Source organism: Mesorhizobium sp. M7A.F.Ca.AU.001.01.1.1, from assembly GCF_004022735.1.
GTDB classification, from domain to species: Bacteria; Pseudomonadota; Alphaproteobacteria; order Rhizobiales; family Rhizobiaceae; genus Mesorhizobium; species Mesorhizobium ciceri.
On sequence record NZ_RZPF01000001.1, the window covers coordinates 1 to 57,671 of the forward strand.

At 57.7% G+C, this 57,671-nt stretch carries 40 protein-coding genes and 12 pseudogenes (1 of these 52 running past the window's edge); 32 read left to right on the top strand and 20 right to left on the bottom strand.

The features are described from left to right. From EN884_RS38895 to EN884_RS39235, 8 genes and pseudogenes are all read left to right on the top strand, one after another. Positions 1 to 262: hypothetical protein (locus tag EN884_RS38895; protein WP_206617543.1), on the top strand; the 262-nt coding region annotated here is incomplete at its 5' end. Between the two features lie 290 nt (positions 263 to 552). Continuing rightward, complete coding sequence (locus EN884_RS00005) at positions 553 to 2,232, top strand: ABC transporter substrate-binding protein (RefSeq protein WP_063170379.1); 1,680 nt, start codon at positions 553 to 555, stop codon at positions 2,230 to 2,232. Next, entirely contained in the window at positions 2,229 to 3,218 is a 990-nt protein-coding gene (locus tag EN884_RS00010) for an ABC transporter permease (RefSeq protein ID WP_063169344.1), read from the top strand. The genes EN884_RS00005 and EN884_RS00010 overlap by 4 nt, the downstream gene beginning before the upstream one ends. After that, entirely contained in the window at positions 3,215 to 4,147 is a 933-nt protein-coding gene (locus tag EN884_RS00015) for an ABC transporter permease (RefSeq protein ID WP_063169343.1), read from the top strand. The genes EN884_RS00010 and EN884_RS00015 overlap by 4 nt, the downstream gene beginning before the upstream one ends. Beyond that, the gene (locus tag EN884_RS00020) at positions 4,144 to 5,154 is read left to right on the top strand and encodes an ABC transporter ATP-binding protein (protein WP_063169342.1); all 1,011 of its coding nucleotides are present in this window, start codon (positions 4,144 to 4,146) and stop codon (positions 5,152 to 5,154) included. Before EN884_RS00015 ends, EN884_RS00020 begins: the two co-directional genes overlap by 4 nt. Continuing rightward, a complete protein-coding gene (locus EN884_RS00025) occupies positions 5,147 to 6,148 on the top strand; it encodes an ABC transporter ATP-binding protein (RefSeq protein WP_063169341.1) in 1,002 nt (333 codons plus the stop codon). The genes EN884_RS00020 and EN884_RS00025 overlap by 8 nt, the downstream gene beginning before the upstream one ends. Positions 6,149 to 6,381: 233 nt before the next feature. Continuing rightward, complete coding sequence (locus tag EN884_RS00030; RefSeq protein ID WP_206617005.1) at positions 6,382 to 8,148, top strand: CocE/NonD family hydrolase; 1,767 nt, start codon at positions 6,382 to 6,384, stop codon at positions 8,146 to 8,148. Positions 8,149 to 8,236: 88 nt separating this feature from the next. After that, a pseudogene (locus EN884_RS39235) lies at positions 8,237 to 8,574 on the top strand (IS110 family transposase); the annotation flags it as partial. Positions 8,575 to 8,618: 44 nt separating this feature from the next. On the opposite strand, the pseudogene EN884_RS00040 reads toward EN884_RS39235, so the two are convergent. The 7 genes and pseudogenes from EN884_RS00040 to EN884_RS00065 all read right to left on the bottom strand — a co-directional run. Further along, positions 8,619 to 8,811 (bottom strand): annotated as a pseudogene (locus EN884_RS00040) (transposase domain-containing protein); the annotation flags it as partial. Between the two features lie 28 nt (positions 8,812 to 8,839). Next, on the bottom strand, positions 8,840 to 10,903 hold the full coding sequence (locus EN884_RS00045) for a recombinase family protein (protein ID WP_063169338.1): 2,064 nt from the start codon (positions 10,901 to 10,903) through the stop codon (positions 8,840 to 8,842). Next, positions 10,890 to 11,192: a hypothetical protein gene (locus EN884_RS38435; protein ID WP_063169337.1), complete on the bottom strand. Its 303-nt coding sequence runs from the start codon at positions 11,190 to 11,192 to the stop codon at positions 10,890 to 10,892. The genes EN884_RS00045 and EN884_RS38435 overlap by 14 nt, the downstream gene beginning before the upstream one ends. A 49-nt stretch (positions 11,193 to 11,241) precedes the next feature. Next, positions 11,242 to 12,559: pseudogene (locus EN884_RS00050) on the bottom strand (IS66 family transposase); the annotation flags it as partial. 69 nt (positions 12,560 to 12,628) lie between these two features. Further along, positions 12,629 to 12,981: pseudogene (tnpB, locus tag EN884_RS00055) on the bottom strand (IS66 family insertion sequence element accessory protein TnpB). Then, positions 12,978 to 13,358, bottom strand: coding sequence for a transposase (locus tag EN884_RS00060; protein ID WP_199489649.1), 381 nt, complete (start codon positions 13,356 to 13,358; stop codon positions 12,978 to 12,980). The pseudogene tnpB and the gene EN884_RS00060 overlap by 4 nt, the downstream one beginning before the upstream one ends. A 419-nt stretch (positions 13,359 to 13,777) precedes the next feature. After that, positions 13,778 to 14,982: pseudogene (locus tag EN884_RS00065) on the bottom strand (IS110 family transposase). A 209-nt stretch (positions 14,983 to 15,191) separates the two neighbouring features. Here EN884_RS00065 and EN884_RS39240 point away from each other — a divergent pair. Next, the gene (locus EN884_RS39240; RefSeq protein ID WP_063169335.1) at positions 15,192 to 15,431 is read left to right on the top strand and encodes an IS110 family transposase; all 240 of its coding nucleotides are present in this window, start codon (positions 15,192 to 15,194) and stop codon (positions 15,429 to 15,431) included. Between the two features lie 48 nt (positions 15,432 to 15,479). On the opposite strand, the pseudogene EN884_RS00075 reads toward EN884_RS39240, so the two are convergent. From EN884_RS00075 to EN884_RS00085, 3 genes and pseudogenes are all read right to left on the bottom strand, one after another. Next, a pseudogene (locus EN884_RS00075) lies at positions 15,480 to 15,760 on the bottom strand (integrase core domain-containing protein); the annotation flags it as partial. A 188-nt stretch (positions 15,761 to 15,948) separates the two neighbouring features. Next, positions 15,949 to 16,956, bottom strand: a complete 1,008-nt coding sequence (locus EN884_RS00080; RefSeq protein ID WP_063169333.1) for an ATP-grasp domain-containing protein — start codon at positions 16,954 to 16,956, stop codon at positions 15,949 to 15,951. 771 nt (positions 16,957 to 17,727) lie between these two features. Continuing rightward, complete coding sequence (locus EN884_RS00085) at positions 17,728 to 18,057, bottom strand: ATP-binding protein (RefSeq protein WP_272482847.1); 330 nt, start codon at positions 18,055 to 18,057, stop codon at positions 17,728 to 17,730. A 2-nt stretch (positions 18,058 to 18,059) separates the two neighbouring features. Between EN884_RS00085 and EN884_RS40040 the strand changes: the two genes are divergently transcribed. Further along, on the top strand, positions 18,060 to 18,365 hold the full coding sequence (locus EN884_RS40040) for a hypothetical protein (protein ID WP_164548505.1): 306 nt from the start codon (positions 18,060 to 18,062) through the stop codon (positions 18,363 to 18,365). A gap of 808 nt (positions 18,366 to 19,173) precedes the next feature. Here EN884_RS40040 and EN884_RS00095 read toward each other — a convergent pair. The 3 genes from EN884_RS00095 to EN884_RS00105 all read right to left on the bottom strand — a co-directional run bounded on the left by EN884_RS00095 (position 19,174) and on the right by EN884_RS00105 (position 22,751). After that, positions 19,174 to 20,607: an amidase gene (locus tag EN884_RS00095; protein ID WP_063169332.1), complete on the bottom strand. Its 1,434-nt coding sequence runs from the start codon at positions 20,605 to 20,607 to the stop codon at positions 19,174 to 19,176. Between the two features lie 79 nt (positions 20,608 to 20,686). Next, a complete protein-coding gene (locus EN884_RS00100) occupies positions 20,687 to 21,874 on the bottom strand; it encodes a M20 aminoacylase family protein (RefSeq protein ID WP_063169331.1) in 1,188 nt (395 codons plus the stop codon). A gap of 409 nt (positions 21,875 to 22,283) precedes the next feature. Continuing rightward, positions 22,284 to 22,751, bottom strand: coding sequence for an Lrp/AsnC family transcriptional regulator (locus EN884_RS00105; protein ID WP_063169330.1), 468 nt, complete (start codon positions 22,749 to 22,751; stop codon positions 22,284 to 22,286). Positions 22,752 to 23,595: 844 nt separating this feature from the next. Here EN884_RS00105 and EN884_RS00110 point away from each other — a divergent pair. From EN884_RS00110 to EN884_RS40055, 9 genes and pseudogenes are all read left to right on the top strand, one after another. Beyond that, complete coding sequence (locus EN884_RS00110) at positions 23,596 to 24,774, top strand: aminotransferase class V-fold PLP-dependent enzyme (RefSeq protein ID WP_063169329.1); 1,179 nt, start codon at positions 23,596 to 23,598, stop codon at positions 24,772 to 24,774. A 36-nt stretch (positions 24,775 to 24,810) separates the two neighbouring features. Beyond that, the gene (locus EN884_RS00115) at positions 24,811 to 25,959 is read left to right on the top strand and encodes a M20 family metallopeptidase (RefSeq protein WP_063169328.1); all 1,149 of its coding nucleotides are present in this window, start codon (positions 24,811 to 24,813) and stop codon (positions 25,957 to 25,959) included. A gap of 401 nt (positions 25,960 to 26,360) precedes the next feature. Beyond that, positions 26,361 to 27,539, top strand: a complete 1,179-nt coding sequence (locus EN884_RS00120) for a Xaa-Pro peptidase family protein (protein ID WP_063169327.1) — start codon at positions 26,361 to 26,363, stop codon at positions 27,537 to 27,539. Positions 27,540 to 28,512: 973 nt separating this feature from the next. After that, positions 28,513 to 29,991 carry an NAD-dependent succinate-semialdehyde dehydrogenase gene (locus EN884_RS00125; RefSeq protein WP_063169326.1) on the top strand — a complete coding sequence of 493 codons (1,479 nt, stop codon included), beginning with the start codon at positions 28,513 to 28,515 and terminating at the stop codon, positions 29,989 to 29,991. A 13-nt stretch (positions 29,992 to 30,004) separates the two neighbouring features. Next, a complete protein-coding gene (locus EN884_RS00130; protein ID WP_063169325.1) occupies positions 30,005 to 31,408 on the top strand; it encodes an aspartate aminotransferase family protein in 1,404 nt (467 codons plus the stop codon). 145 nt (positions 31,409 to 31,553) lie between these two features. After that, complete coding sequence (locus EN884_RS00135) at positions 31,554 to 32,447, top strand: polysaccharide deacetylase (RefSeq protein WP_224570030.1); 894 nt, start codon at positions 31,554 to 31,556, stop codon at positions 32,445 to 32,447. A 739-nt stretch (positions 32,448 to 33,186) separates the two neighbouring features. Continuing rightward, complete coding sequence (locus EN884_RS40045; protein WP_063169323.1) at positions 33,187 to 33,384, top strand: SDR family oxidoreductase; 198 nt, start codon at positions 33,187 to 33,189, stop codon at positions 33,382 to 33,384. A 27-nt stretch (positions 33,385 to 33,411) separates the two neighbouring features. Beyond that, a pseudogene (locus EN884_RS40050) lies at positions 33,412 to 33,693 on the top strand (SDR family NAD(P)-dependent oxidoreductase); the annotation flags it as partial. Next, positions 33,681 to 33,887 (top strand): SDR family oxidoreductase, encoded by a 207-nt coding sequence (locus EN884_RS40055; protein WP_199489648.1) that lies wholly within the window; start codon positions 33,681 to 33,683, stop codon positions 33,885 to 33,887. The pseudogene EN884_RS40050 and the gene EN884_RS40055, both read left to right, overlap by 13 nt. Positions 33,888 to 34,287: 400 nt before the next feature. Here EN884_RS40055 and EN884_RS39255 read toward each other — a convergent pair. Continuing rightward, a pseudogene (locus EN884_RS39255) lies at positions 34,288 to 34,454 on the bottom strand (IS21 family transposase); the annotation flags it as partial. A 581-nt stretch (positions 34,455 to 35,035) separates the two neighbouring features. Here EN884_RS39255 and EN884_RS00155 point away from each other — a divergent pair. Beyond that, entirely contained in the window at positions 35,036 to 36,691 is a 1,656-nt protein-coding gene (locus EN884_RS00155) for an MFS transporter (RefSeq protein ID WP_063169321.1), read from the top strand. 269 nt (positions 36,692 to 36,960) lie between these two features. Beyond that, positions 36,961 to 37,347, top strand: a pseudogene (locus EN884_RS00160) (transposase); the annotation flags it as partial. Positions 37,348 to 37,852: 505 nt separating this feature from the next. Here the strand turns inward: EN884_RS00160 and EN884_RS00165 are convergent. Together EN884_RS00165 and EN884_RS00170 are read right to left on the bottom strand one after the other, a co-directional pair. Then, entirely contained in the window at positions 37,853 to 39,070 is a 1,218-nt protein-coding gene (locus EN884_RS00165) for a serine hydrolase (RefSeq protein WP_063169320.1), read from the bottom strand. A gap of 354 nt (positions 39,071 to 39,424) precedes the next feature. Beyond that, positions 39,425 to 39,802: pseudogene (locus EN884_RS00170) on the bottom strand (alanine dehydrogenase); the annotation flags it as partial. A gap of 458 nt (positions 39,803 to 40,260) precedes the next feature. On the opposite strand from EN884_RS00170, the gene EN884_RS00175 reads away from it, so the two are divergent. The 4 genes from EN884_RS00175 to EN884_RS00190 all read left to right on the top strand — a co-directional run bounded on the left by EN884_RS00175 (position 40,261) and on the right by EN884_RS00190 (position 45,668). Further along, a complete protein-coding gene (locus EN884_RS00175) occupies positions 40,261 to 41,103 on the top strand; it encodes a transporter substrate-binding domain-containing protein (RefSeq protein ID WP_063169318.1) in 843 nt (280 codons plus the stop codon). Positions 41,104 to 41,163: 60 nt separating this feature from the next. Continuing rightward, positions 41,164 to 42,138, top strand: coding sequence for an amino acid ABC transporter permease (locus EN884_RS00180; RefSeq protein ID WP_063170377.1), 975 nt, complete (start codon positions 41,164 to 41,166; stop codon positions 42,136 to 42,138). 94 nt (positions 42,139 to 42,232) lie between these two features. Beyond that, complete coding sequence (locus EN884_RS00185; RefSeq protein WP_135921822.1) at positions 42,233 to 42,976, top strand: amino acid ABC transporter ATP-binding protein; 744 nt, start codon at positions 42,233 to 42,235, stop codon at positions 42,974 to 42,976. A gap of 352 nt (positions 42,977 to 43,328) precedes the next feature. Further along, positions 43,329 to 45,668, top strand: a complete 2,340-nt coding sequence (locus tag EN884_RS00190; RefSeq protein ID WP_063170375.1) for a penicillin acylase family protein — start codon at positions 43,329 to 43,331, stop codon at positions 45,666 to 45,668. A gap of 830 nt (positions 45,669 to 46,498) precedes the next feature. Here the strand turns inward: EN884_RS00190 and EN884_RS00195 are convergent. Both EN884_RS00195 and EN884_RS38445 read right to left on the bottom strand, forming a co-directional pair. Then, positions 46,499 to 47,955: pseudogene (locus EN884_RS00195) on the bottom strand (MFS transporter). Between the two features lie 155 nt (positions 47,956 to 48,110). Continuing rightward, positions 48,111 to 48,266 (bottom strand): hypothetical protein, encoded by a 156-nt coding sequence (locus tag EN884_RS38445; RefSeq protein ID WP_164548527.1) that lies wholly within the window; start codon positions 48,264 to 48,266, stop codon positions 48,111 to 48,113. A 258-nt stretch (positions 48,267 to 48,524) separates the two neighbouring features. Here EN884_RS38445 and EN884_RS00205 point away from each other — a divergent pair, with 258 nt between their 5' ends. Then, a complete protein-coding gene (locus EN884_RS00205) occupies positions 48,525 to 49,700 on the top strand; it encodes a Xaa-Pro peptidase family protein (protein ID WP_063169317.1) in 1,176 nt (391 codons plus the stop codon). A gap of 2 nt (positions 49,701 to 49,702) precedes the next feature. Here the strand turns inward: EN884_RS00205 and EN884_RS00210 are convergent. Both EN884_RS00210 and EN884_RS38450 read right to left on the bottom strand, forming a co-directional pair. Then, positions 49,703 to 50,334, bottom strand: a pseudogene (locus tag EN884_RS00210) (IS5 family transposase). An 85-nt stretch (positions 50,335 to 50,419) separates the two neighbouring features. Beyond that, positions 50,420 to 50,590 carry a hypothetical protein gene (locus EN884_RS38450; RefSeq protein ID WP_164548526.1) on the bottom strand — a complete coding sequence of 57 codons (171 nt, stop codon included), beginning with the start codon at positions 50,588 to 50,590 and terminating at the stop codon, positions 50,420 to 50,422. A gap of 443 nt (positions 50,591 to 51,033) precedes the next feature. Here EN884_RS38450 and EN884_RS00215 point away from each other — a divergent pair, with 443 nt between their 5' ends. The 6 genes from EN884_RS00215 to EN884_RS00235 form a co-directional block, all read left to right on the top strand. Beyond that, entirely contained in the window at positions 51,034 to 52,197 is a 1,164-nt protein-coding gene (locus EN884_RS00215; RefSeq protein ID WP_063169316.1) for a M20 aminoacylase family protein, read from the top strand. A gap of 62 nt (positions 52,198 to 52,259) precedes the next feature. Beyond that, on the top strand, positions 52,260 to 53,366 hold the full coding sequence (locus tag EN884_RS00220; RefSeq protein WP_063169315.1) for an ABC transporter substrate-binding protein: 1,107 nt from the start codon (positions 52,260 to 52,262) through the stop codon (positions 53,364 to 53,366). A gap of 190 nt (positions 53,367 to 53,556) precedes the next feature. Continuing rightward, positions 53,557 to 54,645 carry an ABC transporter ATP-binding protein gene (locus EN884_RS00225; protein ID WP_224570037.1) on the top strand — a complete coding sequence of 363 codons (1,089 nt, stop codon included), beginning with the start codon at positions 53,557 to 53,559 and terminating at the stop codon, positions 54,643 to 54,645. 20 nt (positions 54,646 to 54,665) lie between these two features. Beyond that, on the top strand, positions 54,666 to 56,444 hold the full coding sequence (locus EN884_RS00230; RefSeq protein WP_063169314.1) for an ABC transporter permease subunit: 1,779 nt from the start codon (positions 54,666 to 54,668) through the stop codon (positions 56,442 to 56,444). A gap of 93 nt (positions 56,445 to 56,537) precedes the next feature. Further along, positions 56,538 to 56,711, top strand: coding sequence for a hypothetical protein (locus tag EN884_RS38455; RefSeq protein WP_164548525.1), 174 nt, complete (start codon positions 56,538 to 56,540; stop codon positions 56,709 to 56,711). 319 nt (positions 56,712 to 57,030) lie between these two features. Next, positions 57,031 to 57,671 carry the 5' portion of a succinylglutamate desuccinylase/aspartoacylase family protein gene (locus EN884_RS00235; protein ID WP_063169313.1) on the top strand. It continues 355 nt past the right edge of the window, so the window shows 641 of its 996 coding nt (coding positions 1–641); its start codon is at positions 57,031 to 57,033; its stop codon lies beyond the right edge, outside the window.

The window sequence follows — 57,671 nt, forward strand, 5'->3', positions numbered from 1 at the left end:
GGATAGTTCACGGTCGACGAGCTGGCGGCCACGCATCAGGCTGGAGATCCATCAGCGTTTACATCGTTTTTCAACGGGCGGCTCAAGCTCCGTGTTGTTGCGCGGCGCGCAGCTTGTCGAACGCCTCTTAGACCGTCGTGTGCCGGAAGAGGATATCCTCTGGAATTTCGGCATCGACATTCCGACATCACACATCCGTGATAAAGGCGTTTGCGGCTCGACGGGACCCTCCAACCCGAGGTCGCGAACAGAACCTGAATGACTGCCTCGTTTGCTATATGCGAATTGTCCGTGGGCGCCGCCAGGAGCTGGAACCGGCCAATCGACTTTAATTCTGGCTAGCTGTGCCCAGAATCGAGAAAAACGCCGGATTCATGCAGGCACAGCGGCCAATTTGCAGGAACCACCCCCCTGGGCACTGCTACTTATCTGGAATGAGGGGACTGTGGAGCTTCCGTCAAAAGGAAGCCAGATGTTCCGGGTTGAGGCCGTAGATCATCGTGGTCGTGTGAACATGAAGTGATGATAAAGCCGGCAAACAGGGAGGATAAAATGAGCCAATACTCATATAATCGTCGTGCGCTTATGAAGGCAATGCTGGCGATTTCGGCGACCCCTTGGGGGATTAACTCGAGGGCGTTCGCCTCGTCGTGCGACGATCGCATCCTGCGAATCGGCGGACTGGGTGGAGGCCCTGATTCGATGAACCCCTTCGCCACTTGGGGCTCCTTTTGGCCCTTGGCTATTTGCTATGATTTCTTGGTCTGCATAGACGCCCAGCGATACGACGATCGAAAGGGCTTTGCCCAATCTTGGTCCGTCGCCGACGACAACCTCACTTGGACCTTCAAGATCTGGCCCGGCATGAAGTGGTCGGACGGCCAGCCTGCTACCGCTAGGGACGCGGCGTTCACTTATAGTTATTTGCACGATTCCATAGGCAAGCCCGACGAGCTAAACGTCGGGTGGAACAGCACCAGCGGTCTTGAGAACGTCGAGTCCATCAAAGCGTTCGACGACGAGACTTTGCAGATCGTGACCAAGTTCCCCGCGACCTGGCCAATAGACAATATCATAATGATCGTTCCCGAGCACATTTGGAAGGACATCAGCTATGCTGACGCACGCGTAACCTTCCGCAACGATCCGCCTTTGGTGGGTACGGGACCTATGATCGTTTCGGAGTTTCACCAGGGCCAGTTTACACGCCTGACGCCGAACCCCTATTTCCGTACGGGGAAGCCCCAAATCGCGGGGGTGATCCTGCGGTCCTTCGATGCCGCCGATCCGATTGCGCAAGGTCTTAAGAGCGGGGAACTCGATTATGGCAACTACCTGACGTCCGCCCAGTGGGCTGATCTCTCGAAGGATCCCGACATTGTAGTCGGTGAATCCCGCATAGCTCAGAAAACCTATCTCGCCTTCAACACCGCTTCGGGAGATGGCGCAGGTAGCACCAAGGCTCTGCAGGATCCGGCGTTTCGCGATGCGCTCGGCTACGCGATCGATCAGAAGGCCATCGTCGATCGAGCCATGCGCGGACACGCCGACCCTGGTGTCGGACTCGCAATGCCGGTGGCGGCCGATTACTATTCAGATCTGAACGACATCAGGCGCCACTTCGATCTCGCCGAAGCCAACCGCCGGCTTGACGCCGCAGGGTACCGGGACACGAACGGCGATGGCATTCGGGAGGACAAGGACGGGAAGAGTTTCCAGCTAGAGCTGGTGTCTGGACCTTCAGCAAATATAGAGATGCCGGTCGCGGCAGTGCAGTTTATCGCTGGCTGGTTGGAGCAAATCGGTATCCCTGTATCGGTGACTCGGCTCGACTCCGGTGCGCTGAGCGCCCGCGCCGCAGCTCCGGCGAAAGGCGGCGGAGGGTGGGATCTGCTCATTTCCGATACCTGGCAAGGCCCAACACCTAAAGACCTGCTCATCTTCGGCAGCAGCAATTCCATCGGCATCAAGAACAAGGCGTACTGGACGAATGCGGAGTTCGACAAACTGTTCGCGGAGGTGCAGGTCACCGTTGACCTCAAGAAAAACCAAAAGCTGGTCGACCAGGCAGCGCGACTAATTTATACTGAAGCGCCTTACATCGTACTATGTTACCCCACCCTGCTCGAAGCCCACCGGAGGGATTGCTTCGAGGGTTGGGGAAAGCAAGGCATCATGTCGATGGACAGCTACTTCCCATTCGATCGCTTGAAGCCGGTGCCCGCGCCGTGAACGGAGGGGGAGGGAGCCGTCACATCCTGCGCATCATCGTCAGGGCCTCTATAACCCTCCTGATGGTGGCAGTCCTGAACTTCATCCTATTCCGAGTTATTCCAGGTGACCCTGCATCTCTTTTGCTTGGCGGGGCGCGCGTCAGCGTCACCGCCGAGCAGATTGAGGCGCAGAACCAACGTTGGGGCCTTGACCGGCCGCTGTTCCCGGACCAGGCGGTCGACTACCTGTCGGCAACACTCCGCGGCGATTTCGGCTACAGCTTCAAGTTCAGGGGCAGGCATGTCGCAGACCTGATAGCGGAACGCCTGCCGGACACCATAGTCCTAGTCGGGGTTGCTCAGATAATGGCAATCGTTATTGGGGTGATGCTTGGGATCTACGCAGGCTGGCGCCGGGGAGGAGCCGGCGACCGTATCGCAACCGGAGCCTCTCTGGCGCTCTATTCTACGCCGGCTTTCTGGCTCGGCATGATCCTGGTGGTAATCTTCAGCACGGCATTGGGTTGGCTCCCGGGCTATGGTGCATACTCGCCCGGCCTGATCACGGGCTCTCTTGGTTCGTTCCTCGACTACCTGCAACATCTCACGCTTCCCGCCACTGCGGTGGCGCTTGGGCTAATCGGCCAGTACGTCGTCGTCGCTCGTGCCGCAATGAGTGACGTACTCACCGAGGATTACATGGTAACCGCACGGGCGAAAGGGCTGACCAACGGTCAAATGCTGATGCGTCATGCATTTCGCAATGCAATGCTACCGGTCGTGACCTTGATCACCCTCAATATTGGCTATGTGGTCGCCGGGGCCATCACTGTCGAAGCCGTTTTCGCCTGGCCGGGTATCGGCGGGCTGACGGTGGAAGCACTCAACGCACGGGACTACCCAGTCCTTCAAGGCATATTCCTGTTGCTTGGCGTTTCAATTGTTCTCGCAAACCTCGTAGCCGATCTTGCCTACAGCCTTCTAGATCCGAGGGTCCGACAATGAGCGACAATATTGTTCGATATTGCCCGCGAGGCCGGGCGCGCGCAATAAAAGGCTTTCTGCGTCAATTTCTCAGCTATGGCGGTGCTCAGGTGGGCCTCGTATGTCTGGTATTCTTTCTTGTTGTGGGAGCGGTCCCCAATATTCTGGCGGGACCGCTCCAGACTGCGATCAATGCAACTGGCGATTTCCTCGCACCCCCATCAGGCGAGCATCTGCTCGGCACGGACGAAATCGGGCGGGACGTGCTCAATCTGGTCCTCCATGGTGCCCGGATCTCGCTTACGATTGCGCTACTCGCGACTGTGATCAGCCTCGTCGTTGGGACTACAATCGGTACGACCGCTGGCTACTATGGTGGCAGGGTCGACGTCTGGCTGATGCGCTTGACAGACTTCTTTTTTGTCATGCCGTCCTTCGTGCTGGCGCTGGTCATTACACCCGTGGTTCTCGAGGTGATGGGGCGCGGTGGAGAAATCCTGGGCTTCCGTCCTTCTCTTTTCGTGATCATTGTCGTTATAGGCATGACAAGCTGGTCCTTTGTTGCACGTATCGTCCGGAGTCAGACACTGTCGCTTAAGGAGCGACCATTCATTGATCGTGCGCGCGTTGCGGGTAGCAGTAATTTCGGCATCATGGTGCGGCACATCCTCCCCAATCTCGTGCCGCAAATCGCAGCCAATGGTGCGCTGGTGGTCGCCAGCGCAATCTATGTCGAGACATCGCTCTCATTCCTTGGACTCGGGGACCCGTTGCAGCCTTCATGGGGCACTTTGCTTTCGCTCGCTCAGCGCGCCGGCGCGGCCAGTGCTGGAGCCTGGTGGTACCTCGGCGCCCCAGGACTGTGCGTACTCACGGTTTCGCTTAGCTTCGTCCTGATTGGCAGTGCCCTTGACGACACGTTCAATCCACGGCGGAGGGTGATCCCATGACCAGCTCCTCCCAGGACAAAACACCGCTTCTGGAAATAGACCGGCTCTCTGTCGATTATGGGCTCAAGGGCGTTTCATTGCGAGCAATCGACGGCGTAAGCTTCGCGCTCCGAGCCGGAGAGGCCGTGGGCCTCGTCGGAGAATCGGGCAGTGGCAAGACCACGACCGCGATGGCGATCGCTGGTCTACTATCACCCAACGCGCGGGTCAGCGGCGGCCAAGTGCGCTATCGTGGCAACCGACTGCCGATCGACGATGATGCGGCGATGCGGCCACATCGCTGGAGCGAAACGTCCGTTGTCTTCCAGGGCGCGATGAACGCACTTAATCCTGTTCACCGCATTATCAAGCAGATCGCCGAGCCATGCATGCTGAAGCTCGGCATGTCGCGGGGCGAGGCGACCAAGCGGGGAAGTGAGTTGCTTCAACTGGTCGGCATCCCGGCGGATCGTGGTTCCGCCTACCCTCACGAGTTGTCGGGCGGAATGCGACAAAGGGTGATGATTGCCATGGCGCTCGCGTGTCGACCTTCGATTATCATTGGTGACGAGCCCACCACAGCGCTCGACGTCATCACTCAGGCTCAGATCCTTAACCTGCTAGGCGACTTGCGATCGCAGTTGAGCCTCGCCCTGATTTTGATCACCCACGACCTTTCTGTGGTGGCTAAGTGTTGTGATCGCGTAATGATCATGTACGCGGGCCGCATCGTCGAGGATGGCACTGTCGCCGAGATTTTCGCCCAGCCCAAACATCCCTACACCCGACAGCTGATCGAATCGATCCCGAACCCAGCGAGCGGCAAAAAGATGATCCGGCCAATACCGGGTGATCCTCCCAACTTGGTGAATCGACCCTCGGGCTGCGCTTTCCATCCGCGTTGCCCGTCGGTCATGGGGGGGTGCGCGACCGAAGTCCCCAGCCTCAATAAGTTCGGGCGGGGACGTGTCGCCTGTCACCTTCACCGGTCCTTGACGCAAGAAGACAAGGTCGCTGTTCATGCCTGACACTGCCGGCATCCTGCGTCTCGAGAGCCTGCAAGTTCATTTTCCTATCCAGGGCGGTCTGTTCGACCGTGTCCTGGGCCGATCTGTCGGCGCCATGCGCGCGGTAGACGGGATCGACCTCAACGTCGGGCGGGGCGAGATCGTCGCCCTGGTCGGCGAATCGGGAAGCGGCAAGACCACTGTGGGCCGCGTCATCACCAAGCTTGCCAAGCCGACTGGCGGCAGAATGCTGTTCGAAGGCCGCGACATGAGGTCGGTAGAGGGCTTCTCGGCTCTACGTCCGTACCGGCGTCGCGTGCAAATGATCTTCCAGGACGCTTATCAGGCCCTCAATCCGCGACACACCGTGTTCGACATCGTGGCGGAGCCGTTGCAGTCCCTGCGGCTGGTCGGTAACGCCACTCAACTCGCCGACCGGGTGAGTGAAGCGCTTGCGGCCGCTGGGCTCAATCCTCCCGGCGATTTCTTCGCCCGCTTCCCGCACGAGCTATCCGGCGGGCAGCGCCAGCGCGTCGTGATTGCAGGAGCGCTTGCCGTCCGGCCGGAACTCATCGTTGCTGATGAACCTGTATCGATGCTCGATGTCTCGATACGCGCTCAGATTCTTCAGGTCCTGGTTGACTTGCGCGACAGGCACAACATGGCGCTGCTGTTCATCACCCACGATTTGCCCCTTGCCTGGCTGATCGCCGACCGGATTGCGGTCTTGTATCTTGGAAAATTGGTCGAGATTGGTAGCGCCGACGAGATCACATTCAACCCTCGCCATCCGTATACCGTCGCCTTGCGCAACGCCACACCGCAGATTGGCGGCAACGCAGGTCGCGCCGAGTTGCCGGCCCTGCAGGGCGAGGTTCCAAGTGCCGCGCGCGTGCCGAAGGGCTGCCGTTTCCATCCTCGTTGCCCGCTTGCCTTCGACCGTTGCAAAGCTGAGGAGCCGCCGGCGATCGAAGTTGGACCACAGCACCTGTCAGCCTGCTGGCTCGCTAAGTGAAAGGCATGCAATCAGCGCCACCCCAATGAGCGTATTCCATCTGGTATTGCACAGGCAGGTGGGCTGGAACACCACCATGCAGATAGAATGCTGAGACCCGTCGAAATTGGCCACTCCATCTTGAATCAGTCTCAATGTCTGGGAGGCACTCTGAAGTGTGTAATGAACTAGGCCCGATTAAACCGCCAACGCCGCGATACGAAGTGGTTTTGCAGACCGGCTTGCGCGTTCCAATGCGGGACGGCGTTGAGCTCGCCACGGACCTGTATCGGCCTATTGGTTACACTGGGGAACTCGGGTCAATCCTTATCCGAACTCCATACGGTAAGACGCCCTATCGCTGTCCGGTTGAGCCTCGCCACAAAGTGGCAAGAATGTTTGCTGGACAAGGGTTCGCTGTACTTGTGCAGGAGCGTCGTGGAGTCTTCGATTCCGGCGGCGTATACGCTAGGGAACATATAGGGGACGACGGTTATGACACGCTGTCCTGGATTTCGCAGCAGCCATGGTCGAATGGACGCGTGGGCACATATGGGTGCTCGGCGCTTGGTATCGCGCAGGTTTTGCTGGCGCAGTTGTGCCATCCAGCCCACCGATGCGCAATTGCGCAGGGATCGGGCGGCGCGAACGGCTCTGCCGGAGGGCGATATCGCAACGGGGATCTCCGTCTCGGCGGTGCGGTGGAGGTTGCCGCGTTTGTCCCCTGGTTCCACCAAACCGCAGCGAAGGACCGGTCCCGAGTGCAACCGAAAAGCGATGAGGAGTATCAGCGGGCTTTCGCGTCGCTGCCGCTCGTCAACATGCTTAAGAGCCTTGGGGGACCGCCGACTGACTGGGAGGACTGGGTCTCGCGTGACCCAGGCGATCCCTGGGGGGATCGGAATGGGATGCTTAGCGAGGACTCGACCATCGACGTCCCAGCCCTGTTCGTGAACTCGTGGTACGACGTGGGGGCTGCCGACGCGCTTCACCAGCAGCGCGTTTTTAGTGCTCGCGGATTGAGCCCGGCGGCACGCGATCACCAACATATCATTCTGTCGCCAGCCACGCATTGTGGCACCGAGAGTCTCAAAGCCCCGACGGTTATCGGCGAGCGCGAGCTGGGCGACGCGCGCCTGGATTGCTGGCAGATCTACCTGGACTGGTTCGACTGCTGGCTGAACGACAAGCCCGACCGGATCGAGGGAATGCCCCGCGTCCAGTACTACGTGATGGGTCGCAACGAGTGGCGTGCCGCGTCAGAATGGCCCCCTCTTGGTGTGGAACTGCAGCACTGGTTCCTCCGCAGCGGCGGGAATGCCGCGACCCGTCTAGGCGACGGGACTCTTGATGTAGAGCCTCCGAGTGCCGACGAGCCGGCTGACACGTTTACCTACGACCCTGGGGATCCGGCGCCGTTCTTGGGGATGGACGGCGGGAAGTCAAGTGGAACTACTATAGGACCCCGCGATTACCAGGACGTCCAGCTTCGTCCAGACGTCCTCTGCTTCACTTCACCGCCCCTCACAGAGGGCATGGAGGTTACCGGATTTGTCCGGGCGGTCCTCTTCGTCTCTTCTTCGGCCCCGGACACGGACTTCGTGGCCAGACTGTTGGACGTACATCCCGATGGCCGTGCGATTGACGTGGTGGACGGGATACTGCGCGTCCGCTATCGCGAGGGCTTTGATCGGGCTGTTTTCATGGAACCGAGCGTTATATGCAAAATCGAGATTGATCTCGACGCCACAAGTAATTGGTTTCCGGCCGGCCATCAAATTCGCCTGGAAATCACTAGTTCGGCCTTCCCGCGGTTCGACCGCAACCTGAATACGGGAGGTAACAACTGGGACGAAACTGAATGGGTAGTGGCTCGGAACACGATTCATCACTGCGAGCAGTTCCCCTCCCACGTACTGCTTCCTGTGATGACAGCGATGGGGTCCCATGCCGGCAAGGCGAATTTGAACAGCATCGCTAGGTGTTTAGATTGTGGTATTCGGCTTTGCCCCCCGCCTTGAACGGGTTGTTTTGAAGTGCTGCGCTTCGAGATGATGACAAAACGTGGTCTGTGTGAACAGCCACAAGCATCAGGAAAGGAAGCGCAGCATGAAAAATTATGCCGGACTGGACGTCTCCGTGAAAGAGACCACCGTTTGCATCGTGAGAAGGGCGCCGAATTTGCCGAGAGATGAAGGTTGCTAGTCATCCGGACGATCTTGCTGACGCATTGAAGAACCCCGCATGGAATCTCGCCCGGATCAGGCTTGAAGCCGGCCCCTTATCCCAATGGTTGGTCTGGCGGCAGCCGGACTACGTGACCTGTATCGAGCCCCGTCATTCCAAGGCGTTCTCAAGGCACAGGTCAACAAGACCGACCGCAACCATGCTCGCGGCATCGCGCAGATATGCGGGTTAACCTGTTCCGGCCCGTGCATGTCAAGAGTAAGCGGTATTCTCGGGCCACGGCCTTGAGCTCGAGCTTGTTGATGTAGACCCAAGGCAGGAGATCGTCGATCTGGCTGTTGGGGTGGCCGTTGACGATCCTGGTGAGGACATCGGCGAGATAAGCCGAGCGGTTCGACACCATTGAGCTTGCAGGTTTCGATCAGCGAGGCGATGACTGCCCAGTGTTCGGCGCCGCCGTCAGAGCCTGCGAAGAGCGCGTTCTTGCGGTTGAGCGCGAAGACTGATTCATTATGCACCCCCTCTTCAAATGGCGGGAAACAGCGATTTCTGATTATCGTCGTTGATGATACGCGGAGATTTGCGCGCCAAATCGGCCTTGATCCGTTCATCTTCAAGGTCGCTGGCGCGGATCTGGTAGGGCGCGCCGCGCATGACCTGCTCGGCTGGTAATATGCCGTCCCTGACGAACCGGCGGATTTTGACGTGCGACACGCCAAGCTTCGCGGCCGCGTCCGACATGGTAAGCCACTCGCCGTTCTTGTCGGAAGACCGATAGCCGCTGATCTTGTGCACCGTGCGCAGGGATTGGACGCGTCGCGCCGTCCAGGTCTTTCCCTGACCCGTCTTCATGCCCATGCGGTTGAGTGTGGCGGCGATTTCGGCATCCGACCATCGCGTTGCCATGGATCGCATGACCGCCAGAGCCTCCTCAGGCGTACTCTGGCCATGCTCTCCGGATTTGGACTTGCGAACCCTTACCTGGGAATGCTGGCCCCCATGCCAATGGATGGTCAGGATCACATCGCGCGCGTCGTCATCGACGTCCGCCACAATGTCCTTGATGAGCGCGCGCAGCAGTTGCTGACGGAACCGCATATCGACACCCGGCGCATTCCAGGCGGCTTCGAGATCCTGGGCGAGGCCGGTGAAGTCAGGGATCGCGTCGACAGGCTCCATACGCTGGACTTCACTGAGCCGGGCCTCGCAGGTCTCCACGCGCCTGAGCCTAGCTTCCCAGTTCCTCTCGAGCTGGGCCGCTATAAGCCGGTTCTCCGGGTCGCAGGCGGCGTAGCGGCGCTCGGCGAGCGATGCCTCATAGCGTGCCTGCTGCAGGTCCATCTCGATCATCTGCCGCCGCCTGGCTTCGCTCTCCAGCTGCATCTGTTCAGCCTCCAACGCCGCCTCGATCGCCATCGGCGCAACCGCCTCCAAGGCTTCGCGGGCCACCGCCGCATCGGTGCGAAAGCCGTTGAACGACATGCATCGCGCCTGCGCCATCATGGTGTTCTCGCAACGATAGACCGGGTAACCTTGGCCACGTCCGGCATACGTGACAACCAGTCTTCGCCCGCATCGACCACAGGAGAGAAGACCCGGGAGCAACGCGCGACCGCCGCGGCCCGACTTGACGCCGCCGGCTTTGCCATAGGCGTTGGCGGCGAGAAGTTCCTGGTTCCGTTCGTACTCGCTCCATCCGATATAGCCTTCGTGATGCTCCTTGAGCACCACCGCCCAATCGCTGGCCGGCTTGTAATGACCATAGCTCTTGCGGACGCGGCCATCCACGATCTCGGTGCGCTTCTCGCTCTTACCATAGACATAAGCGCCGGCGTAGAACGGGTTCTTCAGGACGGAGATCACGTTGCGGTAGCGGACCGGAACCCAGGCGAAGGACACCATCTTCTTGCCGTCGGAGGGTCTGGGGAAATGCACGCCATCGTCGATCATCGAGATCAGGACCTGGCGGGCACTGCCGAGTTCGCGGAAACGCGCGAATATCAGGCGAATGGTCTCCTGCAGGCGTATATCGGGATCGAACCCGAGACCGTAATCCCGGTGCCAGACGTAGCCGAAGGGCACAGAGATGCGCAGTTCGCCGCGCTGTGCCTTGGCGCGGTCAGCTTCGTACATGCGAGCACGCAGCACCCCGAGTTCGAACTCGCTTATGCTCCCCTTCATGCCGAGCAGCAGGCGATCGTTCGGCAGTCCCGGATCGTAGACTCCGTCCAGATCGATCACCCGTGCATCGACTTCGCCGCACAACTCGAGCAGCCGATGCCAGTCCGGTCCGTTGCGAGACAGGCGGGACGCCTCCAGGCAAAGCACAGCGCCCACATGACCGGTGCACAGATCGTCGACCAGGCGTTCGAAACCGGGACGTTCCACAGCTCCACTTGCGGTGCGTCCCAAGTCCTCGTCGATCACCTCAACCTTGCGGAATCCCCAGCGCCGCGCGACGTCGACCAGCTCATATTGCCGACGCTGGCTCTCAAGATTGAGCTGCACTTGCGCCTGCGTGGACTGACGTACATAGACAACGGCCTTGCGCTTGAGGATGGTGGCCGGAATCAGATTACGGCTCGTCATCGCGGCTCTCCTCCGTCACGATACCGGCGGCGGCCATCAGCACATTGGCGAGCCGGGCGATCACGATCGTTCGTTGCGCTGCGCTCAGCCCGACTAGCTTGTGCGAGTCGAGCGCATGCTGAGCTGGCGAACGATCACGAGAGATCGTGTCGGTGGCGGCAAGGTTCTCATTTTGAGTCTCCCCGATGATGAAACCATCCGGAGAGCCTCGCCGGAAACGGCGCTGGATCAAGAGCTTGTTCAGTTCAAGCAGTGCAGCAAGCGACGCGCGCGGGGAGCCCAGATCCATTGCTGCGCACGGGACTTCGACCTCCTGCCCAACATGGGCAGAATGACCCCGAGATTGCGATCGGACGGATCGAGCGTTCGACGGTGTTGCTGTCGATCTCGATGCGGCCGTCGTCAAGGAAGTGCGAGAGGCCTTCCCAGCGTGAGAGCGTGTAGCGGATTGCCTCTGCGAGCTTGGTCTTCTGACTGATCAGGCCGAGCTTCTCACGCAGCCAGGGTTCGAGATCGGCGACGATGGCGCGGCTTTTGTCCTGACGCATCGCGCGGCGCTCGTTGGCCGATCGGCCACGGATGTCATCCTCGATCTTGTAGAGTTCGGCGATCCGTCTCAGCGCGTCACTGGCGATCGGCGCGGGACCGGCTGCTGCCAGTTCATAAAAGCGCCGACGGACATGCGCCCAGCAGAAGGCGAGCGTGACGCCGCTTTTGTCGGCCAGCACGCGATAGCCGCCATAGCCGTCGACCTGCAAGATTCCGGTGAAGCCTGCGAGATGAGCGATCGGACGCTCGGCCTTTCGGTCCGGCGCATAGACATAGGCGACGCCCGGCGGGTCGCTCCCCTCCCATCGTCGGTCATCGCGGGCATAGGCCCAGAGTTGACCTGTCTTAGTCTTGCCGCGGCCGGGATCGAGCACCGGCGCGGTCGTCTCGTCGGCGAAGAGTTTTGCCGAGGACTTCAGCTTGCCAAGCAGCCGCTCATGCACCGGACGCAGGTGCCAGGCGGCGCGGCCGACCCAGTCGGCGAGCGTAGAGCGATCGAGATTGATACCCTGCCGGGCGTAGATTTGCGCCTGACGATAGAGCGGAAGGTGATCGGCATATTTTGAGACCAGCACCTGGGCGACCGTTGCCTCGGTCGGAAGACCACCCTCGATCAGCCGGGCCGGCGCCGGAAGCCTGAACCACGACGTCCTCGCAGGCGCGGCAGGCATATTTGGGCCGGCGCACGACGATTACACGCAGCTGCGCCGGAACGATGTCGAGCCGCTCGCTCACGTCCTCGCCGATCCGATGCAAGCCATTGCGGCAGCATGGGCAGGCATGGTCCTCGATGTCGACGACCATCTCCACGCGCGGCAGATGGGGTGGCAGCGCGCCCCGGTTGGCCCGGCGCCTCGTGGCCTTTGCTTGCCGCTCGGCGGGAGCAGATTGCTCCTTCTCTTCCTCACCGGCGGCCTCGATCTGCTCCGCCTCTTCGAGCCCCAGCAGCAATTGATCCTCGGGGAGCGTCTCGGCACGCCGGCCGAAGCGGTGACGCTGCAATTCCTTGATGATCTGAATCAGACGGGCATTCTCGACGTCGTGCGCCAGGACCATCGCCTTCAGCGCGTCCGGATCGTCGGGAAGCTGGTCAGCCGTCATCGCCATGAACGGATCAGACCATATTCGCCGACAGCCCGCGACAGCGGAATCTAGGCTGATTCACTTCGTCGCGGGTCAGCCCGCCTGGGCTGGCACGCGGGTCCGGCGCGCCTCATGGACTCGCCGCCAGTCGAGACCTTCGAGTAGCGCCGAGAGCTGCGCGGCCGTCAGCCGCATCATGCCGTCATGCACTTTCGGCCAGCGGAACTCCCCATCCTCCAAACGCTTAGCAGGCAAACCCCGGTGCCATCCCAGAAGATCAGCTTGATCCGGTCAGTCCGCTTCGCCCGGAAGACGTAGACGGCCCCGCTGAACGGATCGGCCCCCATTGTCTCTCGCACCAGCGCCGCCAATCCCTCCGCACCCTTGCGGAAGTCGACGGGCTTCGTCGCCACCATGACCTTGACCGCACCCGTCGGCCCGATCACGACGTCGCCTTCAGCGCGCGGATCACTGCGGCCACCGTCTTGGTATCGGCGCCCCGGCCGACGCGCATCGCGATGCCGTCGATCTCAAGCTCGATCATGCCGGCATCTCGGGTGGCTTGCCGTTTCCGCTGCTTCGGTGAACGGCTGGCTGCAGGTTCCGCCGCCGCCACAACCGCCGGCACAAAGGCAGGAGAATCTTGCTGCACCGAAGCGGCCTGTTTGCGCGCTTCGCGGCGCCAGGCGAAGACCTGCTGCGGCCTGAGACCATAACGGCGGGCGACCTCGGAAATGATCGCATTCGGCTCCAGCGTCTCTGCGATGATCCGCGCCTTGTCATCCACCGACCAGTGACGCCGACCGCCGGCACCGTTGATCACCTCGAAACGCCGAAGCTGCCGCTCCGGGTCAAGCGTAAGGTCAAGTCCAGACACAAGCCGATCTCCGATCCCAATACAGGATCGGCAACCTCACAGATCGCGACCACTCCCGAAAGGTGGTCCGGAAACACCGCTCTGATGTCCGCTGTCAAGGTTTGGAACGCATGAGGTCGCCCGATCCGAGGAACGGCTGCTCATTCTGATGATCGCGCATGGGTGGGGAGGCGGAACTGAAGGACGTCGGTGATCAAGCTCTGATGCGCGGGTTGGCTACCGCATTCCCGATTGTGCGTCCGGGGCTGTTCCTATCTTACTGCGGGCGTCGGTCGATTTGCCGGCCACAAAGCGTCTGACGGGCATTCCCCTGCCGTGGTCCCGCCTCCGCCCATGCGCGATATGTGCGCCATCGCGGCGAGCGATCAGGTGACGCGCGCCTCCCTTGCGACTGCCCACATAAAGCCGACCAGTTCACGGGCGATCGCGGTGCAGACGACCGTTGTCCGTTTGCCCCGAGCGCTCAGCATGCGGTAGCGGGCTGTCAGGCGGGACTGCGCCTTCCAGGCGATCTCACGCACCTTCGGTGACGCCTGCTCCAACCGGTATAGCTTCGCCTTCCCGACCTTGGGCGGATGTCGATAGGTCCAGGCGCTCTCGACCAACATGTGGCGAACCCGACCGTTGCCTGCCTTTGTGATGCCGCCGCGCCGGACTGTCTCCCCGGTTGAGCGCTCGCCGGGGACCCGACCGAGATATCCCATGAGCTGGCGTGGGCTTTCGAACCGGCTGGCGTCGCCGACTTCGGTGACGAACGTCACGGCGACAATTAGGTCTACCCCACGCAATGTCTGAAGCGCCCACACGATCGGTGCCAGCGACCAGGCCGGGACGAACTCTTCGATCACACGCTCCAGCCGCTCGACCCGCTCTTTCGAGACGCGCACCGCCTCGACCATCTCCTGGAGTGCGATCTGATGCGCGGGATGATCGAACCTTGTTCCTGAAGCCAGCGTAGATAGCGCATCGTCCAGCTCTTCTTTCGCGGATAGCTACGGCCGTGCTTGAGCATGAATGCGCTCACCTGCTGGCGATGGACCCGCAGCGTCTCGACCGCGCCCGCCCGCGCGCGAACAAGATCCCGTATGGACTCGTGCCCTTCATCGGGAACCCACACCGCGGTCAGCTCGCCGGCGCGCAATAGTCGGGCAAGGGAAATGGCGTCTCGACGGTTCGTCTTCACCCGATCGCCGGGCTTCCTTGGTATCAATGATGGTGCAACCACGGTGCACTCGTGCCCGAGCGACCGGATCAGGCGATAAAGGCCGTACCCGGTCGGCCCAGCCTCATAGCAGAAATGCACGTAATCAAAGCGGCTGGCGATCCGGCCTATGACCCGCCGCATGCTGGTCGCCGACGCGTCGACCTCACCGAAGAACCGAACCTCTCCTTCCCGGCCTGCCTCCGCAATCGCAATAGCGTTCTTAAGCTTCGCAACATCGATTCCGACAAATGCTTCTCTATAATCCGCCACGGCTCGTCCTCCTGTGGTGAGGATCGGCTCGGCCCGTCCGAGCAACCCTCGGACGCGCAGTGTAGGGCGAGCCACCTCATCGGCAGAGGCGGACATACGGTCTTACTGTCAAGACGCTGACGACCCAGAATCGCCGGGCGCTGCTGACGGCCCTCAAGTCGCTTCAGGAAAAGGCCATCGCCATCGAGAACGACATCCGTGGCCTGTTTCGTAACTTCGGTCTCAAAGTTGGCATTGTCGACGGCCGGCAAATTCGCGGATCGCATCCGGGACCCTTCCGGTGACATTCCGGAACTCGAGACATCATGGAGACGTTGCTCACCGCCCGTCGGAAACTTTGCGAGCAGTTCACGGTGCTACACGAAAGACTGTTGTCGATCGTGAGGGGTGACACGGTTTGCAGGCGGTTGATGACCGTGCTGGGCGTCGGCCCTATCGTTGCACTGGGTTTCAACGCCACGGTCGATATTCCTGCCCCCTTCAGGAATTCGAAGGACGTGGGGCCGTATCTCGGTTTGACGCCGCGGTTACATCAATCAGGCTAGGATAATCGCGTCGGCAGGTCAGCCTAGGAAGCTTGAATGGGATTGACTTCAACACGCCGAATAGACAAGTCCAGGCATTTGGTGGAGCGGATTGAGAGTGAAGCGCTCGGGCTGGGAAGCCCATGCCTTGCAGATGAACTCGTAGGGTGAGACCTTTGAGGGCCTTCAGCCTGCGGCCGAAATTTGTAGGCCGCAACAAAGTCGGCAAGATGCCGACGCAGTTGGTCATGATCGTCGTAGTGGAAACGCTTGCCCGTCGCGTCCTTGATGGTGCGGTTCATTCGCTCGACCTAGCCGGTGGTCCAAGTATGCTTTGGCTTCGTGGTTCGAAGCACAGCGCGACGATGCGGCCCCCGAACGTGCTTGCGGGCTTCCTGGCGCCGCGACGAGCGCTTGCAGGCGCTGACGGTCGCTGGCCAAAACGGTGAAGGGGGATGCTATTGCGCATGCATCTAACTCGCACGCCAAACCGCAAAACGGAATCCCGAAATCGGACTCTTTTGATCCGATCAATCCACTATGAGACGCCGATTCCGAAATAGCGGGTGTGGGCGACATTGAGGATGCGATTGATCAAGCTTACGAAGCTGTGTCCGCCGGCCGTTGCAGCTGTGCCATAACTGGAGTGTATACCAAGGGCCGGCACCGAGTTCATCTCTAGGACAAACGGTTGGCCTGAGCGATCGATCCGGAAATCGACGCGGGCATAGTCCCGGCAGTGGCAGGCACGGAAGGTCGCAACCGAAATATCCCGTAACATCGTCTCAAGCCCGCTCTCGATTTTCGCCGGGCAAATCTTGGGCACCGCTGCGGCCGCCACGTACTTCGCATCCCAATTCATAACACGCGTTTCGCGGTCACCGAAGTCCTGCTCCACTAGAGGCAAAACTTCGGGCTCCCCGTTTCCGAGCAACGCAACGCAGATTTCCCGCCCCTCGATGTATTCCTCCACTAGCGCATCCTGAGCATGCTGCGTGACGATCACTTCGACGGCCTGCCGCAACTTAGAGTGTTCATGTATGATCTGCAATCCGAAGCTGCAGTCCTCCTCCCGCGGCTTCACTACCACTGGGAATCTCAGGTCGCCGGTGTTCTCGGTGCCGCGACGCATCACGCGAAAGTTCGGAGTCGGCACGCCCTGATCGCGGATGAGCATTTTGGTAATGACTTTGTCTCCCGTCAGCCCAATCCCGAAGGGGCTACATCCAGTGTATGGAACACCGGCCATCTCAAGCATGGCAGGAACATGAGTGTAACGCTTTTCGCCCTGAATTCCCTCCGCCAAGTTGAAGACCATTCCCGAGGGGCGACCTTGCGGATCAGGTGGCATGAACCGCTCGAGACTGGCGAGCAGTCCTTTATCGCCTTCACACACTACCGTCTCGTGGCCGCCCTCTTGAAGTGCCGCCACCACATCTTCCAACGTGCCGCTATGCGGCCAAGGCTGCGGCGGCTGCGGACAAGGCTGACCGAACCGGTTAATCACACCGTTGAAATCACTGTTCGTTACGATGGCTACTCGCATGAGCTATCTCCTTTGACGTTTGTCTGCTGTCACGAAACCAATGAAAACTGGATGGAGGCCAACCGCTATATCAACATTGACGACCTGCACGAGTACAAGAGGCTCGAAGCACCATGGCTGACCCTTTTCACAACCCCCTCCACAAACATAGGTCCACCACCCGGTTCCCTCTCCGGTTCCCGACCCTTTCCGCTGGCGGTGCTCTTTTTGCCCAAGTAGCTCGAAAGACGGCGAGTTGGGTTGCGGTACCATCAATAAAGCCTTATGCAGGGTTTATGCCAAAACAGATGATAACCGGCGGATGAGAGCGCTCCGACGCGAAATGATCGCTTCAAAAACCGTGCCAACCTCGCAAAATGCACGTCGGCCAGTGCTTTGAGTTTGATATCAAACTTACGGTCATATCAGGTACTAAACTGGCCCGCACAACCACTATGTCGCAGGCGCGACAAAATCCGACAGAGATCGTATCCCAGGGGACGAGCGGCGACCCATCCGCAGTCTTTTGACGCTCGCCGGTCCCTTACATCGAGCCCTGGCGTCCAGAATTGAAGTTGGGCGAAGGCGATCCGCATAATCGTATGCCCGGCCTGGCCGGCTTCAACGTGCGAGCGCTGCAGCAGTTTCAACAATGATGGCGAGTCGGCATAAATCTTCTTGAGAGGCTGGCGCTTAATCCCGGAACAAACGCGGCAATCAGCACTTCGCCTTGCTCATTTCGATGACGGCCATAGTGTTATTGCGCGCTTCAAAAGCTGGACAGCGATTCCGCTAATTCCCGGACAGCGTTTTCACAAAAGTCCGACAGTTCGTCGAGGTTGGTCCTCGGCAGCCTGGTTGCTGTAGGGCTGATTGATTTCGGTGTTCTCGGAGTCGGTCAAGAGGGCCGAGGCTTTTTTCTTCGGATGCTCTCGCCCTGAAGGGCGATGCGGTGTGCATTGTGCACGAGCGGTCGTGTATAGCGTCGGCGACCGTGCTGTCGTTAATAAGGTCGTGCCAGCTTGCCACGGGGACCTGGGCGGTGATCAGGGTGGATTTTCTCTGATAGCGCTCCTCGACGATTTTCGAAGAGGTGGAAGCGCTGCTGATCGGAGAGAGCATGGTTGCCGAAGTCGTCGTGGATGAGCCAAGTGGACACGGGTGAGCTTGTCGATGAGGCGGGGAAAGGAACCATCGATGCGTCGCTCTCGAACAGGATAACAGTGCGGCTTCGGAAAAGTCCGGACAGGCTTTCCGGTAATCTCAATGATGAGATCCGCGCCCGCCGTTCCAAAAAAAGGTTCGGCACGAAGCCCGCATTTTTTGCACTGGGCTTACGGCGTGCTGATCCACTGTTTCGTCATTACTATTCCCGAGCCTTGCAACCGAGCCGGAAGCGTCAGGCGAATGCAGGATTCCTGCGCTCGTAGAGCGTCCCAGCTTGGTCAGCACAACCTGACGATACGCGCCATCTTGGCGGCAAAGGCATTTGACGCAGCTGAATTGTCACGATCAGACGGCAGTTGGATCCTCATTGGATGGCCAGTGTTGCAAAAATCACAGGCTGGAGATCGGACTTGCGCCCTGGTGAATTTCCGCCACCGCATCGGGGTCGGTCTTCAACCCGGCAACTTCGACTTCCCAATTATAATAGAGACCGCGGCCGGGGCTTTGGCGGAGAGGGTCAGTCCTGGCGATGCCTCTCTCGAGCCGGCCTACATTGCAGCTGCCAGGCGGTTGGTTGAGCGCGGAGCCGTCGCGATAACCAGGGACTGCGGCTTCAGTATCTGGTGCCAGGCTGCACTGGCCACGTCTGTCAAACTTCCCGTGGCCATGTCGAGCCTGCTACTGGCGCCCACGCTCCTCCGGCAGCTTCCGGCCGGCGCAAAGCTCGCCGTCTGGCCGCAGACTCAAGACACTGCGGCGAAGAGCTGCTGGGCATGGATTCATCCGCAGGGGCAAGAGTAGCCATCGGCGGCATCGAAGGTAATACGCGGCCGGCTAGTGTTACCGAAATGGAGTCCCCGGGTTGCAGTCTGTGTCGCGACTTCGCGCCGCACATCCCAAGATTGACGCACTCCTATTTGAATGTACATTGTCCCCGATGGTGACGTCAGCAATCCGTCGTAGGACAGGACTGCCCATCTATGACGCCGCGCCCCTTTATCGAATGACATTCGCGTCCGTGGCTTGACCGCTTGGAGGCCGTCAGGTGCTTGAGCGCGGCAGTCTCAAGTTTTAAGGGGTGGCAGCGTGGAATCTGCTCCTCGCGAAAGAAGGAAGCCCCAGGCGACTTTCGATCGTATATGCCGCGGCTAGGACGGAGGTGTCGGAATAGCGCGCGCCGACCAGTTGTAGCCCGACGGGCAGCCCTTGATCATCCAGGCCCGATGGAATCGATGCTGCTGGTTGCTGGGTCAAGTTGAAAGGGTAGGTGAAGGGCGTCCAGTCCACCCACCCCTTGTAACTATCATCCGGCACATTTCGCCCGACGGGGAACGGCGCGATAGGCATCGTCGGTGTGACCAAGAGATCGTAATTTTCGTGGAACTTCGCCATCAGAGCGGAGAGCTCGAACCGCATCGCCTCAGCTTCCTGAAATTCGGTAAGGGTGATCTTCAGCCCGCGTTCGGCACCTTCCAGAAAGCCAGGATCTAGTAATTGTCTTTGCTGTTTGTTCATTCGTGACACAATACGGGCGGCGCCAGCGAACCAGAATGTAGAAAACACCTCCACCGGATCCGCAAATCCCGGATTGACTTCGGCCACCTCGGCCCCAAGAGCTCGAAGCTGGTCGATCGCATTATCGGTAACGTTTTGGATATCTCGCGCCACCTTGACATAGCCGAGGTTCCGACTGTAGCCGATCCGCAGGCCCCTGATGGTGGTCTTTGCTGGATCGGGGTCGAGACCTAGGTACGCCGGACCCGCATAGCCATCGCGAGCGTCCTTTCGTGCAATCACATTCATCATCAGGATCGCATCCGCAACGGTGCGGGTCACCGGCCCCAAATGAGACAGCGTTGTCATGGCGCTAGCTGGCCATTGCGGAACGATGCCGAAGGTTGGCTTGAAGCCGAAGGTCCCCGTGAAGCTCGCCGGTATCCGGATTGATCCCCCGCCGTCGCTACCCTGATGAAGAAAGCCAAGGTTGAGCGCAGCCGCAACTGCCGCCCCTCCCGACGACCCGCCTGGTGTCAGGTCAGGATTCCAGGGATTGCGGGTGATCCCGTAGACCGGGCTGTCTGTTACCCCTTTCCAGCCAAATTCTGGAGTGGTTGTCTTGCCCAGGATAACGCCACCGGTCTCACGGATACGGGCTGGAACAGGGGCGTCTTCAGTCCAGGGTCCCTCGGTGCTGCCGGACAATGAGCCACGTCTTGTCGGCCAGCCTCGTGTCAAGGTGAGGTCTTTGATGGTGGCCGGAATGCCATCTAGTACTCCGGCTGGTTCCCCCTTCATCCATCGACCCTCCGAGGCCCGGGCAGCAGACCTGGCCCCTTCGTGGTCGACGAGGCAAAATGCGTTCAGCGCCGGGTTGTTGGCGTCGATGCGGCTGAGACAGTCATCGACGACTTCAACAGGCGAGAGCTGCCGCCTTCGGTAGAGTTCCAGGCATTCGCACGCCGACAGACCCTCAAGAGATGTTGGCACGGATGAACGAGTTTTCATTTTACGAGGTCCGCTACATTCAAGCCTGGCATAAGACGGCAGTTATTCATTCGTTCTGCGGCCCTTGTCAGACCGATCATCAAGACGTCGGACGGGATCCCAACGTGTTCTCTACGAGCTTGATCCAGTACGATGTTCCATAAGGAATCGCCTCGTCGTTGAAATTGTAGGCAGGGTGATGCAGGCCGGCGCTGTCACCGTTCCCGCACCAGACGAAAGCACCCGGCCGCGCCTGCGCCAGGAAGGAGAAATCTTCCCCCCCCATTACCGGTGGCGTCTCGAGCACATTGTTTTCACCGGCCACGCCCTTGGCCGCGCTTCTCGCAAGGTCGGTCTGCTGGACCTCATTGAAGAGAATTGCGTCGAAGCTCTGAAATTTAATATCTATCTTCGCGCCGGTTATCTGGGCGATGCCGGCGACCACTTCGCCCACCCGCTCCTTCACGAACTTGCGCACCTCCGGCTTTAGCGTCCGCATGGTGCCCACCAACTCCGCTGTTTGCGGAACGACGGGGACTAGTCTCTGCCCGGACTGGAACTGGTGGAACGAAATTCCTGCCGAGTCGACAGGGTCAATGTTCTGAGCCAGGATATGCTGCAGGGCCGTCACAAGCTGAGCGCCGACCAGAATCGGATCGATGCATTCATGAGGCCTTCCAGGGTGCCCCCCTCGCCCTTCAATGCTAATTTCTATGCTATCAGTTGCCGCCATCACTGGACCTTGCCGGATTCCGAAGACACCTACCGGCAAGCCCGGACGATTGTGCATTCCGTAGATGTGCTCGATGCCGAACCGCTCCATCAAACCGTCATCTAGCATGGCAACGGCGCCGGTACCGATCTCCTCGGCAGGTTGGAAGATCATGACCGCCGTTCCAGCGAAATTCCGAGTATCGGCAAGATAGCGCGCGGCACCCAACAGCATCGCGGTGTGGCCGTCATGCCCACACGCATGCATCAAGCCCTTGTTCTTGGACGCATAGGGCAGATCGGTCGCTTCGTTGATCGGCAGCGCATCCATGTCAGCGCGCAATCCGATAACCTTTGGGTTACCGTCGCTCACGACGCCGTTGCCCTTGATGACGCCAACGACGCCGGTTTTGCCGATGCCGGTCGCGACGGCGTCGCAGCCGAATTCGCGCAGGCGCTCGGCGACAAATGCCGAAGTACGGGGGATGTCGAAGCCCAGTTCGGGATGTGCATGGATGTCCCGGCGCCAAGCCACTATCTCGGGGAGAAACTCTGCGACGCTATTGAGAATTGCCACGGGGACTTTCCTTTCTTGCCGGTTGCAGGCGAATTTCACGCTTTGTCCTTGCGAGAGCCGGGAGACCCGTTTCCGCGCTGCCGGGAGCACAGCATCCTCTGTGCGACGTAGGCACCCCAGCTATTCCGCCGACTGAAGCCGCTCCAATTAGCCGGGGACCGACAATCCTGAATTCCGCTCCGCCCAGAATGTAGCAAGTGCCAAAGAGCTTGGTTGCGCGAAGGGCGCCTTGGTCCCGCAGAATATCATCGTTTTTTGGTCATTGGCGCATAACACCTGCAGGCTGAGAGGAGGTGCCCTGGTATATATGCGGGACCATTCAAAATAGGACAGCCGACATTCAGAAGTGCGGGACAACTGCGACCCGCGGAAGGCGCGTGGTGGTTGCCTGGGCGGGCTCTTTTGAAGGCTACTCTTCAGCAATTGGCAGAGCAAACGACGCCTTGATCCGATCCATTACAACGATTGTCTTGAACCCCTTTACTTCAAGATGTTCGTAAAAAAAACGACGGGTAAACGCCTCGTACTCGGCCATGTCCTGAGCAGAGACCGTAATAATAAAATCCGCTTCACCCGTAACGTAGTAAGCGTTCATGATCTCAGGCGTCCGCCGAATTGCCTGCTTGAAACGATCGATGATATCGGCGCGATCGCGCTCGAGAGTGATGGATACCAGCAGGAGCAGGGGCCGACCGACGGCTTCCGGTGAAACTATGGCAACGTCCGCTTCGATGACGCCAGCGTCTCGAAGTCGCTTTAATCTCCGCTGACAAGCGGTAGCCGATAGTCCGGCAAGTTCGCCCAATTCCTCTGTCGTAAGGCGATTGTTGCGCTGCACGACGTTGAGAATCTTCCGGTCAATTCGATCCAGATCCATTCACAATCTCTGCTCATGATGATATCGGCCAATGCCAAGGCCGCCAGTCCGTACGTCCAAAATGTAGCAAGTGCCAAACGCCCTCTCGGCGCTAAAGTCGGTCCAAGTCGCAGAAAATCGGCGTTTCTTTCGCCATCTGCGCACAATACCGGCATAGTATAACTATCTGAGGGGTGCCGCTGAATCGATGGGCGTTGCTGGTGAGCAGTTGCGGGCCAGCGCAAGAACGGCAGATTCGATCGGGTGGGGGCGATCCCCGGTCGAAAAGATCCTACCGATCTCGTTGCTCAGGCGCAGAAAACATGAGTTGCAGCACGCTCGCATCAGTTCGAGGCAAGCGTGTTAGGGAGCGACATCACCAAGGGTGTCGGCGTTGCAGCATAAATCGGAGACCATGAGAGTCAGGCTATGAACCGGCCCCGGCTTTCGGATGCCTTACGGCCCTCGCGCGTCGGCCGCGAGTGAACTATGATCCGCATGGGTGTGGGGCTGGAGGAGAAGGTCGTCGGCTCAGTCAGGCTAACGTCGCTCCAAGCACTGGTAAGAAGCCCTATCCGCGGTCTGAGAATTACCCAAATTGATCTCTCGTGAGGCAGTTGTTGCAGCTGCATTCCGTCGAGACGCTTCAGTGATCCGCGAGAATGGCTCGCGATCTCTGCGTGAATCGCGGTTTGGCGCAGGAATGCGGCGTGGGAGACCGAATGTTAGACCAAAGTCGGCACGAGCACCGTGTAAAATGGGCAGGTCAGCGCAGACCAGTCTGGCGGCATTCTTACCCTTGCCGGAACGATCGCCTGAACAAGGTAGCTCAACCGCCGTCCGCACTCCCAGGAGAGAAAGCCATATGCTTCCCTTGGACATCCTCCGAAAGGAGTTTCCAGCCACAGCAAACGCCATCTACATGGATGTCGCGAACCAGGGCCTCATATCAAGCACAACATTGGCTTCAATCGAGCCTCATTTGAACAATCGGCTGCATGGCCTAAACGACGAAGAAAGAATGCTCGAACACGTCGAGCGTACTCGCGCTAGGTTCGCACAATTTATCAATTCAGATCACGATGAAATTGCAATTACCAAGAATGCATCGGAAGGCATCAACATCATCGCTAATGCGATCGATTGGAGAGATGGAGACAACGTCGTTCTATGCCCAAAATTGGAACACGCAAATAATATCTTGCCATGGATTCAGATCAGAGACCGCTACAATGTCGAGTTGCGAGTCGTAGAGCCGGATAACGGCTCAATTCCCCCTGATGCATTCGTAAAGGCGATTGATTCTCATACCCGCGTTGTTGCCTTGGCGACGGTGACGATGGTTCCGGGGTTTCGGACCGTCATGGAGCAGATATCCGAAGCCTGTAGGCACTACGGTGCATTTCTTTTGGCGGACGCGACGCAATCTGTTGGGATACTCCACACCGACGTCAATCGACTTGGCGTAGACGGTGTAGCAGTGTCCACTGTGAAGGGTTTGATGGGTCTTTATGGATCGGGTTTTTTATATTGCCGTAAAGAATGGGCCGATCGGCTGAGCCCGGCCTATCTTGCGCGCTTCAGCGTAGATTTCGGAAACGCGCCAGAATCAGCTCCGGTACCTAGTTTTGTAAAGTTGCGCTCTGGCGCGCCCCGCTTTGATATCGGGCATTACAACTTCCCTGGCATGTTGGCTGCATATGCATCAATGGGCCAGCTACTTGATATCGGAACCGAGGCGATCGACCAGAGCGTTACCTCACTCGCAAAACGTATGGCCACTGGTCTCTTAGATATCGGGCTTCCGGTCTGCGGCGGGCCACCAGGCGCTCACACTGGAAGTATCGTAGCCGTTGGCGATTCCAGCGATCTTGTTGAAGGGCGCCCAGTCGACGCCCGCATTCGGTCGCTTCACGAGCATTTCACGAAGAACGGGGTAATCGTCTCAATACGCAGAGGCATGCTCCGGTTTTCCCTGCATCTTTACAACACCGCCGATGAAGTCGATCGCGTAATCAATCTGGCCAAGAGCTGGTCGAAGTAAGAGCGACACGGCTAGTTCATGCACACAGGAGAGTACATGTCGACCCAGAGCGCCGAGACTATCGGACTTCTCCAAGATCTTATAAAGATCGAGAGCATCAATCCATCGCTGTCGCCAAAAGGTAGTGGAGAGCAAGGTGTAGCCAAGTTCCTCGAGGGTTTTTGCAAGGAGCGGAAGCTGGCTTACGGGATACAGGAGGTGGCCGATGGTCGCTCGAATTTCCTGACCTGGGTACCTGGGAAAGAACCCGATAGGCGTATTCTATTCATTGCTCATATGGATACCGTTCCTATCGATAGGTGGGAATCAGATCCATTCTCGGGTGAGCAACGGGACGGGCGAATATATGGGCGAGGTAGCTGCGACACAAAAGGCTCACTTGCAGCTATGTTGATTGCGCTTAGCTCACTTGGTGAACGGCAGCCCCGGGCCACGGTTGTTGTGGCAGCCAGCATTGACGAAGAGTACCGCAAACTTGGCGCCCGCGCTATAGCCGATTCCGGTGTCGCTTATGAGGGTGCGGTAGTCGGTGAACCCACCGAATTAGAGCTCGTTGTAGCTCACATGGGTTCTGTCCGCTGGCAAATCGAGGTTCAGGGTGTACCGGCTCATACGTCGAAGCCTCATCTCGGAGTGAACGCGATCACGGGCATGGCCAAGGTGGTATTGGCACTTGATGAGCACCATCGATCCCTTGTGTCTCGGGCGCAGCACCCATTGGTAGGGTCATCACAGCTGACCGTGAGCCTCATCGAAGGAGGTTTGGAACTTACCACTGTACCGCCGGTATGCCGTATCTGGGTCGATCGGCGTCTCATACCCGGGGAGCGGCCGCAGGACGCGTTGGCGGAGGTAGAAAGCATACTGGAAGGCCTTCGCCAGGGCGAAGACAAGATCAATGTTCGGTCATTGCTTCCCGCATTGGAAGACCCGCCTCCAATCAGTTCCGGGTCGAGCAAAATTGCAGCAGTCGCAGGAGCGGCTTGTGCCCACGTCGCGGGGACCGGAGAGCAGAAGGGAGCCACCGGCGGCTCGGATGCAAATCAGCTGTCATTGGCTGGGATCCCGTGTGTGATTATCGGACCCGGGCGTACTGCCCAAGCCCATACGAACAACGAGTTCGTTGAAATCGATCAACTGACCAAGGCTGCTGATTTGTACCAGAGAATCATGCTCACATATTAGGAGTGGCCGGCCTGATGGGGGTGCTCAAACCCCGTCCATTGGGCCGCGGACGCCCCGGATGCTGCATGAGCGTGGCGGCCGCAACGTCCCGATCTTCGCTGGTCTCGTCGGCGCTTCCCACGTAGATCTTGCCGCCCGTGCTTGAAATTCTGTTGCGACAGGCAGAGTGCGTCTTCACCATAGGGAGGGCATGATCTTCCACCGGAGACGCAGAGCCACCGAAAATTTGGCGCTCATATGCGGATAACGTACGGCAAGTGCCTAGGAAATGCAGATTTTCCGCGACAAGAAGAAATCCTCGGGGAAAACAGCCTCTTGTGACGTGATACGAAGAGAAAGTATGCGGACAGGACGAATGCCTGATCCGTTCGAGGAATGCCTGTTTTGAAGGACTCGACGAGATGAAATATGAGAAGCCATTTCCGCCCGAGGAGTTTCGGCGTCGTGTTCATGACGTGAAGCAGCGGATGGAGCGAGCGGGGCTGGACTTGCTGATCTGCCAGGATCCCGCGAATATGTATTGGCTTACCGGCTTTGACGGCTATTCGTTCTACGTGCCTCAGGTGGTCTTAGTGCATCTCCAGTCGGACATGCCCCTCTGGTTCGGACGTTTCGTCGATGTAAATTCCGCTTATATAACGACGGATCTGCCTAGAGAAAATATAAGCTCATTTTCCGATCATAGACTTCAACATCCAGAATTACATCCATTTGACGATCTTTGCGAGCTTATCAATTCGCGCGGCTGGGGATCTGATCGAATCGGTGTCGAGCTTAACGCCCACTTCTATACTGCCCGAGCACATCAACATCTCGTCAAAGGCCTTCCGAATGCAAAATTCTCTGATAGCCGCGAATTAGTCAATTGGGCACGGCTTATAAAATCTGACCTTGAACTAGTCTACATGAGAGAAGCGGGCCACCTTGCAACGCATACGATGCAGACGGCAATCGCTAACCTAAGGCCTGGAGTGCCGCAACATGAGGTCGTCGCGGAGGTGTACCGGGCCCAGACACGAGGGGTGGACGGTAAATATGGCGACTCTAGCGGTCCTCCTCTTATCCAGACTAGCGAACAAACGAACGCTCCGCACCTCAGTTGGACCGAGGAGCCCTTGCCGACCTCTGGCCTGGTTCTCATGGAGTTCGGCGCCACCCGACGCCGCTACTGTGCGCCGCTGTGCCGCACCGTCCACATCGGAAAGCCACCCGCAGAGGTCTCGCGTCTTGCTGAGGTTATAGTGGAAGGCGGGGATGCTGTGCTCGAGATGGCAAAGCCTGGTACCGTCGTTGAGGAGCTTAATGCGGTGTGGCAAGATATCCTCAAGCGGAACGGGTATATCAAGATAGGCCGCTCCGGCTATTCAATCGGACTCAACTTCCCGCCGGAATGGGGCGAACGCACGGTTAGTATTCGCGCGGGCGACAAGACCATCCTACAACCAGGAATGTGCTTCCATTTTCAGTCGGGGGTTAGGCTCGAAGGGTTCGGCGCCGCCATCTCTGAATCATTTATTGTAACCGAAAGGGGCGGTGAGCGATTGGCAGATGTTGATCGCCGCTTGATCGTCGTGGACTAGGTGATTTGGATGTGACCCAAATCGTTTTGCGATCTCACTGGGTCCGTTCGAAGCCGGTTGAAATTTGTTTCTGCGGCGAGCGGATGAACGGATCTAGCTTAAGGACGGCGCTGTCTGAGAGGTGCGGCATGCCCAACCTCTGGGACAGGAGAATCTCGCCTAGCACATGAGTTCTCTGCATCAGCGGAGATTAAGATCCGTAGGCCGAAATGAGCCACCTGTGACGCGAGCGCGGCGTGAACGTTGCCCCATTCTACAAATGCGCGGATGACGCAAGAGGACTTAGCTTTTGAGGAGCATTGAGGACGAGTTTACGCGCGCCTGAAGCGGGCTCTTGCCAACCCTGCGCGCCGGTGGGAACGCGAGTATGGTCCGCCCCGTCCGTGCAACACGTCGCGACATCAGCACACGTTGTTCCCGATAGATGGCTCGGCAGCGAAGCTCGCCTTTTGCCCGGGGCTCGCTTCATCCTTTTCTGCTGTTTCGTGCGACTTCACCACTTCACCAAGTGAATGTCTGGGTTATCGCGGGGACCTCAATTTCGGGACCCCAAGACCTCCTTCCGAATGAAGTCGTCCGCGATGCCATCGTGTCTGAAGCGGTCGCGGTCACCCTGCACAGTGCCGGACGAAAGTAGCCTTGCGGCGAGTTCCGTCTAAGATTCGAGGCGGTTGCGCCTGCGTCAGTGCGCCTGATCGGTGTCGGTCGAGAACTTAATGCCACGAGGCCAGATCGGGAACTCGGGATCGGGAGATCGGCGCTGGAACCAACTACTTTCCGCGCCGCCGGCGACCAGCGCGACCTTCGCTCGCGGTCGCTAAGCCTCCTGGCAAGTGAAGTTGTGAGCCGTGTCCAATTCTACGCGAATTGGCTGCTGTTTGCAGGAATGCAGCTAAAGGGGCATCAACTGCGCTGCCGATCGGCGCTGTGGCAGCAATAACCTAAAGGCATCAGCATACCATTGGAGTCTTAGATGAGGGGTACGTCAATCACGGCATTACGCAGGCTCAAACGGCCAGACCTTTTGCGTGGTGATGCGTATCTGAACGGCGCCTGGCTCTCCAAATCAGATACTCTTGCCGTGTTTGATCCTGCCAGCGGTGACGAGATCGCTCAAGTTGCGGCTTGCGCAGACGCCGACGTTGACGACGCGGTCCATTGCGCAAGAGCAGCGTTCCTCAAGTGGCGCGACATGCTTCCGTTACAGCGTGGTGCATATCTGCGGAAATGGGCGGCAGGCATGCGGGAGAGCGCCGAAGACCTGGCTGTCATCATAACGGCCGAGCAAGGAAAACCGATTGCTGAAGCCCGCGGCGAAGTTTCATACGCTGCCGGCTTTTTAGATTGGTTTGCAGGGGAAGGGGAGCGGGCTTACGGCGAAACGATTCCCAGCCATCTCCCCGCAAGCAGGCTGGCCGTGCATTTGCAGCCGATCGGGGTGACTGTCGCCATTACGCCATGGAACTTCCCAGCGGCAATGATCACCAGAAAGGCTGGAGCTGCACTGGCCGCTGGCTGCACAATGATTGTAAAGCCGGCACCCGAAACGCCACTGTCGGCCCTCGCGCTTGCCCGCCTTGCCGGGGATGCTGGCATTCCGCCCGGCGTGTTTCAGGTGATCACGGGCGAAGCTCCGCCACTTGCCAAACGGCTGTTGTTGCATACCCACGTGCGTGCGTTCTCTTTTACGGGCTCCACCGAGGTCGGCAGAATCCTTCTCGAGCAATCCGCGAAGACAGTGAAGAAAGTCTCGCTCGAACTTGGCGGCAATGCTCCTTTCATCCTTTTCGGCGATGCGCCGATCAACGCTGCGGTCGCCGGTTGCATGGCAGCCAAGTTCGCGACATCCGGTCAGGACTGTCTCGCGGCAAACCGGATTTATGTGCAGCGAGAGATTTACGAGCATTTTACGGAAAAATTTGCCGAGGCCACCAGTAAACTAAAGGTCGGGCACGGATTGGAGCCAGGTGTCGACATCGGTCCGATGACAAAGACGTCTGGTGCTGACAAATGCAGGCACCAGGTTTCTGAGGCTCTAGCAGCCGGGGCTCGAATGGTAGCAGGCGCACAGCACAATTCGCTTGGCGGGAACTTCGTCACGCCGGCCGTGCTTGCTAATGTGACCGATGACATGGTGATTGCGAAGGACGAAACGTTTGGACCTGTCGCTGCAATCCTGCCCTTCGACGACGAACGGGAGGTGGTCGCGCGAGCCAACAATTCCGAGATGGGACTTGCGGCCTACGTCTATACCCAAGATCTCAACCGAGCCATGCGGCTCTCCGACCGGCTCGAATATGGCATGGTTGCCGTGAATACTCCAAAATTTACGGGGCCGGGCATTCCGTTCGGCGGCTGGAAACAATCCGGCCTTGGTCGCGAGGGCTCAAGGCACGGTCTTATCGAATATCTCGAACCCAAATACCTCTGCATCGGCAACATCGCGGCCTGAAAGGAAGCATTCAATGACCATCAACATCAAAGAGATCACCGAAAAGGACCGCAACTCGGTCTTGCATCCTTTCACTCAGCTTAAAGATTTCGCCACTGGCAAGCTCGGCGACCCAACGATCGTGGTGACAGGGAAGGGGATCCGCATCCAGGACGCGCATGGCAACCAATTTATCGATGGCTTTGCCGGCCTATACTGCGTCAATGTCGGGTATGGCCGCACGGAAGTCGCCGATGCGATCTCGCGTCAGGCCTATCGCTTGGCGTATTACCACTCCTATGCGGCGCACACGACCGACGAGCTTGCGATCCTCTCCGATCGCCTTGTGAAGATGGCGCCGGGCAAGATGAGCAAGGTGTTCTATGGCATGTCCGGCTCGGATGCGAACGAGACCCAGGCCAAGCTTGTTTGGTACTACAACAACCTGCGTGGCAAGCCGACCAAAAAGAAGATCATCTCCCGTGAACGCGGCTATCACGGCTGCAGCGTCGTGTCGGGCTCGATGACGGGCATGAGCTTTTATCACGACCACATGGACCTGCCACTTCCGCAGATTGTTCACACGGGTGTTCCACATCATTACTGGGGCGCAACCCCGGGCGAAACCGAGCGCGAATTCTCCGCTCGCCGCGCCGCCGAGCTTGATCAGTTGATCGAGCGGCTCGGCCCGGACAACGTCGGCGCCTTCATTGGCGAGCCCGTCCTCGGCACAGGTGGTATCACGCCTCCGCCGGAAGGCTATTGGGAAGCGGTACAGACGGTCCTCAAAAAACATGATGTGCTGCTGATTGCCGATGAAGTGATCACAGGGTTCGGCCGCACCGGTTCCATGTTCGGCTCACAGCACTATGGCATCGAGCCAGACCTCATCACGATCGCTAAAGGTTTGACGTCGGCCTACTTCCCGCTTTCAGCGGCAATCGTCGGTGAGAAGGTGTATAAAGTCCTGGAGGATGGAGCCGACAAGGTCGGGGCATTCTCGCACGGCTACACCTACTCTGGTCATCCGATCGGCGCCGCCGCGGCCAACGCGGTCCTCGATATTGTCGAGAAAGAAGACCTCCCCGGCAATGCGCGTGACGTCGGCGCGTTTTTCCAGGCGCAGTTGCAGGAGAGGTTCGCGCAGTTGCCGATCGTCGGCGAAGTGCGGGGCGTCGGTCTTATGGGCGCAATCGAGTTCGTTGCCGATCGCGACAATCGGAAGCGTTTCGATCCGGCGCTCAAGGTAGGTGCGCGAATCTCGAAGGCCGCCCGTGACCGTGGTCTTATCGCTCGGGCCATGCCGCACGGGGACATTTTGGGCTTTGCTCCGCCGCTGGTTACAACCAAAGCTGAGGCGGAGGAGATTGTTGCAATCGCAGAAAGCGCCGTGCGCTCGGTTATGGATGAGCTTGTTCGCGAGAGTGAGAAAATCTGAATGAGTTGGGCCATCTTGTCGTAATCAAGGCGCAAACTCAAGCGACGGCCTGATCGGCTTGCGGGGCTGCCAGCTGAGCTGGTGCCGCGTTCCGCTCATTGAGTTTTCGGCGGAATTCAATGCAGACACTGCTCAGGAGGAACTGGTGGCCAATTCGACCGCACTCAATCCCTGGGAATGGCCTGAAAGCCATTGGCGGCGGCGCATCAACAAAGTCAGAGCGGGCAAGGCACTAAGACCAATGTGGCCCGGCGGTAAACGCTGTGCCTTCGCCATCTCGTTCGACGTCGATCATGAGTCGAACGAATTGCGCAGGGGAGGGCGATCGCTAAGCAGATTATCCTGGGGTCAGTACGGGAGCCGACGAGGGATGCCTCGGGCTTTGGAACTCTTGAGAAAGTACGACGTTCCGGCGAGTTTTTTCGTTCCCGCTGTGATCGCTCAGTTGTATCCAGACGAGCAACGCGCAGTTGTCGATGAAGGCCATGAAATTGGCATGCACGGCTGGATACACGAGCTAAACTCGGAACTGAGCGCAGAGAGCGAGCGCTCTTTAATGATGAGGAGTGCCGACACTCTTGAAAAAATCACTTCCAAACGCCCGACGGGAATTCGAACGCCTTCCTGGGATTTTTCCGACGCAACTCTACGGATCATACGTGAAACCGGATTGACATACGACTCATCCCTTATGGCCGATGATAGTTGCTATGAGCTGCTGGAAGACGAGGAACCCACGGGAGTGATTGAAATACCGGTCGAATGGATTCGAGACGATGCCACTTATCTTTGGATGAGTCCCGATGGGTCTTCACGGCCAGATTTATCAGTCGACGACGTGCTTTCTGTATTTATTCGGGAGTTCGAAGGGGCCTATCAAGATGCCGATTTATTTCAGCTGACTCTGCATCCACACGTCATTGGATATCGCTCACGGATCTGGATCGTAGAAGAATTAATTCGACGCGCCAAAGCAAAGGGTGACGTTTGGTTCGCCACACATCATCAGGTCGCCGAGCGTGCGTCCTCATGTCTCTGAAAACTCTCAGACAGGAACGCCGGTAGAGTGCGGTGTTCTTGGGGCGGCGCAAGCCGTCCTGCGCCTCGACCGTTGCGGCGGTCACCAATGGATTTGGAATGACGCGGATCATCCGCTGTCCGGTATTCGCTTTCAGAGCGGGTACAGTGGGAGTTCTTATCTTGGAGGAGGACTACAATCTTGATTGACACGACCTTTGCCGGAAAAACGGTGCTGATTACCGGCGGGTGGCGCGCTTGGCCCGGCCAGTGCCAAACTGCTGGCGGCGGGTGGAGCGGATTTGGTGTTGGCTGACCTGTCGCAAGAGGCTCTGGACCAAACTCTGGCCGCCTGTCCTGGTGCCCGTTGAGTTGTCTGCGACGTGACCGATCCGGCGATGCTGGAAGGGCTGGTCGACCTCGCCCGCGAGAGCTTTGGCCGGCCGGTTGAGGGCTTGGTCGCGGCCGCTGGCATTACGGTGCGATGAAGCGGCTGATAGACGTGAAGGGTACGAAGCCATGTTCAGCTTCAACGTCGGGGCCATTTGGCGAATCTGCAAGCTGCATCCCGCAGATGCGCGAGCTTGGCCGCGGATCGGTGGTGCTCTTCAGCTCGACTGCTGGTCTGCAGGCCTCGAAGGACGTGCCGATCTATTCGGTGACCAAGGCGGCGGTTGTGATGATGACTCGCACGCTGGCGCTGAACCACGCGGCAGAAATATCCGCGCAAACTGTGTCTGCCCCGGAACCATCGCCAGCCGTTGGCCGAGGCCGGCGTCGCCTTCGCCCGGGGAGAAGCGGCACAGGTCGAGCGCCGGACGAAGATCATCGCTGCGCATCCGATGGGCCGAATGGGGTTGCCGTCCGAGGTGGCGACAGCTGTCGGCTATCTGCTGGACGATGCGGCGGGCTTCACCATCGGCGCCGCGCTTACGGTCGACGGAGGCAGCCTTGCCTAAGCTCCGGTCAGAAACACTGTCGTCGTCACCGGCGCGGCGCGCGGGATCGGTGCCGCAACAGCGGCGTGGCTTGGCTCGGAAGAGGCGTGGGTGTTGCTAGTGGATGTTCTGGATAAAGTGCACGACACAGCTGCGGGCCTTGGCCAGACGGCGCTCGTCTGCGATCTGGCCATGCCCGACGCCGCAGGGCGGGTTCTGGCCGCCTTGGATGCCGCAAGGATCGAGACGCTCGACGTCCTCGTGAACAATGCCGGCATTGGCGGTTCGAAGTCGCTCGCCGATACTGACGATGCCTTTTGTTCCCGCTGATCGATATCAACTTGCGTGCAGTCATCAGCCTGACCCGCGAGTTGCGGCCGCGGATGCGCCAGCCGGGCGGGCGGATCATTAATGTCAGCTCGATCCTCGGGCTTACGGGCTATCCCGGAACGGTAGGCTATTCGGTGGCCAAGGCCGGGATCGCGTATCTCACGCTCCAGCAGGCCGGCGAGCAGGGCCTGTAGGGTATAACCGTGAATGCGGTGGCGCCCGGCGTGGTCCCCACCGACATGACTCGAGCGCTGCACGTACGCAGCTACCAACGCCTGATGGTCGCGCCAATCCGCTCGAGCGCGTCTCCTCGCCGGAGGAGCAGGCGGCGGTGATCGCCTTCCTGCTTCGGACGACGCGTTCTACGTCTCGGGCGCAGTGATCCCCGTCGACGGCGGCTCCCGCCTGTCACAGTAGAGAAGAATAGCGCAATTTAAGCCTATACACAGGATGGCCCTGCAATTCCCGGATGCAGACCGACTCTGCCGGTAACCGGTTCCGGTGGTCGATCCTGTTAGCGGCGCCATTACCCGGCGCACATTTGATCGCGGTGGTGGGCAAGTTGAATTTACCCTTCGCGCGCTTCCCAGCGATCAATATGGCAGTGTCGTACTGCTCGGTCATTGTCGCAACGGTCGCGTTCAGCGTCGGCGCGAACCACAGCGCCTTGGCCACACCAGGTTGTAGCAGACGGATCGCCTCAGTGACCCGCCGAAGAAGCTGAGGCCGTCAATCCAGTCGGGCAGCTTTTGAGTCAGAGTTGGCAAAGGCTGCTCGAACTGAACGACTGTTGAGGAAAGCCTTTGCAGGCGCGGCGGGCGCGAGCACCGCGGGGAGCCGCAAAAAGGCACGCGGAGAGCTCTGCTGAGGCTGCAGTCAACTCAGCGTCCTTGGGAGCATATTGAAGTAGTATTTGCCCATCTCTCCCTGTTATGGCGATTTGAGAAGCAAAAAGCCCGTTCAGCGTTTAGCTTGGAGAATGTGCCCACTGCACTGCTCGCCCGCGAATCACCGATATTATGCAGATTTAGGAGCTCGACGCCGATCTCCTGCATTTGTTGGCGAGGATTGCTGGAAGAGTACCCATTCAATGCACTAAAATCCTGGAGTGGTCTGATCCTCATATTGTAAGTGTAGGCTGGCCTGATGCGGCTGGTTCCAAGTCTTCACAAAGGTTCCAACTACGCCTCCTCCCAAGGCGCATCGGCCCGGCAGCGAGTTCAATCTCCTGCCGGGCGTTGTAACTATTTGCGCACATTGGCCGATTCGGACCTTCAACGGGTTGGGCGGCTGCTGGCTGTCGGAGCAATGTAAAACTGGCTCATAGGCAAGAGTTAGATTGATGAGCAGTCTTGCGGACCAAGTCGCCGATCCAAATTCGCCAGGAGCATTTGCGCCCCTCAGAAATCCGAGCTTTCGTTCAATCTGGTTCGCCACGCAGGTCAGCTCGCTCGGCTGGTTGATGCAGACTGTTGCCATCAGCTGGCTGATGGCTACGATTTCGACTTCCGATCTGATGGTCGCGCTGGTTCAGGCTTCTTCAAACCTGCCAGCGTTCATCTTATCCGTCTTCGCCGGGGCCTTGGCTGATAATTTCAGCCGGCGCCGGGTCATGTTCGCCGGCCGGTGCCTTATGGTATTGGCATCTGCGATGCTGACGGCTTTTGTGGTGCTGGGCTTTGTCGATCCGTGGATGATCCTCGGCTTCAGCTTCTTGATCGCATGCGGCGGCGCTCTCCACGATCCAGCCTGGCAGGCCTCGGTTGGCGATATGGTGAACCGACGCGACGTTCCCGCCGCCGTCACGCTCCTCTCCGTTGGCTTCAACACTGTTCGGACCGTAGGCCCGGCGCTCGGTGGCATAGTAGTTGCCTCTTTTGGGCTGATGACGGCTTTCGCCGTAACCAGTCTTACCTATCTGGTCCCTTTGGTAACCATATGGCGCTGCAAGTGGATGGTTCGCTCATCACCTCTCCCACGTGAGTCGATGAGGACGGCGATCTATGACGGGCTACGCTTCACGGCGATGTCGTCGGAGATTAAGACGGCGATCACTCGCGGAACCCTCTTTGGTCTGGCGAGCATCGCCATTCTCGCGCTGCTGCCGCTGGTTGTCCGCGACCAGCTGGGAGGCGGACCGCTCGCCTATGGCACGCTCATGGCCGGATTCGGGACAGGCGCCGTCTTCGCCGGCATCTCGAACAGCGTGTTCAGACGGAGCTTGTCACAAGAGCGGCTGATGACGCTCGCATGCGTCGCCTGCGCGGCATGCTCCCTTTCGCTTGCGCTGACTTCTTCGATTGCAGTGGCGGCAATTGCACTCGCCATGGGTGGCGCGGGCTGGGTCACCGCCTGGTCCGGGGTCGGCGTGACCGTGCAACTGGCAAGCCCGCGCTGGGTCGTGGGGCGCACCATCTCGATTTACTATGCATTGATCGATGGCGGCATCGCAGCGGGCAGTTGGGTGTGGGGCACGGTGGCCCAGAACCATTCACTGACCTTGGCACTGGAGGGCTCCGCTGGAGCCCTTCTGCTGGTCGCCGCCACGGGCCTCCTGTTTCCCCTTCGCGAGCGCCGCGAATCCGATCCAGATGCTTTGGAGGACTTCGACGCACCGGCAGTCGCCCTCAATCTCAAGCCAAGAAGCGGTCCCATCGTGGTCAAAGTCGAGTACCTAGTGCCCGAGGAAAATCGCGAAGCATTCCTGGAACTCATGCGGGCGCGCCGGCATGTGCACAGTCGCGTCGGCGCTCGTCATTGGACTCTCCAGCGCAACCTTCAGGAGCCTATGCAATGGATAGAGACATTCCGCACGCCGACCTGGACCGACTACCTTCGCCTGAACCATCGTCTCACGGAAGCAGACAAGGAATTGGGTAAACAAGTGCTGAAATTGCATGCAGGACAGCTTCCGCCTAAAATCATGCTTTTTATCGAGCGACCAACAAGCTCGGCCCTAAAGTCCGATGAATCAGCACGTTATTTTCTCCGACACTGACTCTTCGAGGTTAACCCCTTGTATCTGCACGCAGAGGACTTTGTGCGATGGAAGCGACTGAGCCTCGAACCGGATGGCCATCCGGTTCGAAGCAAGGCGAAGTCGCCCGACACCCCTCCGGCCACAACCGTGGGTGAGCCTGGGATCTTCGCCTTCGTCACGTACGACCGAATAGTCGCTTGGCTCCAATCGCACGCACAAGGCAGGTTACCGTGAACAAGACTATCTGTGGAGTGGATGTTTCGAAAGACTGGCTCGATACCCATGTCGTGCCGAGCGGAGCGGCGGGCCGCTTTCGCAACGATGCGGCAGGCATAGCCGAGCTTGCTGCCTGGTGTTAGGTCAATGGTGTCGAGCTCGTCGTCATGGAGGCCAGTGGCGGCTACGAACGGCTTCCCTTCCTGCTGTCGTGGGAGTTGGGAGTAGCCTGCGGCATGGCCAATGCGAGGAGCGTACGCTGATTCGCCGAGGCGATGGGCTTCCTGGAGAAGACCGACAGGATCGACGCCGCCGTCATCGCCCGCTATAGCGAGGTCAAACGGCTGCAGCCGACGCTGCCGCCGAGCGCGGCCCAGCAGCGGCTCAAGGCGCTGGTCGCCCGGCTTTCCCAGGTAACCGCCGATCTCACCGTCCAGAAGCAGCGCAAGAGCGCTGCCACTGATGCCGATACCATTGCCTGCGTATTCCGATGAAGCCGGCCACCGATTCCGATTTGAAGCCGGCCAGTCATTCCGATTTCATTCCGGCCAGCATTCCGATTTGAAGGCGGCCATTTTTCGGTCTGATCCTGGGTCTCGTTGATGTTTGGGTTGGGTTTTGTTTCAGGTCAAGCTGACGGATAAGCCCGAAAGCGGCACCATGCAAGAATACAATAGGTCCACCGGTTCCATTCTCGCAATACAAAGTCGCGACGGCCCCAATCAATATGCAATGTTCGGTGATCATTGTTTCCTCAGCAAAAGCGAGCCAGATCGGTCTGCATTATGCATATGGGAAGCGAGGCTTCTGGTATTTACTTCATAAGCGTAGCAGCGTCTACAGGCCTTTTGCGCCAATTGCCCCCTAGCCGAACGCAGGAATTCGGCGTAGGCGCCCCAGTTCTTCAACCGCGAATTTGCAGGAAATTCCTAAACAAGCGCGGTGACCGTCTAGTGCATCAAGTTACGCGCGGAGCATCCTCCCCAATGCCTGCATCTGCGGCCTTCTAATCCGATCAATGTGGTCGCAAGCGGGGTGCGACCCGAAGCGCGCAATCACCATCTCCGCCTTTGGCGCTATGTACAGGTTCTGGCCGTAAAGGCCCCGACCTTCAATAGCATCAAGCTCGTCGTGTGATACCCACCATTGGCTTCGGTATGTATAGCCGAATGGGAGGTCCGGCTTGGCGGGGTGGTCGAGATCTTGAAGGTCGTAGACAACACTCGCGGGAACCAGTTGCTTGCCATTACACGAGCCTTCACATCGCATCAGCTCGCCGAAACGCGCCAAGTCGCGCAACGTCACATTGAGTCCGCTATGCGCCCTCGGCATACCGTTTGTCGGGTCGATCTCGACATAGGCGTCTTCTTCGCAGCCCAGTGGCAACCATAAGCGCTCCTCCAACAGTTGTGCGAACGACCGGCCCGTTGCGCGCGACATAACCCAAGCCATAACATTGGTATCGACGCCTTTGTAGACAAATTTGCCGTGCGCCCCTTCCTTTCGTATGGTACGCAGGTATTCGCATCTATATGACTTGTCTACACTTGTGTAATCTTCAGTAAAAGCAACGTTAGTTTGCATGTCCATGACTTGGCGGAGCGTTGCATCTTCCCACCCTGTACCTCGTAATTCCGGCACAAACTGCGATATTGTCTTCCTGTCGTCGAGAATGCCCTCATGCACCAACGCCGCGGCTAGGGTGCCCGCATACGATTTGGTGATTGACTGACACGAATGTTGTACGTGCGGCGCGAGTGCGCCGAAGTATCGTTCGTATATGATCCGCCCCCGATGCAGGACCAAAATGCCGTCGGTGTAGGTGTCGAATAGCGCCTCCTCGAACCGGTTGGTGCGGTCGTCCATGTCGACGAACGTGAGCCCATCGATTTCGGTAGACCTGTTGCTGCACTCAAGCTGCGACGGTCCGCCCCGCCCTCGCCACACTTGGACTGTGGGCCGCAGCTCACGCATATGCGATAGCGACCAGCGAAGCTGAGGAAAGGTCCAAACAGTTTCATTCTCGAATGTTACACGCTTGTCTGGCGGCGGCGGCGCACCGCGCATCCAGCCAAATTCGCGAGGATCCGATGCACGGCCGTCCAGGTATTGCTGTCCGTCGAATTCGAGTACGCTCTCCGACGCGTTACCGACGGTTTGCCGTTGTTTGAATTCTGTCATACATGGGATCCAATTTCATGCCTAGGCGCCCCCGGCGCCAGCTGGCTATCGAGAGTTGCGACCCAACCTCGGGAGTTCGGACTGGACTAAATCACAACATGTTATGATCATAGCAGCGGCAGGCGCGCATTCTATGCGAAATGTCCTCGACAACGCAGCAAATCAGCGTTGTATTGCGGCCGGCGCATACTTGCGGCCCCGCTCTCGCGTGGCAAGTAGGACCTAACTTGCCGAACGCTTCCAGCTACAAGAGGCATGAGCCATCATGCGCAGTATGCCGAGTACATCTCGATTAAACCGGGTCCGAACGGGTTGACAATTGTAACGCGTCTCCGCTGTCCGAGCTACGATGAGTCAAAAATTCTCTGGTCTATCAACGATGTTGACCCAGAGGGATACGTGCGAACTCGCAAGGCAAGAAATCGCGAAATGGCATGGGCGACTCTGCATGTTGGCGACGCGATAGTGGATAACGCCGTCGCCTTCGTAGGTGGGCTCGGCTTGAGTCGTCGCATGCGACGTCTCGAAGCAACCGCCCTGGTCAATAGCGACGTCGACCAGCTCCGAGCCCTTCTTCATGCCGGACATCATTTCGCGGGTGACGAGCTTTGGCGCGGCAGCACCGGCGATCAGCACGGCCCCGACCACGATGTCGGCAGAGAAGCATTCTTCCTCGAGCGCCCCGACGGTTGAGTAGCGGGTGCGCACACGGCCGGCGAAGAGGTCGTCGAGATTAGGGAGGTCGAGATTAGGGAGGTCGAGATTAGGGAGAGAGAGGGGCTTGGACCGCAGTTCCCACGTGACCAGAGTCAGCCCTGCAAGGTGTAATTCAACGCGCCAGTCCAGTTTAGATCCTTCCAAACAAGACGTCTTGTGGCGATGCAATCTGCAGCCTTCGGAGTCCAGCGAGTTGGCGAGTTCGCCGACCTCTCTGAGGCCAGGGTATCCGTGCTTTGTGAAATCGCCAGAGCGATCCGGCGAAAGCCAAGGGTAGTTCGCAGGAAACCTGCATCATCGAACTCGATTTCGCTGAATGCCAACAATGCAGAGCGATAAGGTGTCGTTCGTTAAATGACGGACCGGGATGGGTCCAATCAGCAGGGAGCAATGGCGCACCGCTAAGACACTCCTCTCGGTGGCGACGAAGGTAGCTTTCAAGAAAATAAGAACGAGAAAAAAGGGAACTATAGATGAACAATCATGTAACGACGGTCGTAGTTGCAGTCTCCATGGCGGTTGCGTCGATGTCTTTGTCAGCCAAGGCTTGCGCCGGCGAAGTCCTTGATCGTGTGCTCGCGGCACAGACATTGACGGTAGCGGTCGGGTCCGACTGGGGAGCCTTGTCTCACTTGAACGACCAACATGAACTCGACGGTGATGATGTAGAGGTCGCGAAGGGCATTGCGGACTACTTGGGCGTGAAGATCAAATTCGTGACCCCGGGCTGGGATATCATTCAGGCAGGCCAGTGGGGGGGGCGTTGGGACATGGCCATGGGTCAAATGACGCCGACCAACGATCGCGCCAAAAAATTCGCCTTCCCGGCCATGTACTTCTACGAAGGCGAAGTCGCTGTCGTTCACAAGGATAGCAAAGCGACGAAGCCTTCCGACCTGGAGGGCAAGATCGTCGGCGTCCGAGCGGGAACTCTTGGCGATTTGTATGCCAATCACAAGCTCACACCGGCATGGATCGGCGCTAAGCCAATACAATATCAATTTACAGCGGGCCAAGTGAAGGCTTATCCAAGTGCTAACTCTCTTACGCTTGACGACCTGCGCCTCGGCGATGGTGTTCGTCTCGATGGCGTCATTACTGAAGGAACGACGGCGGCTGCGGCAATCAAATCTGGCTATCCATTGAAGGTTATTGGCGATCCCTTATTCTACGCCCCGGGCGCTGTCACAATCGAGCGTGGCGATAAGGAGTTTATCGACAAGGTCGCTGCCGCGGTCAAGAAGATGAAGGATGACGGCACTCTTGCTAAACTCTCGGTCAAGTGGTTCGGGGGGGATTTCAGCGTCGATAAATAACATGACACAATCGTGGGCGTCCCCTTCCCGGGGGCGCCTCTTCTTAGGAAGAAAATGCTTATGCTTTACCACGATACAGTTGAATCTGAGGTGCTCGTCCACAAGCCATGGTTTATCGGCTGCATATTTGCAATTGTGCTCGCGGTTTTTCTTATCTTCAACGTAGCGGGCACCACGATGGGCGAACTCCTACGGCCCGTGATTGGCGATCACGCACAAGTGAAGTTTTACAGTCGCATTGCGATCGCTTTTGTAATTGCCGCAATGTTCTGCCTCAACCTCGTGCTGATTGGTTTTGTCCCGCTCAAAATCCAAATCGGGATCGTATGGTTTGAGTTGGTGCTACTGTTCCTTTCGCTCTTCGCGGCATTTGACTTAAGCATGCCATTTATTTGGGCAAACCTGCCATTTCTAATTACGCAGGGGGTAGTTACTACAGTTTACGTATCAGCGATGTCACTGCTATTTGCGTCGGCTATCGCAATAATCGGCGCGATTGCGAAACTGTCAAGCAACGGCATGGCTTACGCGATAGTCAGCTTCTACACTTCATGCTTCCGGGGTCTGCCGCTTCTCATGCAGGTTTATCTGATCTACATGGGCTTGCCCCAGGTAGGTTACGTTATTAATGCCGTGCCTGCAGGCGTGTTGGCGCTTTCGCTATGCAGTGGTGCCTACATGACGGAGATCTTCCGTTCGGGCATAGCCAGCATCGATCGCGGCCAGTGGGAGGCATCCCGGTCATTAGGTTTCGGCTTTGCGCTCACAATGCGCAGAATCATTCTGCCGCAAGCGCTTCCGGTTATCATTCCCCCGATGGGAAACACGTTCATCTCAATGCTCAAAGACAGCTCTCTCGTTTCGGTTCTTGGCGTTTGGGAGCTGACGTATCTAGCTCACTCACTCGGCCAGCCAACCTTCCATACTATGGAGATGCTAGTAACAGCGGCAATGATTTATTGGATTTTATCCGCCTGCCTGGAACTGGTCCAATCCCGGATCGAGGACCATTTTGCCAGAAGTAAGAAGCGATGATCGTGAATTCATTGGTCAAGCTAAAAAAGACGTCTAAGTTGGTTCGGCCATTTTCAAGGCACTTACAGATGCGCCAATGAACAAGAGAGATGCAATATTGAGCGACGAAGTCATCGAAGCTAAGAATGTATCCAAATGGTATGGTGCCTTCAGAGCACTAACTGACATCAACCTAACCGTCCGCAAGGGCGAACGTATCGTCATCTGTGGGCCCTCAGGCTCGGGAAAGTCGACGCTGATCCGTTGCGTCAATCGGCTCGAAGCGCACCAGGATGGCGAGATTACCGTCACTGGGATTAGGTTACATAACAAAATGCGCAACGTAGCTGAAGTTCGCAAAAGCGTCGGCATGGTTTTTCAGCACTTTAATCTTTTCCCGCACATGACCGTGCTGATGAACTGTATGGCGGCGCCGATGTGGATAAAGGGCGTTCCAGAGGGTGAGGCTAGAAAGATCGCGCTTAAATTCCTAGAGCGCGTGCGCATTCCCGAACAGGCGAACAAATATCCGGCTCAGCTCTCCGGGGGACAGCAGCAGCGCGTCGCAATTGCCCGGTCCCTCTGTATGGAGCCTGCAGTCATGCTCTTCGATGAGCCGACCTCCTCGCTCGATCCAGAGATGGTCGCTGAAGTGCTCGAGACTGTGACCGGACTCGCACGCGACGGCATGACCATGGTATGCGTCACCCACGAGATGGGCTTTGCGCGCGCCGTGGCCGATCGAGTAATCTTCATGGATCGAGGTGAGATCGTCGAAGAGGGTACACCGCACGACTTCTTCAGAAACCCGCAGCACGAAAGAACGAAATTGTTTCTCAGCCAGATCTTGTCGCATTGAGGGAGCCATCCTTCAACGAGGCCGTTCGACCGAGTTACTGTGTATCGAATGCGTTGCCTCAGGCCAGCGAGACAACATGTGCGGATATTGTATTCGTACGTATTGGCTGACATACATCAGAGCGTTCTCGGCAAGCGCCTCGTTCCCGGAAGCGCGAGAGTAGGATCCCGCTGAGCTTGTGCGCAGCCCACCGTGCCAGTTCGCGTCCAGGCGCGCTGAGGATTGGCTCGCCACACATGATCAGGTTGCAAGAGTGCGGCCTCAACCCTCTGCCCGCAACCGACCACAATCTGCAGACGTCGTCCTCTGGCAGATTCCCGACCATCTTTGGGTGAACCAAACGGATCAACACATGTTAAAGAACATAACCTTCGACCGCCACAGCTCCGACAAGCTTAAGAGTGAGGTCACGATCGACATTGATAAATGGGGGGTTCCTCATATCAAGGCTCAGAACTTGCACGACCTATTTTTCGCGCAGGGTTGGAATGCAGCTCGAGACCGCCTCTGGCAAATTGATATTGCGCGCAAACGAGGTCTCGGTCTCCTGTCACGAGACTTTGGCCCCGGATATTTGGAGCAGGATCGGGCGGCGCGTCTCTTTTTATTTCGCGGAGCCATGAGTGCAGAATGGCAGGCGTACGGCCCGGATTCCGAAGAGATATGCTCAGCGTTTGCCGAGGGGATCAATTCCTACGTAGACAGTTGCCATGACGGTTTGATTGCCTTGCCACCCGAGTTTGGCCTCCTCGGTCACACTCCCGACTATTGGAAACCCGAAGACGTCGTTCGCGTGCGAACGCACTCACTAACCCGAAATGCGATTTCGGAGCTTCTGCGCTGCAGGGTGATGGCATTGGCAGGTGTGGAACGAGGTACCCGCCTCGACAGGTTGAGACAAGAATTGTCACCTCCGATAGCGCCACGACCAGCGGAGGGCCTTGACCTCGCCTTTATGACAGATCGAGTACTGCAGGATTTTCGCTTGGCAATCTGTCCCGTCTCATTCTCGAGGGAAAGACTTGCAGCAAGTCTTCAGGAAGCTGACCGTTGGACCCGCGTAACACCGAGTGATGAGATCATGCAGACGGTGTTCCAAGAGGGCTCAAACAACTGGGCCATATCCGCAACAAAAACCACAACGGAGCGACCAATCCTTGCTCTAGACCCGCATCGCAAGCACGTCCTTCCGTCCATCAGGTATCTTGTACACCTGAGTATGCCCGGGCTCGATGTAATTGGCGCTGGAGAGCCTATGATCCCAGGAATCTCCATGGGTCACAACGGGACAGCCGCCTTTGGTCTGACTATTTTCGGCGCTGACCAAGAAGATATTTATGTTTACGAAACCAAGAGTGAGGGAAATAAATACTTATATAAAGGGGCCTGGGAGCAGGTGAAGACTATACACGAGAAAATTCCAGTTCGCGCCCACACCGACCAGGAGGTAAAGCTTCAGTTCACACGCCATGGACCCATTTTAAACCAAAATGCTGAAAAAGACCGCGCCTTCGCACTGAGAACCGTATGGATGGATCCCGGCATGGCACCTTACATGGCCAGCTTGGCCGTAATGCGCTCTAAGACATTTTCAGAATACACCTCCAGTCTAGCAAACTGGGGTTGTCCTTCAGTTAATCACATCTATGCGGACACGTCGAATGTAATTGCGTGGAAACCGTCAGGTGCGGCTCCGGTCCGAAGAAATTGGGACGGCCTGCTTCCGGTTCCAGGAGACGGTCGGTTCGAATGGGAAGGGTATTTGTCACCGGACGATGGGCCGTTCGAGATGAACCCCGCCAAAGGTTTTGTCGCCACTGCCAACGCAATGAATGTTCCGGAGGAATGGAGTAGATCGCATCCTGCTTTTGGCTACGAGTGGTCTGACAGCAGCAGACATGATACCCTTCATACAACTCTCTCACGATCAGAGAAGATCTCGTTGCGGGACTGCATGTCGCTGCAATGTTCGGTGTATTCGCCGATAGCAGTTCGTATTCTTGCGAAACTAGACACTCTTCTCGGTTCGGTTGCAAACATGCCTGCGTTGCACTTATTTTCTAACTGGGACCGGCATTTGGATGCGAGTTCGCCAGCCGCCGCGTTCTTTGAGATTTGGCTTAGCAAACACCTTGGCCCGACAGTAGCTCGCTTAGAAAGCGCTGACGATGAAGTGTTGGCACTGCTCGTGCCTTTACAGCCTTCGGCCATAGCCTCTTGGCTCGAACAGGCAGAGCCTAGTGAAAAGTTGAAGCATTCCATAATGGAATCCCTAACTTCTGCCTGGAGTGAATGCATATGTCGATTTGGCGACGATTCTGCCTCATGGGCATGGGGCAGTATACATAAGCTTGATTTGCGCCACCCTCTGCAGGCACTGACGTCTGAACAATGGTCGTTGGGCGCCATAGCCCTCGGCGGAAGTAGCTCAACGCTCAATTTTTCGAGTTACCGAAGCGGCCAATTCTCTGTTTCAGAAGGACCGTCAGTGCGGATAATCATGGACGTTGGGTCATGGGATGACAGTCTCTTTATTAACAATCCAGGTCAGTCGGGTGTTCCGATCTCAAGTCATTATCGTGACCTCAATCACGATTGGCAACGGGGCGAATACAAGCCCTTGTTATATTCAGAGGAGTCCATACGGAGGGAGCTCGAACATAGGGTCGTCCTGTCTCCCGCTGACTGTTGAGGATGCGACAGTATAGGCCGCTTACCATTGTAGCAGGAACATATCGGTCGAACTCACCTGGCGGCAAGGTGAGGATCGACACTTTAGCGCCCGCCGGCCGACTTTGATATTGACAGCGGAACGCCCGGCCGGAATCTGGATGCGCTTGTGGGGCAATGATCCCGCTGGTGTGCGGCGACCACCCCTGATCGTCACGAGCAGGGCCGTCGCGGCCTCCAATAATGTTGCAGGAGACTTAGAAGCGGGATGTCCCGCATTGGCAATTGCTCTGCCTTGGGGCCATAGGGAAGAGGGGTAAGGTGCTGGCCCGACCACCGGAGAGCGCGTCTGTTACTACAAGGCTCGATCGCGGCCGCATCACGGCCCTCGGCGGCTGCCGATAACGCGCGCTTCGGGCGCTACCAGTACGCATTGGCGATAATCGCATCTGCTGTAGGAGAGCACTTGATTCGAGACTGACAGTGCGACGGTCAACAGGGTTCGCTATCATTGTCGAGCCGAGTTCAAGAATGGACACATACCTCAGGGAGGACCTTTCAGGGGGCAGACCATTGTCTGTCTCCTCATCCGAGAAACAAGCTAACCTCGCAGAGAGTGGCATCAGGGCAACACGTCATTGTCCTTCGATGCGACTGAATATCGACGACTTCAACGCGGCTTGCCGCCTTCGCGTATAGCCGCAGGACCTTGAATGCCGGGAACCAGCCGAGAAATGTTGGCGGTGGGTGAGCGCCTTTCATTTTTCAAGTCCGCTACATTCTGTCTGTCATATACCCGAAGGCGGCGATGCTTGTTGCCCGCCCGATGTGGTTAGCAGTTGACGTGCCTTCTTATGTATCTTCATTCAGCCTGCGGTGGCACGCTGGCCGTTTCGTTGAATGGCGGGGGAAAAAAGGCGTTGATGACTCAGGCTTGCGTGGAGCACTCGTGGGGCGCTCGATTGACAATGTTATTCGTGGAGAATGCTTTCCTTTGTGGAGGAGGATGATTCTCTCGTCCAGTTCCTTGTCGGCCTCGGTAAGGCGATGATTCAGGCGAAGGTAGTCGGTCCAGGTCGGCGTACGGAATGTCTCCGTCCATAGCACAGGCTCCTGAAGGTTGCGCTGGAGAGTCCAGTGCCGAGCACCAACGCGACTCTGTACATGCCGGCACCCGCGCATGGCGAGGAATTCTTCTAGATTTTCCACGAGTATGAGGTACTCGACTTTGACCACGATGGGGCCGCTTCTCGGCTTGAGACTGAGGGCGACTGCCGGCGCGTCGAATTCCTCCAAAGGGTCGGGCTCGGCCTCGCGACCCTCGCGAAGGGGAAACAGGACGCCGCTCGCAATGGAAGAGGCAGTGCCAGAAAAAGGGAGCACGCCGCACAGGCGACGCATGCCAGCGTCATTAGTTGCTCTTCTGACAAGCTCCGTCTTAATAGGCTGTTGGCGACGCCAGCCATGACGGCGCCTGTGCCGAAGCCGGCGATGATGGTGCCATAGGCGAGCGGTCCTTCGCCCAGCTGATCGCGGACAACCAATGGCAGCAGTGCGAGTATGGCGATGCCCGACAGGCCAAAGAAGGTTCCGCGGGCGATCGCCGTCTTGATTTCCGATGACATCGCTGTGAAGCGCAGCCTGTCATAGATGGCCGTCCTCATTGACTCACGTGGGAGAAGTGAGGAGCGAACCTTCCATTTGCATCGCCATATGGTGACCAAAGGGATCATATAGGTGAGTGTAAACATAGCGAAAGCCGTCATAAGTCCGAACGACGCAATCATGATGCCGCGAGCGCCGGTCCCACGGTCCGTGCAGTGTTGAAGCCAATGGAGAGGAGGGTGACGGCAGCGGGAACTTCGCGTCGGTCCACAATATCGCCAACAGAAGCCTGCCAGGCGGTATCGTTGAGCGCGGCACCACTTGCGATCAAGAAGCTGAAGCCGAAGATCATCCACGGGGCGATAAAGCCCAGCACCACTGAAGCCGTAGCATCGCGGATGCTATTACCATTAGGCATCGGCCGGCGAACATGACTCTTCGACGGCTGAAGTTGTCGGCGAGAACCCCTAGCGAAAATGGACAAAATGAAAGCGGGCAGGTTAGACGAAGCCTGCTCGAGCGCAACCATCAGATCGGAGGTCGGAACCGTTGCCATTAGCCAGCTGATAGCAACGGTCTGCATCAGCCAGCCAAGGGAAGAGACTTGAGAGGCTAAACCAGATTGAGCGAAATGTCGTATTCCTGAGCGGCGCAAACGTCTTCGGCGAAACTACATCCGCATCTGCGCCCGCCGCTTTGCTCATTGCTCCGACCGATTCGGTTCCGCCAAGCTTAACCACTTCGCGCGACACGATCCTCTTACACGTCGGATGCGCCAAATGCAGTCTTTGTATTAGTGTCATCTGGTAGCGAGATGCGGAGGTGGCGGCGGAGAGCCGTCGCTGGTGTCGCAGCGGCCTTACATCAGTGCAAACATGCTGTTGCGTGGCGCCGGCACAGTTCCCCCGGCGTCGGCGGCTTCGCCGGCAAGAATGCGAAGGCGCGCCGACTCGCTGCCAAGCTCAAGGTCGTCAGCATGGTTCTTCTGGCCGAGGCTGACGAGCTTGCCGAGCAACTCGGCGCCTTTGTCGGCGATCCTCTGGCGAGAACAAAGCTGTCGGAGACCAGCGTTGCCTGCATTGAGCGGCCGATGAAGGCACTATGCGCATCTCGCTGCGAGATGCAGCCGATATAAAAACAGCATTTGACGCTAGCCGCCAGGAAAGGGGATTGTCACCCCGCATGAGCCGGCGAAGCTTTTGTTCAATTTCGAACATGGACGCGATCGCGCGTTTTGCGCAACCAAACCACGACACACTGATTGAGGTGAGATATGGCGACGACACGCTCCGCAATTCCTCTGACTGGTGTACCGTTTCCGATATCAGAGTATGAGCGCCGGCAAAACAATGTGCTGGATGCGGTTGCTACGGCAGGCTTGGACGCAATCGTAGTAACGGCGCACGGCCACTTGAAGTATCTCAGCGGCTACGATGGGAGCGGTGGATATTTCGCGCCTTTCCCTCTTATTCTGATGCCGGGTCGGGTCCCGATATTTGTTGTCCGAGAATATGACGAGCAGGCAGTACGTTCATATAGCTGCATCGAGGAAATTGAAACCTATACACATCAGCCTGATTTTGGCAGGGTCTGCGCCGATGTATTGCGTCGACTCGGACTGGACAATAAGCGAGTCGGTTTCGAGCTTGGCTGCTGGAATCTCGCGCCCGCCGACGTGCGCGCAGTCCAAGACCAGCTCCCGGATCTGAAGATTACTGACGTCACCCGACTGGTCTCGTCAGTGTCAGCAGTGAAAGGAGAACTTGAGTTGGCGTGTATGCGCGATGCTGTTCGACTCACTGACGTGGCAATTCGAACCTTTCAGCAATCGCTTCGTCCCGGCATTACGGAGATCGAAATGGCAGCGGCCCTAGCTGCGGCGGTAACAAACGACCCCAGCAACGCCGCTGGGGATATCGGGCTTGCGCCGGGTACCATTTTGTTTGGAGAGCGAGTGAAGTTGCCCCATGCGCCAGCGACCCATCATCCTCTCAGCAACAACGAACCTGCCTTTCTGGAGATAGGGGCTTCGAAACACGGGTATACAGTGGGAATGGTTCGATGCGCAGTCCTTGGCAAACATCCCGAAACCGAATCTTTGCACGGCTTGGCTGAAGAGGTCATTGCGGCCCTTGTCTCCTCGATTCGACCAGGTGCTACGCCGGCGGACGTTCACGCTGCTGGGGGCGAGGTGTTGAAGCGATCTGGACGCAAGGGCGTCTTCCGCCAACGAACAGGATACCAAACTGGCATCAATTGGACTGAGCGCGGCGACCTAAGCCTGGAGCCCGATGTAAATGAACCACTCCGAGCTGGCATGACCCTGCACATGCCAAACATTTTGTGCAGCGAAAGTGGCTACCTATTTGGTGCCGGCGCACACGTGCTCGTGACAGAGCGCGGCGCGGAACTCCTGAGCGAAATCCCGCCAACACTTTATCGGGCGTGATGCTAGGCGGCGTGGACAAATTTGAGCCAGTATCTGGCGGTGGCTAGGTAGACCATTCCGAGGAAGCTATTGGCCAATTGATCGTAGCGGGTGGCAATGGCCCGGTTGATTTTGAGGTGGCCGAACATGCGCTCGATTCGGTTCCGCTGCTTGTAGAGCGCCCGGTCATACTCGATCTTCACGCGGCGGTTTGATCGGCCGGGTATGACGGGTTTAATCTTCCGCTCGGCGAGATCGGCGCGAATGGTATCGGCATCGTAGCCCTTGTCCGCAAGGAAGGCGTCCGGTGCACGAGTCCCCCTTTTCCGCCCGCTGCCGAGACATGGGCGCGAACTGTGGTGCTGTCGATGCTGTAGTGGCCGCTGTCCGCCATGACCTCGGCGAGCATTACCGCCACGGTCTCCCAGACCCCGGCCTCGCTCCAGCGTCGGAACCGACGATAGATGGTGTTCCAACTGCCGTATTTGGGCGGGACATCCCGCCATGGAGCGCCGCAGCGGAGCCGCCAGAGAATGCCGTTGATGATCGAACGATTCTGCTTGGGAGGTCTACCTCGGCCGCGTTTGTCAGGGTCGATGGGCAGCAAGCCCTTGAGAACACGCCATTCTGCTTCGGTGAGATCGCCCCTGCTCAAACCTGCCTCCAAAAAGCAGCCTTGAATCAATCCTCTTGGGCTACGTCAATCGCATCGACGTCCGAAATTCCGTAAGGCGGATATACTATTCCGCCAAGGTGATGGACAGTTCGAGAGGGCTGTCGCTATCCGCGAAAAATCGGCTGCCATCCTCAAACTCGATCACCACCTCTCCATCGCGGTGGCGCATGACACGGCGAACAACCTTGCCAATCAGCATCGACGTAGCTCGTTCGCTCTCTTCTTCCAGTGTCATTCCCAATGCTAACAACCCGATCGCAGGAAAGCGACCCTGCTAACATCGAATTTGTCCACGCCGCCTAGGGTCTGCGGTTTGCGGATTGAGTGGCAAAGCGCATGCAGTCCTGGAAAGTAGGTCGTGGGAGGGGGAGGAGTGTCGCGATGGTGACAGCTCTTCCTACTCAGACCTTTGCCATTGGCCGTTGCCAGCAGAGCCAGAGTTTATGATTGCCAGCACTTCGCAGCTGGTCCTCTAAGGCCGAAGCTTATCCATTTGAGGGCAAACGGCTTGTTATCGGGTCGCAGTCGCCGGCGCCAACACCGAGGCCTGAACGCGGGGCTATCTCGGTTCTAGATGGTTACGATATCCAAACTGCATTTGACGAAAACACCGGTGGCATCGATCATTAATTACGCACCGGCGCCTGATCCAAATTACTCAAATGCGGGAACGTGCCTATGGTTGGCGTTGACAGGTTCAAGGAGATCGAGATCGAAGCGATGACTTGGCGCCGGTACCTGCACGAGAATCCGGAGCTTGACTATCGGGTGAATGACACAGCGGCATTTGTGGCGGAAAAGCTGGCTTCCTTCGGGATTAACCACATCGAGTGCAGGATAGCTGAAACCGGCGTGGTTGCGTTGATCCAAGGTCAACTCGGAGATGGGCCCACTATCGGGTTGCGGGCCGACATGGACGCTCTGCCTATACTCGAAGCTTCAGGCAAACCTTGGACGTCGAAAAGGTCCGGACAGATGCACGCGTGTGGTCACGACGGGCATACTGCAATGCTCCTTGGCGCCGCGAAATACCTCGCCGCGACCCGGAACTTCAAAGGGTCCGTTGCCCTGATCTTCCAACCTGCCGAGGAAGATGGCCGCGGCGGCCAAAGAATGGTCCAGGAGGGGATCATGGACCGTTTCGGGATATCTCAGGTCTTTGGCATGCACAATTGGCCAGGCATGGAGGTTGGTGCGTTCGGCATTTGCGAAGGTTCGATTTTTGCCGCGCTCGACGAGTTCGATATTGTGGTCAAAGGCAGAGGGGGTCACGCGGCCGCTCCCCATCTGACAATTGACCCCGTCGTTGTTGCAGCTCAGATCATTTTAGGCTTGCAGACACTAGTCTCACGCAACACGGACCCCACCGAGTCCCTGGTGATCTCCGTCACAAAGCTGAACGCCGGACAAGCTTACAACATCATTCCCGAACGCGCGGAGATTGCCGGAACAGTCAGGACACTGTCACCGATTTTGCGCGACTTCGCTGAAAAACAGATTGAGGCGTGCGCGGAAAATATTGCACGCGCTTCCGGGGCGAAGGTCGAGTTTCAGCATCGCCGCCTGGAGCCCCTCACTGTCAATCATCCCGATCAAACGCGTCGGGCAACAGAGGTGGCGCGTGCTCTGGTCGGCCATTCATCGGTGAACCCCAAAGTCAAACCTAGTTTGGGGTCAGAGGACTTCGCGTACATGCTAGAGGCGCGGCCGGGGGCATGTATACTGCTTGGAAATGGATCGACTGCTGCTCTCCATAATCCAACCTACGACTTTAACGATGAAGCACTGCCATACGGCATTGGATACTGGGTCAACTTGGCCGAGGCTGCTCTAGCACCATGACATTGTCCAAGCAAAACAACCTTGGCTAATCAAGGCTGAGATCACAAGAAGAGGGTAACGACATGAAATACGAAATAAATCGCCGACGATTGCTGCAGGCGACATCGACCGCCATGGCGGCTGGCGCTCTGTCTTCAATTGCGGGCCGCGTTGCGGCCCAAACACCCAACCAGATCAACGTAGTGCTAGGCGGCGGCGATTGGGGAAAGGCTAACATTGAGGCTTACGCTAAGCCATTTGAAGCTGAGACCGGTATCAAGGTCAACCCAATCACCGACGACATGGGTATGGGACAGGTCGAGTTGATGGTAAAATCGGGCAATGTCACGGTAGATGTCGGGGCGCTTACGCAAGGGTCCGGCTTGGTCGCAGCTAAGAAAGGAATTCTTGAAGAAATTGATTACTCCTTGTTCAGGAAAGAAGAGCTAGACGGAATTTATGAATTTGCCAAGCAACCGTTTGGCGTGGCAAATTTGATTTACTCATATAATATGGTATATAGCACAGACGTATTCCCAGCTGATAAACCCCGGCCGACAAACTGGGCTGAATTCTGGGATGCTGATAAGTTTCCCGGCGTTCGCACCTTGGTGTCCGGCCAGTTTGGTTCAGAAGGACCCTGGGAAGAGGCCCTGTTAGCGGACGGTGTATCTCCCGATAAGCTCTACCCGATGGATATCGACCGGGTGTTTGCCAGTTTGGACAAAATAAAGCCGCACATCCGTAAGTGGTGGAGCAGCGGATCAGAGATTCAACAGATGTTGCATGATAAGGTCGTTGACATCGCTCAATCGTATGACGGAAGAGCTCTACTGTTGATCGATCAGGGCGCCGCGACGGAGATCAATCGAAACCAGGCGAAGCTGCAGTGGGATTATTGGGTCATTCCAAAGGGTTCACCCAACGCGAAGGCTGCGCAGAAGTTTATCGAATTCGCCACTCGCGCGGAACGTCAGGCAGCATTTTGCCAATTGTTTCCTGAGGGACCAAGCAACGGCAATGCGTTCAAACTTCTTCCCGAGAAAGTTGCGCGCAAGCTCCCTACCCACCCAGATTACATCAAGAGCAGCGTTTCCATCAACGGCAAATGGTACAATGAGGTAGGCCCCAGCGGTGTTTCCAACACTGAGATGCTTATCCAGCGGTGGAATGAGTGGATCCTGCAGTAGGGTTGGTTGAAGTGCGAAAGTCCGGTCGGGGTAACTCCATACCGGGCTAAAGTCGAAACTGATGCTGAAAATGTGACGGGGAGCGGGGTAGCCCACTAGCCTCTCCGCTCACGGCATCGGGTACGACGGCAGAAGGTACGGCAAATGCCTGCTAATGCACGCCAGCGATGGTGGAGGAGCCACAGTGAACATGCACGCAATGAATACCGCCCCCCGTTCGGAAGTTGACGCTGCAGATGTGAACCAATCGGTGCCACAAATTCAGTTCAGCAGTGTTACCAAGATGTACGGGAGTGTTCCGGCGGTCAGGGATCTGTCGCTGACCGTGCGTCGCGGCGAGTTCTTGACGATTCTCGGCCCGAGCGGCTCGGGTAAGACCACTACCCTGATGCTCTTGGCCGGCTTTGAGGCCCCGAGTTCGGGTGATATTATGATCGCCGGCCATTCAGTGGCTTCGGTCCCGTCCTACCGGCGCGATCAAGGAATTGTGTTCCAGAGCTATGCGCTGTTCCCGCATCTCACAGTGGCTCGAAACCTGGAATTCCCTCTCGAAATGCGGGGCATGGCTCCCGATCAGAGGAAGGTTCGGGTAGCCCGTATGCTTGAGCGCGTGCATCTAGGGGAATTCGGCGGTCGCATGCCATCCCAATTGAGTGGCGGTCAGCAGCAGCGCGTGGCGCTAGCCCGCGCGCTGATTGCCGATCCACCCTTCCTATTACTTGATGAACCGCTTGGCGCACTCGACCGTAACCTGCGTGAGCAGATGCAGATCGAGATGAAGAGCTTGCACAAGGAGTTCGGTATCACGACGGTGTGCGTTACGCATGACCAGGAGGAGGCGCTTACTCTGTCAGACCGGATTGTTGTAATGCGCGCAGGACGTGTCGAGCAAATCGATACACCAGAGGCCCTCTATGATCGGCCATCATCGTGCTTTGTCGCTAAATTTCTGGGTGAGGCGAACATTCTCGAGGATGCCTTGTTGCTGGCCAGAGGGGGCAACGCGCCGCAAATCGGCACCGTTGCGATGATAAGGCCAGAGCGCATCAGTGTACTTCCGAAGACTGCGGAGTGGGCTCAAACGGACCAGCGGCAATATGTTGCCGGTGCGGTCGACGATATGATTTTTGCCGGCCCTCTGCGAAAATACCATGTTCGCGTTGGCAACAATGTTCTCATCGTCCGGGAACATGTCGCGGCAGACCAACCTGTTTTCCAGCCAGGCGAGGAGGTTTGCCTCACGTGGCTGCGGTCAGACATTCGCTTCGTTTCGCCATAAGCGATTGATAAGGGATATCCATGAAGCTTTTGCGCAGAATGGCCAAGGTGCCACTTGGGTTAACCGCGCCCGCGTTCGCGCTTTTGCTTGTGGTTTTCGGTGCCCCTATAACCTTGCTTTTCCTAAGCAGTGTCAATGCCCCCGATTTCTCGTTCCAATACTACGGAGCGTTTTTCGCCCAGCCAGCTAATGTGCGGGTGCTCTTTCAAACGATAGAAATAAGTCTGGTCGCAACTGCCATCTGCTTAATCGTAGGCTATCCAACCGCGTATCTGATCGTCACGGCATCCAAGACTCTGCGCATGACGCTCATCGCTCTCGTGATCATCCCCTATTTGACCAGTGGGCTGGCGCGTACCTACGCATGGATTGTTATTCTTGGGGATCGCGGGGTCATCAACAACATCTTGCTGGACGTCGGATTGATCGATCGACCTCTGCAACTCATCTATAACCGAACCGCGGTCTATATTGGCATGGTCCACATCATGCTGCCGATGATGATACTTCCCTTGGTTAGTGCGATGATGGGGATCGATCGGTCCTTGATGGCTGCTGCACGCAGTATGGGAGCGGGACCTTTCACCGCTTTCAGGCGTGTATTTCTCCCCCTTAGCATTCCAGGCGCACGGAGTGGCTCGCTCCTAGTTTTTGTGTTCTGCCTAGGATTCTATATCACGCCGGCGGCACTTGGGGGATTGCGCGATGCCATGCTTTCAACCTTCATTGCGGCCGAGGTGAATAGCTCGTTCGATATTCCGCGCATTGCCGCTGCGTCCTTCATCCTTCTCGGGTTTGCCATTGTGGTGCTTTCCATGGTCGGGCTTGACCTCTCCGGCAAACAAGAGCAAAGCCAAACTCGAGCTCCGAAGGGCTCGATGTCCCGACTACCCATTGTTCTTGTTATCAAACGAAACTTCAGCGAAATTCTGCGTCCCTATCGTGTCAAACGGTGGACGGGACGGCGCTACGTGCCTGGGGCGGAAAGGCGATGGCCTAAAGTCGTCGCGATCGTTTTTATCGTTTTGGTGATGGCCTTTCTTTTATTCCCAGGGATAATCGTTGTCATCATGTCGTTCAGTTCCGGGGCATTTTTGCAATTTCCGCCTTCGGGCCTGTCGCTTCAATGGTATCGCTCGTTTTTCGGCGATGCATCTTGGAGCGGAGCAGCTTGGACCAGCGTCGAGATTGGTGTCGAGGTAGCTGTTATTTCTACTCTATTGGGAACACTTGCTGCTTTCGGATTGAGCCGAATAAGCGCAAGACTTCGCGGCGTGCTGACAATGATCATAATCACGCCTATCACCTTTCCAGTTATCGTGGTCGGTATCGCGACTTATCTGGGTCTCATCCAGATTGGTCTAATCGGCACAAAGGGTGGTATCGCCCTCGCTCACAGTATCGGCGCTGTTGGAATTGTGGTGGTGATCGTTTCTGCGACGTTGGCCAACTTCGATCGGACGTTAGAGCAGGCGGCCAAGAGTATGCGTGCCGGACCACTGCAAACGTTTTTTCGCGTAACACTGCCGTTAATCAGGCCGGGAGTGATCGGCGGCGCCATGTTCGCATTCCTCCAGTCATTCGATGAAGCGGTCATAACGTCTTTGGTCGGCGGTCTGTCGGTGCGGACGTTGCCCTTGAAGATGCTGGAGAATATCCGCCACCAAATCGACCCGACGATTGCTGCAGTCGCTTCTCTTTTGATGCTTCTGCCTTTAATCTGGATGCTTGTCCTCTATGCCGTCTGGTGGCGTTCTCGACCGAGCATGCAGCGAACATTACAGGAAGCCGCTGCCTAACTGGCGTGGCAGATCCACTTCCTGATGATGCGTCCGACCTATTCCTACGGACTGGCGACAAGCATCTGTTCGGGGCTTCAACGGGCGGATAAAATGGCCACCTGGTCCAAAACGGAAACCAGTAAAGCTCTTGCAATTATCATCTGGCACATGCGGATCAAGGATTCGGACTATGTCTGGGATCGGCCGGCCTTGCTCGCCAGCAAGCTCAGACCTGCCGATCCTCTTGCTGCGCGCCAGGATGGAATTCGAGGTCAACGGCGCTGACCGGATCGCACAGATCCTTCGCCCGTCTGAACAACGAACAGCTAGCCAACGTCAACCGGCTGATCGCGCGATTTCTGAAATCGGCTACCCACCGCGACTTTGACCTTCCTCCTCCCTTAGTGCACCGGGATCAAGGTGACGAACCAAGGGACAGGTCAGCAGAGCGAGCCCTGGTCATCTGAAAACGCGATGGTGCCGTCTCGGACATTATATTGGCGAAGTGGTGACCGCGTGTGCATAGTTCCAGGCGAAAAAAATAGCCGTGTACAAGACCATATGCCCGGTCAAAGTCGCCAGATCACCCGCAATAGGTTAAGCAATGAACGAAGCACCACATCTTACGTTTGATCTCGATGCGCATGGCGTGAGCAGAGGACACCTCGTTGTGCCGGGAGGCGCCGACCATGAAGAGTTCTCGCTTCCGGTTTTTAGTCTTAATAAGGGCGATGGACCGCGCCTTCTTATCACCGGTGGGAATCATGGCAATGAAATGGAGGGGCCATTAGTCGCGCGGCGGCTTATCGAGTGGCTGCCACAAGCGCAAACCAGTGGTAGGATCATCGTGCTGCCAGTGCTTAATCCATTGGCAGTTCAAGCATGGAGCCGCAATACTCCGCTTGATGGTTTGAATCTGAACCGCGTGTTTCCGGGCCGTGCCGACGGGTCTGTTACGGAACGAATCGCGGATGCGGTTTCACGCGTATTGTTGCCAAATGCCGACATCGTTTTCGATCTGCACAGCTTCGGCCCAACGTGGGATTTTCCCCCGGCGGTCATCACGCATCCAATTGCTGATGCGGATCTCATGGCTAAGACGCTCGCAATGGCAGCGGCATTTAAGCTGCCCGTAACATTGCTCTGGCAACATGACGACACGGCTGGGATGTTCGACAGTTGGGCACATAGCCTAGGGAAGGTATTCGTTTGCGCGGAATTCGGCGGTGGTACGGTTAGCGCAGA

Bases quoted from the DNA above. Each gene is read 5' to 3' on its own strand.
- EN884_RS00095 (WP_063169332.1), bottom strand. From the start codon at position 20,607: ATGAAAACTCGTTCATCCGTGCCAACATCTCTTGAGGGTCTGTCGGCG.
- EN884_RS39240 (WP_063169335.1), top strand. From the start codon at position 15,192: ATGGAGACGTTGCTCACCGCCCGTCGGAAACTTTGCGAGCAGTTCACG.
- EN884_RS00085 (WP_272482847.1), bottom strand. From the start codon at position 18,057: ATGCTCTCTCCGATCAGCAGCGCTTCCACCTCTTCGAAAATCGTCGAG.
- EN884_RS00180 (WP_063170377.1), top strand. From the start codon at position 41,164: ATGCTTTACCACGATACAGTTGAATCTGAGGTGCTCGTCCACAAGCCA.
- EN884_RS00205 (WP_063169317.1), top strand. From the start codon at position 48,525: ATGGCGACGACACGCTCCGCAATTCCTCTGACTGGTGTACCGTTTCCG.
- EN884_RS00125 (WP_063169326.1), top strand. From the start codon at position 28,513: ATGAGGGGTACGTCAATCACGGCATTACGCAGGCTCAAACGGCCAGAC.
- EN884_RS00080 (WP_063169333.1), bottom strand. From the start codon at position 16,956: ATGCGAGTAGCCATCGTAACGAACAGTGATTTCAACGGTGTGATTAAC.
- EN884_RS00110 (WP_063169329.1), top strand. From the start codon at position 23,596: ATGCTTCCCTTGGACATCCTCCGAAAGGAGTTTCCAGCCACAGCAAAC.
- EN884_RS00190 (WP_063170375.1), top strand. From the start codon at position 43,329: ATGTTAAAGAACATAACCTTCGACCGCCACAGCTCCGACAAGCTTAAG.
- EN884_RS00030 (WP_206617005.1), top strand. From the start codon at position 6,382: ATGCGGGACGGCGTTGAGCTCGCCACGGACCTGTATCGGCCTATTGGT.
- EN884_RS38435 (WP_063169337.1), bottom strand. From the start codon at position 11,192: ATGGATCTGGGCTCCCCGCGCGCGTCGCTTGCTGCACTGCTTGAACTG.
- EN884_RS00025 (WP_063169341.1), top strand. From the start codon at position 5,147: ATGCCTGACACTGCCGGCATCCTGCGTCTCGAGAGCCTGCAAGTTCAT.
- EN884_RS00220 (WP_063169315.1), top strand. From the start codon at position 52,260: ATGAAATACGAAATAAATCGCCGACGATTGCTGCAGGCGACATCGACC.
- EN884_RS00020 (WP_063169342.1), top strand. From the start codon at position 4,144: ATGACCAGCTCCTCCCAGGACAAAACACCGCTTCTGGAAATAGACCGG.
- EN884_RS38455 (WP_164548525.1), top strand. From the start codon at position 56,538: ATGGCCACCTGGTCCAAAACGGAAACCAGTAAAGCTCTTGCAATTATC.
- EN884_RS00175 (WP_063169318.1), top strand. From the start codon at position 40,261: ATGAACAATCATGTAACGACGGTCGTAGTTGCAGTCTCCATGGCGGTT.
- EN884_RS00105 (WP_063169330.1), bottom strand. From the start codon at position 22,751: ATGGATCTGGATCGAATTGACCGGAAGATTCTCAACGTCGTGCAGCGC.
- EN884_RS00045 (WP_063169338.1), bottom strand. From the start codon at position 10,903: ATGACGAGCCGTAATCTGATTCCGGCCACCATCCTCAAGCGCAAGGCC.
- EN884_RS00015 (WP_063169343.1), top strand. From the start codon at position 3,215: ATGAGCGACAATATTGTTCGATATTGCCCGCGAGGCCGGGCGCGCGCA.
- EN884_RS00230 (WP_063169314.1), top strand. From the start codon at position 54,666: ATGAAGCTTTTGCGCAGAATGGCCAAGGTGCCACTTGGGTTAACCGCG.
- EN884_RS00130 (WP_063169325.1), top strand. From the start codon at position 30,005: ATGACCATCAACATCAAAGAGATCACCGAAAAGGACCGCAACTCGGTC.
- EN884_RS00155 (WP_063169321.1), top strand. From the start codon at position 35,036: ATGAGCAGTCTTGCGGACCAAGTCGCCGATCCAAATTCGCCAGGAGCA.
- EN884_RS00005 (WP_063170379.1), top strand. From the start codon at position 553: ATGAGCCAATACTCATATAATCGTCGTGCGCTTATGAAGGCAATGCTG.
- EN884_RS00215 (WP_063169316.1), top strand. From the start codon at position 51,034: ATGGTTGGCGTTGACAGGTTCAAGGAGATCGAGATCGAAGCGATGACT.
- EN884_RS00120 (WP_063169327.1), top strand. From the start codon at position 26,361: ATGAAATATGAGAAGCCATTTCCGCCCGAGGAGTTTCGGCGTCGTGTT.
- EN884_RS00165 (WP_063169320.1), bottom strand. From the start codon at position 39,070: ATGACAGAATTCAAACAACGGCAAACCGTCGGTAACGCGTCGGAGAGC.
- EN884_RS00115 (WP_063169328.1), top strand. From the start codon at position 24,811: ATGTCGACCCAGAGCGCCGAGACTATCGGACTTCTCCAAGATCTTATA.
- EN884_RS38450 (WP_164548526.1), bottom strand. From the start codon at position 50,590: ATGACACTGGAAGAAGAGAGCGAACGAGCTACGTCGATGCTGATTGGC.
- EN884_RS00225 (WP_224570037.1), top strand. From the start codon at position 53,557: ATGCACGCAATGAATACCGCCCCCCGTTCGGAAGTTGACGCTGCAGAT.